This window comes from Streptomyces sp. 5K101 (assembly GCF_046506645.1).
GTDB lineage: Bacteria > Actinomycetota > Actinomycetes > Streptomycetales > Streptomycetaceae > Streptomyces.
The window spans coordinates 168,951-224,897 of the sequence record NZ_JBKFFO010000004.1 but is presented as its reverse complement, the minus strand read 5'-3'; the positions used below and the strand labels follow the sequence as shown (position 1 = coordinate 224,897).

Here is a 55,947-nt window from a genome sequence, read left to right as displayed (position 1 = left end):
TGGGTCGGCTTTGAGTCGACCGCCATGTACGGCGAGGAGTCCCGCGACCCCAAGCGCGTCATTCCCCGCGCCACTCTCGTGTCCGTCATCGGCGTCGGGCTCTTCTACATCTACGTCTCCTGGATGACGATCGCCGGAAACGGCCTGAACGGCGCCGTCCAGGTATCCTCCTCCACCAGCCCGCTCGACCTCTTCTTCGACCCCACCAGCGCCTTCATCGGCGCCTGGGCCGTCGACGCCTTCCAATGGCTGCTGCTCACCGGCTCGTTCGCCTGTGGCATGGCCTTCCACCAGTGCGCCTCGCGCTACCTGTACGCGATCGGCCGCGAGGGCTTCCTGCATCCGGCCCTCGGCCGTACACACCGCTCGCACGGATCCCCGTACATCGCCTCCTACGTCCAGAGCGCCATCGCCGTCGTGCTCGTGGGCGCCTTCTGGCTCACCGGCCAGGACCCGTACATCCACCTCTACACGCTGCTCGCCATCCTCGGCACGATGGCGATCCTGATCGTCCAGACACTGTGCTCGTTCGCCGTCGTCGGCTACTTCCGCCACAACCACCCCGAGGACCGGCACTGGTTCAGGACCCTCACCGCGCCGCTGCTCGGCGGCGTGGGCATGATCGCCGTCGTCGTCCTGCTGGTGCTGAACATGGAGACCGCCGCCGGCCTCGCCGCCGACTCGGTCTTCTTCGCGGCGATCCCCTGGATCGTCGGCGCCGTCTTCTTCGGCGGGCTCGGACTCGGCCTCTACCTGAAGGCCAAGCGACCCGACCGGTACGAGATCATCGGCCGGATCGTCCTGGAGGACGCGGCCGAACGCACCGAGGACGACGAGCGGCCATCACCCGACACCACCGCCGTCACCCAGAGCTGACCTCCCTCTTCCTCCCCCAGGAGCGCCCCATGGCACGCACCAGTCCGATGCACCTCCTGAAGCAACTGGCCGCCGACCACGCAGCCGCCCGGCGCCTGCGGATACCCGTCGCGGAACTCCGCGGCCTGAGGTCCGAGCCGATCGGCCGCAGATCCCTGCTCAGGTACGCCGCCGCGGCCGGCGTGACGGCCACCGCGTCGACAGCCCTCTCCCGTCCCGCGCCCGCAGCCGCGGCGACGCCCCGGGCCGCGGCCGGCAACGGTGCCCGGATCGCCGTCGTGGGCGCCGGGATCGCCGGCCTCACCGCTGCCCTCACGCTCCAGGACGCGGGCCTCGCCCCGGTGCTGTACGAGGCGAACCCCTCGCGTGTCGGCGGCCGGATGTGGACCCAGCGCGACCACTGGGCGTACGGGCAGACCGCCGAGATCGGCGGAGAGCTGATCGACACCGGCCACAAGAAGATGCTGGAGCTCTGCCGCCGCTTCGCCCTCCCCGTCGAGGACTTCCTCGGCGGCGGGCCCACCGGCGCGGAGGAAGTCCTCTGGTTCCACGGCGCCTACTACCCGCGCCACCAGGCCGACGAGGACTTTAAGGCGGTCTACCAGTCGCTGCACCGCGACCTGTCCGAGGCGGGCGAGGTCATGTGGAACCGGACCACACCCACCGGCACCGCGCTCGACAACATGTCGATCCACGAGTGGATCGAGTCGCGCGTCCCGGGCGGTCACTCCTCGCCGCTGGGCCGGTTCATCGACGTCGCCTACACCGTGGAGTACGGCGCCGACACTGCCGAGCAGTCCGCGCTGGCCCTCGTCCTGCTGATGGGCTATCAGACCAATCCGGGGCACTTCAACGTGTGGGGCCTGTCCAACGAGCGCTACCACATCACCGGCGGCAACGACCGGCTCCCCAACGCCATCGCCGGGGCACTGTCCCCGGGCACCCTCCGCATGGGCTGGTCGCTGACCGCCGTACGTGCCAACGCGGACGGCACGCAGACCCTCACCTTCGACGAGGCGGGCAGCCTGCGGACCGTCACCGCGGACCACACCGTGCTGTGCGTCCCGCTGCCCGTCCTGCAGCAACTCGACCGCAGCCAGGCGGGGTTCGACCCGCTGATGCAGAGCCTGCTGCGGGACGCGCGGATGGGGTTCTGCACCAAACTCAACATGCAGTTCGGCAACCGGCCCTGGCGCGGCACCGGCGCGTGGCCCGGTGTGTCGGCGGGCGACTGCTTCACCGACACGGGCGTCCAGCAGACCTGGGACACCACCAAGATCCAGCCGGGCACGGGCGGCATCCTCATCCAGTACGGCGGTGGCCGCCTCGCCCGGGAGCTCACGCCCGCCGGGCCCTTCTCCACCGAGTCCGACCCGTACGTGCGCGATCTGGTCGCCCGGCGGCTCGCGGGCATCGACGCCTTCTTCCCCGGCACCTCCCGTGCCTACACGGGCCGCGCCCAGCTCTCCGCCTGGCACCGCAACTCGTACTCCCTCGGCGCCTATTCCTGCTGGCCGGTCGGCTACGTGCACCGGTACGCGGGCTACGAGGGGACCGCGCAGGGCAACATCCACATCGGCGGCGAGCACTGCAGCTACGACTTCCAGGGCTTCATGGAAGGCGGCGCGACGGAGGGCGAGCGTGCGGCGCTGGAGGTCGTCGACGCGCTGAGCTAGCAGGTGTCCGGCGGGCCGGGCTGCGGCCCAGGTCCGCCGGACAGGCACCGGTGCGGCCGTCAGGCCCGTTCCACCAGCAGCGCGGCCACCGAACGTGCCGTCTCGAGCGCGCCGTCGCGGTCCGCGCCGCGCTGGCCGAGGACGACGCGCGTGCTCAACCCGTCGAGCAGGGCGAGGAGCTCCGACGCGCGGGCCGCCGCGTCCGGACCGGCGGCGAAGCGGCCCTGCCGGACCCCGGCGTTCGTCGTGATGCTCGCCGGACCCTTCTAGTTACGTCCCGATGCCCGCCGACTAGACCCGCTACCTGCCGAGGACGACCCCGTTGCGCTCGCTCACCTGGTACGGCGCCCTCGGCGGCTTCGTCTCGTCGGTGGCCCTGGGCATGGCGGGGGGCGCGGCGGCGACACAGACCGACATGACGGACGCCGTCGCGGGTGCGGAATCGCTGCTGCCCGACTGGTTCCAGCCGCTCTTCCTCGCGCTGGCCCTCGGCGGCTCGGTCACCCCGTCTACTGGGCCCTCGCCCGGCGCACCGTCGCCCCGCACACCGCCCTGTCGTGACGACTTCCCGCGCGGCGCGACGGGCGCATCGCGCGGGCCCACAGCACCGAACCACCCGTACCACCACTGGAGTTCCCTGACATGGCCCCCGCCGCGCACCACGCCGACCTCGTCCTGCGCAACGCCCGCATCCACACCGTCGACCCCGCGCTCCCCGAGGCAGGGGCCGTGGCGGTGACCGACGGCCGCATCGCCTGGCTCGGCCCCGACGACGACGCGACGGCGTGGACGTGGCCGCGGACGCGTGTGATCGACGCCGCCGGGAAGCTCGTCCTCCCCGGCTTCATCGACGCGCCCAACCACGTCCGGCTGGGCTCCAACGACGCCTGCGATCTCGACCCGGCGACCGGCGAGGTGCCCGCGTTCGTCCTGAGCTACGACGTCCACACCGGCCCTCTCCAGCGACTGGAACGTGGCCGAGATGGACCCGGTGATCGGCATCTACACGGCCGTCACCCGGTGCCCTCTTGGCGGCGGCAAGCCCTGGATGCCGCAGGAGACGATCAGCGTGGCGGCCGCGGTCCACGGCTGCACGATGGGCTCCGCGTACGCCAACTTGCCGGAGCACGACCGCGGTTCACTGACCGTCGGCAAGGCAGCCGACTTCGTCGTCCTCTCCCGGGACATCCTCCGCTCGGCCCCAAAGGACATCCCGGGCACCGTCGCGGAGACCGTCGTGGTCGGCGGCCGGGTGGAATGCGACGGATGACTGGGGACAGGCCGTCGTAGGGTGGCGGCGTGACGACACGGGACGACGCGCACCGGGACACGGTGCTCTACGGGTGTATGGGGCTCGGCGGGAGCTGGGACTCCGAGCCCTACGGCGCACAGGAGATCGCCCAGGCCGAGGCAGCGGTCGAGGCGGCGCTGGAGTGCGGCATCACCACCTTCGACCACGCCGACATCTACCGGCACGGCAAGGCCGAGGCGGTCTTCGGAGAGGTGCTCGCCAGGGCGCCCGGGCTGCGCGAGCGCATCGTCGTGCAGACCAAGTGCGGCATCCGGCTCGCGGACGGCGACCGGCCCGGCATCTACGACCTGCGGGGCCGGACCGTCCTGCGCCGGGTCGAGGAGAGCCTGACACGGCTGCGGACCGACGTCGTCGACGTCCTGCTGCTGCACCGTCCCGACCCGCTGGCGGACCCGGACGACCTCGCCGAGGCGCTGACCGCACTGCACCGTCAGGGCCTGGTGCGCCGGTTCGGCGTGTCCAACATGGGGGCGGCGCAGATCGCGCAGTTGCAGGCCAGGCTCGATGTCCCGCTGGTGGCCAACCAGTTGGAGATGAGTCTGCACCGGCGCGACTGGCTCGAAGCCGGCGTCCTGGTCAACACTCCGGCAGCCGCGGCCAACGGCTTTCCGTTCGGGACCGTCGAGTTCTGCCGGGACAACGGGGTGCGGCTGCAGGCGTGGGGCGCCCTCGCGCAGGGGCGCTACACGGGGCTGCAGGAGACGGCCGAGGAGGCGGCGACCGCGCAACTGGTCGCCGCCATGGCGAAGGCGAAGGGGACGACGCCGGAGACCGTCCTGCTGTGGTGGCTGCGGCGCCACCCCGCGCGGATCGCCCCGGTCGTCGGCAGCGCGCGCCCCGACAGGATCCGCGCCTGCCGCGACGCCGTGCGGCACGACCCTGCGCTCAGCCACGAGGAGTGGTACGAACTCTGGCTCACCGCCCGCGGCAAGCCGCTGCCCTGACCCAGGGGTACGGGCGTGTCCCCCAACGAGAACGAGCGCTTCGCCCCCGTGCCCCCGTGGCCGCCTGCGCGGCGGGGTCTTCACCGCGCGCCGACTGCGCGGCGCATCTCCGCGCGTGCGCGGTCGGGCGCCTGCTCCGCGGCGCGTTCGCTGGCCCACGGGGCTCGGCTGCGCGCCTGCCCGGGATTCTGACGAGACCCGGGGCTCCGTCCCTGACCCCGCGGCCGCTTGCGGGGCGGGGAAGGCGGCTCCGCCCCCGTGCGCCGCGCGCATGCGCGGTCGGCGTGGCCGCTGCGCGGCGCGGGCGGTGGCCCCGGGGGCTCGGCCCCGCCCGCGCCGTCGGGTGGCGGCGCGGGCGGGGCGTTCACGCTTCGCGAAACCGCTCAGCGGTCCTCGCGCAGCAGATCGGCGCACTTCTCGCCGATCATCATCGTGGTGATGCACGGATTGACCGTGACGAGGTCCGGCATGACCGACCCGTCCGCCACCCGCAGCCCGTCCACGCCCTTCACCCGCAGCCGGGCGTCGAGCGGCGCCGTGGGATCGTCGTCCGCGCCCATCTTCACCGTGCAGGCCGGGTGGTACACGGTGTTGTGCGTCTTGTGGATGTAGTCGAGCAGCTCGTCGTCGGTACGGACATCGGGCCCCGGCGCGAGTTCCACCCCGGCCCAGCCCGCGAGCGCGGGCTGCGCGGCGATGCGGCGGGCGAGCCGCAGGCCGTACGTCATGACGCGCACGTCGTGCTCGTGGGTGAAGTACCGCGGGTCGACCATCGGCTTGTCGCGGTAGTCACGCGTCCTCAGCCGCACCGTGCCGCGCGACTTGGCACGTGTCACGTTGGGGGTGAGGCAGAAGGCGTTCTCGGACGTCGGATAGCCGTGGCGGGCGGTGTTCATGTCGAAGGGCACCGAGCCGTAGTGGAACATCAGGTCCGGCCGGTCCAGGCCCGGCTCGGTGTCGTAGAAGATGCCCGCCTCCCACCACTGGCTGGAGGTGGTGGTCATCGGCTGCTTCGCCTCCCACATGATCACGCCCTCGGGGTGGTCCTGCAGGTTCTCGCCGACTCCGGCCGAGTCCACCAGCACGTCCACGCCGACGTCCCTCAGATGCTCGGCCGGGCCGATGCCGGACAGCATCAGCAGCTTGGGCGTGTCGATCGAGCCGCAGGAGACCACGACCTCGCGGCGGGCGCGGACCGTGCGGGTGTGGACCAGGTCCGGGTCCAGGTACTCGGCGCCGACGCAGCGGCGGCCGTCGAACACCAGCTTCTTGGCGCGTACCCCGGTGCGTACCTCCAGGTTCGGCCGCTTGCCCATGACCGGGTGGAGATAGGCGACCGAGGAGGACTGGCGGATGTTGTTCTCGTCCGAGTTGATCTGGAACCAGTTGGCGCCGCGCACCACCGTCGTCCCGGTGTTGAACGCCGTCGTCGGTATGCCCTCCTGCGCGCACGCCTCCAGCAGCGCCGCGCCGCACGGATCGCCGCCCTTGAGCGTGCGCAGCTTCACCGGACCGGTGCGGCCGTGGTGGTCGCCCGGCGCGTCGTTGTTCTCCAGCCGGCGGTACAGCGGGAAGAGGTCCGCCGCGCTCCAGCCCGTACAGCCGGCCTTCGCCCAGTCGTCCAGGTCCTCCGCGGGCGCCCAGAACGCGATGCACGAGTTGTGCGACGAGCAGCCGCCCAGCACCTTGGCACGGGCGTGCCGCATGAAGCTGTTGCCGCTCGTCTGCGGCTCGACCGGGTAGTCCCAGTCGTAACCGGACTCCAGCAGGCCCATCCAGCGTTCCAGCCTCAGGACGTTGTCGTCCCCGACGTCGCTCGGCCCCGCCTCCAGGACGCACACCGTGACGGACGGGTCCTCGCTGAGCCGCGCGGCGACGACATTGCCCGCGGTTCCGCCGCCGACGACGACGTAGTCGAACTCTTCGGTCATGAGGTGGTGATCTCCTTCAGTTCACGGGGCTCCGGGGCCGCGACGGCCGCGTGCTCGGCGAGTACGCCCGTACGGTGCCGCTGGACGAACCAGTAGTAGGCGAAGCCGCCCACCGCGATCGCGCCGACGAACAGGACCGCGCCCCAGCGCAGGTACCAGTGGAAGGGGGCGGCGGCGTTGTAGACGGCGGACCGCGGCCAGATGAGGTTGAGGGTCATGGCGCCGCCCCACAGGACGGCGATGACATTGACGGGCAGGCCCCACCGGCCCAGCGAGAACTTGCCCTCGGCCGGCTGCCACCGGCCGCGCACCCGCGCCACCAGCATCGGTACGGTGACCAGCAGGTACGCCAGGTAGATCATGATGATGCCGATGCTGGTGACCACGGTGAAGATCTGCGGCTGGCGGATGTTGACCAGCAGGATCGCCAGCGCCAGCACCCCGATGATCACGGTCGGCAGGATGGGCGTGCTGAACCGCGGACTGACCTTCGCCAGCCGGGACGAGGCCGGCAGGTTGTTGTCGCGGGCCATGGCGAACGCGAGCCGGACCGCCGCCGTGTGCACGGCGAGCGCGCACACCGTCACCGCGATCAGCACGCACCACAGCATCGCCTTGCCGGCCGTTGGCCCGAGCACGTCCAGCACGACGTACTGCAGCCCGTCGGTCGACAGCTTTTCGCCGCGCAGACTCGACACGCTCATCAGCGCCAGCAGCAGGATGAGCCCGCCGAGGACGAAGGAGGCGACGATGGCCCGGATGATGGCACGCGGCGCGTTGCGCGACGGGTCCAGCGACTCCTCGCCGAGCGAGGCTGCCGTGTCGAAGCCGTACATGACGTAGGCGGAGGCGAGCGAGGCGATCAGGAACGCGCCGAGATAGCCGAAGGACTGGCCGGAGCCGGTGCCTGCCGTGTCCGTGACGACCTGCGGACCACGTACGACGTTCACGGCCAGCAGCACGATCAGCACGACGGTGGCGATCAGTTCGATGAAGACACCGGCGGTGTTGATCCTCGCCATCAGCTTCACGCCGAAGGCGTTGACCACGGTGGTGAACAGGATCAGCACGGCCGCCAGCAGGACCGCGTTCGTCGCCACGTCGTACTTGCCGGTGCCGTCCCCGACGAACTGGAAGGAGGACGATATCTGCGGCAGCGTCAGCTGGTAGGCCAGCGCGACGGCCGCGATGGACACGACGGAGGCGAGGAGCATCATCCAGCCGGCGAGCCAGCCGACGTGCGGATTGCCCACCTTCTTCGACCAGTTGTAGATGCACCCGGCGACCGGGTAGCGGGCGGCCAGCTCCGCGAAGCAGAGCGCCACCATGAACTGGCCGACGAACACCATCGGCCACGACCACCAGTACGCGGGGCCGCCGCTGGCGTAGCCGAAGTAGAACAGCTGGAAGGTGCCGGTGAGGATCGAGATGTACGAGATGCCGGCGGCGAAGGTGTGGAAGTTTCCGAGGGTGCGCTTGAGCTCGGGGCGGTAGCCGAATTCGGCGAGTTCCGCGTCGTCATCCATCTGGACGGGACCGGGTGGGGCAGAGGTCATGAGCAACTCCTGGGCGAGCGGAGGAGGGTGTCAGGCGAACCAGCCCTGCGGTTCGGGGGACGTGTTGCGCCAGATGTGCTTCACCTCGCGGTACTCGGCGAGGCCTGCCGGACCGAGCTCACGCCCTGTGCCGGACTGCTTGTACCCGCCCCACTCGGCCTGGGGCAGATAGGGGTGGTAGTCGTTGATCCACACGGTGCCGAGCCGCAGCCGGGACGCGATCCGCTGCGCCCGGGCCTCGTCGCCGGTCCACACGGCGCCCGCGAGGCCGTAGATGGTGTCGTTCGCGAGCCGTACGGCCTCGTCCTCGTCCCCGTCGCGGAACCGCTCCACCGTCAGGACCGGTCCGAAGGACTCCTCCCGCACGACCGACATGCCGGCGTGGCACCCGTCGAGAACGGTCGGCAGATAGTAGAAACCGCCGTCGTACGCGGGGCCTTCGGGCCGGGCACCGCCGCAGCGCAGCACCGCGCCCTCCGCGACACCGGCCGCGACATACGCCTCGACCTTGGCGCGATGGGCCGCCGAGATCAACGGACCCGTCCGCGCCTCGTCGTCGAAGGGACCGCCGAGCCGGATCAGCTGCGCCCTGCGCACGACCTCGTCGACGAACCGGTCGTGCAGCGAGTCCTCTACCAGCAACCGCGCCCCGGCCGAGCACACCTGCCCGGAGTGCAGGAACACCGCGGTCAGGGCCATGTCCACGGCAGTCTCGAAGTCGGCGTCCGCGAACACGATGTTGGGGTTCTTGCCGCCCAGTTCGAGCGCGACCTTCTTCACCGTTCCCGCCGCGGCCGCCATCAGACGGCGGCCGGTGTGCAGACCGCCGGTGAAGGACAGCAGGTCCACGTCGGGATGGTCGGCGAGCGGTGCGCCCGCCTCCGGGCCCGCGCCCAGCACCAGGTTGGCGACGCCGTCCGGCAGTCCCGCCTCCGTGAGAAGCCGTACCAGATGGATCGCGGTGTGCGGAGTGAGCTCGCTCGGCTTGAGGACGAAGGTGTTCCCCGCGGCCAGCGCGGGGGCGACCTTCCACGCGGTCTGGAGCAGCGGGTAGTTCCACGGCGTGATCAGCCCGCACACGCCGACCGGTTCGTACACGGTCCGGCTCTCGCTGCCGACCGTGCCCGTGTCGATCACCCGGCCCGTCTCGGTGGCGGCGAGCCGCCCGAAGTACCGGAAGCACGCGACGATGTCGTCGATGTCGTACGCGCTCTCCACCAGGCGCTTGCCGGTGTCCAGGGACTCGGCGCGGGCCAGCGCGTCCTTGTCGCGGACCAGCAGATCGGCCACCCGCAGCAGCAGATCACCGCGCTCGGCCGCCGGGGTGTGCGGCCACGGCCCCTCGTCGAACGCCCGGCGGGCCGCGGCGATCGCGTCCACCGTGTCCTCGCCGCCGGCCTCGTCGACCTCGCCGACGAGGGAGCCGTCGGCGGGACAGCGGATCTCCCGGGTGCGCTTGTCGCGGGCGGCGGTCCATGTGCCGCCGATGAACAGATCAGGCATGGACGCCTCCGAGGTGCTCGGTCAGCCAGGAGTGGAAGATGCCGATGTGGTGCTCGGTGGGCACCAGGACACCGCCGTCCCGGTAGGCGCGGGACGCCATCGCCGGCTGGGTGCGCTCACACGCCTCGAAGTCCTGGGCGTTGACCCGGTGGAACAGCTCCACGGACTTCGACACGTCCGCCCCGGACTCCACCACCTCGGGCGCGTACAGCCAGTCGCACTCGACGACCGTGCGGTCCTCGGCGAGCGGGAACATCCGGTGCAGGATCACGTGGTCGGGCACGAGATTGATGAAGACCGTCGGCTTGACGGTGATCGCGTAGTAGCGGCGGTCCTGGTCGTCCGCGACCTCGGGCAGCTTGGCGAACCCCTCGCTGCCGTCGACGGTGAAGCCCTTGATCCCGTCACCGAACTCGGCACCGTGGCCCACGTAGTACTGCGCCGCGTAGCCGTCGGCGAACTCGGGGAGTACTTCGGTGAGTTCGGGGTGGATCGTCGCGCAGTGGTAGCACTCCATGAAGTTCTCGACGATCAGCTTCCAGTTGGCCTTCACGTCGTAGGTGATGCGCCGGCCGAGTGCGAGGTCCTCGGTCCGGTAGCGCTCGATGGACGCGGCGTCGCCGAGGCGCTCGACGGCCGCGCCGATGACGCTCTCCTCGAAGGACGGCGGCTCGTCGGCCAGGCACACCCAGGCGTAGCCCAGCCATTCCCGCAGCGCCACGGTCACGAGACCGTATGTGGTGCGGTCGACGTCGGGCATCTTCGTCAGGTTCGGTGCGGCGATCAGCTTGCCGTCGAGGTCGTAGGTCCAGGCGTGGTACGGGCACTGCAGGGAGCGCTTGACCTCGCCGGACTCCTCCGTGCACAGCCGGGCGCCGCGGTGGCGGCAGATGTTGAGGAAGGCGCGCAGCTCGCCCTTGCGGTTGCGGCTCACGATGACGCTCTCGCGGCCCACCTGGACGGTGCGGAAGGCGCCGGGCTTGTCGAGGTCGGCGCTGCGCACGGCGCAGAACCACATCGATTCGAACAGCCGCTCCTGTTCCTGCCGGAAGATCTCCGGGTCGGTGTAGTAGTGGCCGGGCAGGGTGCTGATCAGACTCTGGGAGACGGGGGACTCGGGGGAGACGGGGGTTGTCGTCAGGGCGTGCTCCTCAGGCGGGCGCGGCGGGACAGCCGGCGAGGCGTGTTCCCCCGCGAGCGAGGGGAAGTGTTGTTGCGCAATGCACGATCACTTGCGCGATGGGGAACATCGTGGGGACGTGGAGAAGGCGCCGTCAAGAGTCGCGGGTTAACGACAGGCAAAACCGGGAGCGAATCGGAAACGCCCGGGACGCACGACGCGGGGCCCGGTACCCCGGCTGCGTCGCATCGGCAGCGCACCGTGGAGGCGCCTGCCGACCGCGCCGCGTGCCTGGTCCGGGCGGTGTCACGAGCGCAGCGTCGCCGCCCTGTCCGGCGGCACGGACGCGCACCTGATCTGCTTCCGTCCGGGTCATCCCCGTCGTCACACGTCCGCGACACCACACGCGCGCCTGCGGATGGGGGCGGGGAAGACGGGGTAGAACGGTCCCGGGCGCTGAGGCACGGCGCTCGGAGCCGCTCGTGACGCGGGCTGTTCCTCAGATGGACAGAAGGACGGGTATGGCCAGCGGTACGGTGAAGTGGTTCAACGCGGAAAAGGGCTTCGGCTTCATCTCACAGGACGGCGGAGGCCCCGATGTCTTCGCCCACTACTCGAACATCACGGGCACCGGCTACCGGGAGCTCCATGAGGGTGAAGTCGTGACCTTCGACGTCACGCAGGGACAGAAGGGTCCTCAGGCGGAGAACATCGTTCGCAACTGAGCCGCCTCGGCGGCATGTGCACCGGACCGCCACCTCCTCGGTGGCGGTCCGGTGCGCGTTCCGGGCCGGACGCCGACGGCGCGGGCGCGCGGGCGGTGCGGGTGCGCGGGCGGTGCGGGTGGCCTTGCTCGCGCGGGCGGCGTCAGTCCACCCGCAGGACGAGCTTCCCGCGGGTGTGGCCGCTCTGGTTGAGGCGCCACGCCTCAGCCGCCTCGGCCAGCGGGAGCACCCGGTCGACGTGCACTGTGAGTCTGCCCTCGTCGGCCAGGGCGGCGAGGGCGGTCAGCCCCGCGGCGTCGGGCCGGACCCAGACGTATCGGGCGCCCTTGGCGGGTGCCTGGGGATCGGCGATCGACGCCACCCGGTCCGGCCGGTCGACGAGCGCGAGCGAGACGTCGACCGCGTCGCCACCCACGAAGTCCAGGGCCGCGTCGACGCCATCCGGGGCCAGCGCCCTGATCCGGTCCTCCAGTCCGGGGCCGTAGGTGACGGGTTCGGCGCCGAGCTCGCGGAGGAAGGCGTGGTTGCGCTCGCTCGCCGTACCGATCACCCGAGCGCCGAGTGCCACGGCGATCTGTGTGCCGATCGACCCCACGCCGCCGGCGGCGGCGTGGACGAGGACCGTGTCACCCGCGCGGACGCCGACACGCTGGATCGCCTGATGTGCCGTCAGCCCGGCCAGGGGCGTTCCCGCCGCCTCCTCCCAGCTCATGGTGGCGGACTTGCGGGCGAGCATGCGCACAGGGGCGGAGACGTACTCGGCGTAGGCGCCGAGCTGGGCGGTGTCCTTGCGGATGTACCCGTACACCTCGTCGCCGACCTGGAACTCGTCCGCGTCGAATCCGACGCGCTCGACGACTCCCGCCACGTCCCAGCCGGGGATCAACGGGAAGCGCACCTCCATGACGCCGTCGAGCCCGCCCTGCGCGAGCTTCCAGTCGACCGGGTTCACGCCCGCGGCCTTCACGCGCACGAGCACTTCGCCGGGGGCCACTTTGGGGTCGGGGTGGTCCGAGAGTTCCAGGTCGTCGGCCTTGCCGTACCGGCTCATCGTCACAGCTCTCATGTGCGGCAATCCAACCACGGCCGGTCCGCGGGACACCGCAACGTGAGGGATCCGCCTGGTGGGCACCCTTGTCGGGCCTCCGGCGTTGTCCCATACTCACACCGGTGATTGACAGGGGCACATCATGCAGGAGCGAAACCCCTGCCGGTGTCCCTCCTGGCTGCACCTCACGAGCCCGCCCACCCATCGGGCCCCTGAACTCCACAGGAGGAGATCGAGTGAGGAACAAGCGCACCAACCCCGGCACCTCCAGACGCATCCGCCTGCTCGCCGTCGCCGCCGGCATCGTGGCCGTCACCTCGGTCGGCCTGCCCAACGCGGGCGCGGCGTCCCCGGAGGTCCACAGCGCCACCCTGCTGGCCCGGGTCAGCGACGCCGTGCTGAAGGCAGACGTCGGCGGCACCGCGTGGCACGTCGACGAGGCGTCCGGCCAGGTCGTCGTGACCGCGGACAGCACCGTCTCCCGGGCCGGGATCGCCGAACTGAGGAAGGCGGCGGGAGCCGACGCGGGAGCCCTCAGGATCGAGCGTGACAGCGGCGTCTTCGCGCCGCTCGGCTCGGCCGGCGACGCCATCTACGGCAGCGGCTACCGCTGCTCGCTCGGATTCAACGTCGTCAGCGGCAGCACCTACTACTTCCTGACCGCGGGGCACTGCGGGGACGTGTCCAGGAACTGGTACGCCAATTCCGCGCAGACCACACTCATCGGCCCGACGGTCGGATCCAGCTTCCCGGGCAACGACTACGCCCTCGTCCGCTACGACAACGCCTCGCTCAGCCACCCCGGCGGCTTCACCGCTGCCGACGCGTACATCGGCGAGTCCGTCAAGCGCACCGGATCCACCACCGGCACGCACAGCGGCACCGTCACCGCGCTCGACGTCACCGTCCACTACAGCGGCGGCGGCACCGTCAGGGGCATGATCCAGACCAATGTCTGTGCCGAGCCCGGTGACTCCGGCGGCCCGCTCTACGACGGCAGCAAGGCACTCGGCATCACCTCGGGCGGCAGTGGCAACTGCCGTACCGGCGGCACCACCTTCTACCAGCCGGTCCCCGAAGCGCTCGCCAAGTACAACGTGAGCGTCTACTGAACGACAGGCGGCCGGACCGGGATGCCGACCCGGTCCGGCCGCCGTGCGCGTGAACTGCCTAGAAGGTCAGGTTCCAGGCGTTGATCCTGCCCGTGTCCTGTGTGGCGGTGTCACGCACCCGCAGCTTCCACGTACCGTTCGCGACCTCGCTCGAGGCGTCGACGCTGTACGTCTTGCCCACGTCGTCCGTGCCGTCGTTGTTCGCGAAGTCCTCCAGCAGGTACACCGTGCCGTCCGGTGCGACGAGCGAGAGGACGAGGTCCCCGCGGTAGGTGTGCTGGATGTCCACACCGACCTTGAGCGTGGCGGGCGCGTTGCCGGAGACACCGGAGACGGCGATCGGACTCTCCACCGTGGCGTTGTCGGCGATCGCGACATCAGCCGTGTTCTCGAAGAACGTCCCGGTCGGCGGGGTGCTTCCGCCGACCGCCTTCAGCGCGTCGACCTGACCCTCGCCGAAGAACCCGTTGTCGGCCGTCGTGCCCGTGCACCGGCTGTCGGACGGACAGGCGGTGTCGGTCGCCTGCGAGTCCAGCCGGGCCCCCTGGTGCTGCCCGTCGAATCCGTCGTCCGCAGGCCGCGGGAGTGGACGCGGTGACATCGGCGGCCGTGTGGCTGACCTACTCGACCGCCTACGGCGGCCTGGTGACCACCGGTGGTCTGAGCGCGGGCGAGCACGTACTGATCACGGGTGCGTCGAGCGGTGTCGGCACCGCCGCCGTGCAGATCGCCAACCAGGTCGGTGCGATCCCCATCGCGACCACGCGCACCGCGGACAAGCGCAAGCGCCTCCTCGACCTGGGAGCCGCGCACGTCGTCACCACGGACGAGGACGACCTGGTGGCGGAGGTCCGCCGGATCACCGGCGGACAGGGTGCCCGGCTGGCCTTCGACGCCATCGGCGGCCCCGGTTTCCGCGCCGCCGGGCGACGCGCTGTCGCCCGGCGGCGCGGCCGTCCTGTACCGCTGGCTCGACCCGCGCCCGGTCGAACTGTCCATGAACTGGCCGCTGACGGTGCACACCTATGCCAACGGTGCGATGCTCCGCGCGGCGGACGGCCGCCGCCGTGCGGAGCACTTCATCGAATCCGGCCTGAGAGACGGCTCCCTCACGCCGGTGATCGCCGAGACCTACGACGGGCTGGAACGCATGGCCGACGGCCACCGGCTCATGGAGTCGAACCGTCACACGGGCAAGATCGTGATCCGGGTCTGACCCGGATCCGCGCGAGAGGCCCTGGGCTCAGCCCGGGGTCTGGCCGCGCTCGAAGTAGGCGGCCAGCTCCGGGTCCACCGCATCGACCCGGCGCGGTGTGCCGCCGTCCCGGAGCGATGCCGTGGCCTGGACGCCGGCGGCGACGGCCATCCGGGCGGCGACCGGTGAGGTGTCGGTCCGGCCGCCCTCGCGCACGAAGCGGACGAACTCGTCGACGAGCCGCGGGTCGGCGCCGCCGTGCCCGGCGTTGTGCTCGGCGGCGGGGATGGCGTGGGTCTCGTCCGCCTCGGGGCGGTGGCCGGAGCGGCGCGTGTTCCACACCTTGACGCAGCCGCCGGGCCCGTCGCCGAAGTTCTCCAGCCGGCCCGCGTCCCCGATGACGGTGTAGTTGCGCCAGTAGTCGGGGGTGAAGTGGCACTGCTGGTACGCGGCGAGCACACCGTTGTCGAGGCGCATGTTGAGCAGCGAGACGTCCTCGACGTCGATGACCGGGTTGAGGGCGCGCTGGGTGTGCGGCGGCCAGTGGCCGTCCTTGGTGTACCAGTCGTCGGGCTTGGGTTCCCCCGGGGCGCGGCGGTGCGGGTTGTCCCCGTAGACCATCAGGTCGCCGAGGGCCTGGACGTCCCTCGCCCATCCTCCGGCGAGCCAGTGCAGGACGTCGATGTCGTGCGCGGCCTTCTGGAGCAGCAGGCCGGTCGTGAAACGGCGTTGGGCGTGCCAGTCCTTGAAGTACCAGTCACCGCCGTAGCCCACGAAGTGGCGGATCCAGACGGTCTTCACACGGCCGATCGCGCCCCGGCCGATCAGGTCGCGCATCAGCCGGACCACGGGCATGTGGCGCATGTTGTGGCCGACGTACAGGCGGGTGCCCGTCGCGTACGCCGTGCGCAGGATCTCGTCGCAGCGCTCCACGGTGATGTCGAGGGGCTTCTCGACGAAGACGGCCTTGCCCGCGCGCAGGGCCTCGCACGCGACGTCGGCGTGCGTGTGGTCGGGGGTGAGGACCAGTACGGCATCGATGTCGGGGTCGGCGATCACCTTGCGGTGGTCGTCGGTTGCGGCGGCGTCGGGGAAGGCCGTGGCCGCCTCCGCACGGGCCCGTGGGTCCGGGTCCGCGACCGCGGTGACACGGGAGCCGGCTCCCGGACGGTGGGCGGTGCGCGCCAGGCTGCCGCGCAGGCCGTAGCCGAGAACGCCGATGCGGAGGTCGGTCATGGTCTTCCTTCCGAGGAGCTACGGGTGGACGAGGACGCGGGAGCGCCTCCCGGCCGTTGTTCCGGACCTCGGCCTGTCCTGCGTGCCGGGTGCTGCCGAGGTCCACCTGCGCGCACCGGGCCTCAGGACGCAGGCAGCGGAAGCGTCACCCGTCGCCCCAGGCCGAATTGCTCGGCCTCGTCGTCACTGACGACCGCGAAGGTACCCGTTGGGACTCCGGGCAGCGTGGCCACGCGCGAGGCTACCGCCAGGAGATGCCCTTCACCGGCTCCGGTGACGAAGAAGACGTAGGCATCCCCGTACTCCTCTGCGTCATCGAAGACCTCTGCGTCGCCCTGGTCTTCGAGACCGGCGAGGAAGTCCTCGACCTCCTCGATCCACGGGAACGAACAGGCGCCGTCCGGCAGGTTCGGCGTCGGCAGCAACGGCACGTGGATCTCAACAACCATGGAGGGCACGGGATCCATCCTGCCCTGAGCGTCATTGGGCGAGGGCAGTGGGCCCGATGGAGTCAGTGGAGGCAGAGGCAGAACGGATGCCCGGCCGGGTCCGCGTAGACGCGCCAGTTGGCCTCCGGGCGGAGCTGGTCCGTCCGCTCCAGCACGGTCGCACCGAGGGCGAGCGCCCGCTTCTCCTCTCCGTCGAGGTCGTCCACGTCGAAGTCCAGGTGGAGTTGCTGCGGGCGCTCCTGGCCGGGCCATTCGGGCGGTCGGTAGCCGTCCACCCGCTGGCAGGCCAGCGGCGTCCCCTCGAACCCGTGCACCTCGACCCAGTCGGGTTGCTCCGGGTCCGCGACCACCCGGCCACCGAGCAGATCCGCGTAGAACTCCGCAAGCCGTACCGGATCGGCGCAGTCCAGCGCGACCGCCTGCAGCTTTCGAATCACTTCCGACACCCCTCGCTCTTCGGCCGCTTCCGCGACGCCCTCGTACGGCAGGGGTCGTACCCGCCGCCGCGCCGGGCATGTCCGGCGGCACGCCGGACCGCCGCCGGGCTTGGGGCGTACGGACACGGGGTGCCCGTCGGCGGACAGGCAGTCGCCGCGTCACCGGTCGGCGCAGAGGAGCACGACATCGCGGGTGGGAGCGGCATACGGCCGCTGCCGCGGCATCGGGCCGGTCACGCCCGTGATCCCGTTCGCGGCCCACCGCCGTCACGGGGCCGACCGTTCCGTCCAAGCGGGCCGCATACCCCGCGGCACGCGGGCTACCCGTACCGGAAAGACAGCTGGAGGGAGACGGTGGCGGTGATCTCCAAAGCGGTTACTGTTCCTGCCGACGGTTCGGCGATCGCCGGTGACCTGGTCATTCCTCCGCAGGCCCGGGGCATCGTGCTCTTCGCCCACGGCAGCGGAAGCTCGCGGCACAGCCCGCGCAACAGAGCCGTCGCCGCGGCCCTGCGGAACGCCGGTCTCGGGACCCTGCTGATGGACCTGCTCACCGAGGAGGAGGAGCGGGTGGACGTGGTGACGGCCGAGCACCGCTTCGACATCGGCCTGCTGGCCCGGCGTCTGGTCGCCGCGGTCGACTGGCTGGGTACGCACCCGGACGCCGCCGGACTGCCCGTGGGCCTGTTCGGTGCGAGCACGGGTGCCGCGGCGGCACTCGTCGCGGCGGCGGATCGGCCCGGCCGCGTGCAGTCGGTGGTCTCGCGCGGCGGCCGCCCGGACCTGGCGGACGAGGCCCTGGGCCGGGTGCAGGCGCCGGTGCTGCTGATCGTCGGCGGCGACGACAGGGAAGTGCTGCGCATGAACCGGGACGCGGCCGAGAAGCTGCGCACGCCGCACCGGCTGCACGTGGTGCCGGGCGCCACGCACCTGTTCGAGGAGCCCGGCGCGCTGGAGGAGGTGGCCGAGGTGTCGTGCGACTGGTTCCTCCGGCCGGGCGGCTACGGATCGGAGGACGTGTGGCAATGAGACCGGGGCGCGCCGGTGGTGACGGCCGGCGCGCCCCGCCTCCCGTGCTCACGCGGGCCTCAGTCCATCCACTGCGACTCGTAGCGCGCATACGTCCCGTCATGCGTCGCCAGGTGCACGAACTGGTCCACGTACTCCAGGAATTCCTCGTCCCCGCGCGGCGTCGCGTACGCCTTCTCGGAGAAGGTGAACGGCTCGTCGGGGTGCACCGAGCACAGCTCGGGACGGATCTTCGCCTGGTACCGGGTCTCGCTCGCGTCCGTCATCATCACGTCCGCCCTGCCCTCGACGATCTCGTCGAAGATCGTCGTGTTGTCCGGGTGCACCGTGAGGGTGGCCTGCTTGATGTGGGCCCGGGCGAACTGCTCGTTCGTACCGCCCGGGTTGACGATGACCCTCGTGCCCGGTCGGTCGATCTCCTCGAGAGTCCAGTACCTGTCCTTGTCCTCGCAGCGCACGATCGGCGTCTTGCCGTCCCTGCGCGTCGGCTCGCTGAAATGGACCTGCCGGGCGCGGGGGAGCGTGATCGAGACGCCGCCGACGGCGATGTCGCACCGCCCCGCGGACAGGTCCCCGACGAGCCGCGCCCATGTGCTGTCCACGAACCGGGGCTCGGCGTCCAGGCTCTTCGCGAGATCCCGCGCCATGTCGACGTCGACCCCGCTGTACGCGCCGTCCTTCGGGTCCTTGTACGTGAACGGCCGGTAGTCGCCCGTTGTGCACACCCGCAGTACGCCGCGCTCGGGCACGGCGTCGAGAAGGCTCCGGTGCTTCTTCGGCGCCTTCGCGGGGGCGCCGGGCGCAGCGGGCGCCGACGGTGCCGCGGCCGTCACGGCCAGCAGGCAGACCAGGGCGGACAGAGTGACGACACGCTTCATTGCGGCTCCTCGGCGTGATGGGCACACGGTCGGAGTGACCACACTGGCAGATCGGCTACAGGCGGTGAAGGGGGCCGCACGCTGCGTGCGTTGGTGCCTGCCGGGCCACAGGGGGCGCTGTGCCGTGCGAGGAGGCCACCACGGGCGTGCGCCTGTGCCGTGCGAGGAGCCCCCGGGCGGCCCCGTCGGCGATGTGGTGTCCTGGTGTGTCAGGAGGTGGTGCGGCGCTGCTCGTCGCTGTCCCGGCGGAGTCGGTCGGCCTGGCTGGTGATGCCGTCGACGCGGGCGGCGAGGTCACGGTGGTCGTGCCCGAGGTGCGGGCGGGTGTCGGCCAGCGGGCCGACCAGGTTGGCGGCGTCGTTGTCCGCGAGCGCGCGGGCGAGCAGGGCGACCGGAGTGCGCGCCTGACTGGGGAGGTCGGTGAGAGCGGTGATCTGGCCCGCGAGCTGACGCAGGTCCGCCGCGTTGTCCCGGGCCCAGGCCGTCACCGAGCGGTTCGCGGCGCGGCGGTCGCGGGTGGCCTTCACGCGCTGTTCGCCGGTGGTGCCGTCGGCGCCGGGCCGCAGCCGCAGATAACGGCGCTCGGCCGCCTGCCGGCTCGTGACGCCCAGCGGCTGGGCGAGGTCGGCCCAGCTGGCGCCCGCCTCACGGGCCGCCTCGATGAGCGACGGCTCCCAGCCGGCGAGGCGGTTGCGCACCTCGCGCAGGAGCAGCAGCGCCGCGAGGGCCTGTTCCGCGCTCGTCGCGTCGGCGTCGCCGCCGTCCGACGTGTCGTGGGCGGCGCGCACGGCCTGGTCGATGACGCCGAGCGCGGAGGCGGCGGCGAGGAAGGAGGCGGGGGCGGGCCTGCTCGGCCGGTCTGCTTCGGACACGATGCTCTCCTCGATGTCACCCTTTCGATGACTTCTTCCTTGTCATCTTTTGGACGACATGCTACAACAGGAGGTAGGTGAAGCGCATTGGCACATTGCCTGGTTCGACTGGAGGTGTTTCACGATGTTGATGCGCACTGATCCCTTCCGTGAGCTCGACCGTCTCACCCAGCAGCTGCTGGGGACGTCGGGCACCTGGTCCAGGCCCTCGGCGATGCCGATGGACGCCTACCGGGAGGGTGACGAATACGTCATCGCCTTCGACCTGCCGGGCGTCACGTCCGAGGCGATCGACATCGACGTGGAGCGGCACATGCTGACGGTCAAGGCGGAGCGGCGGCCGGTCCAGAAGGCGGACGACGTGCAGATGGAGCTGTCGGAGCGCCCGCTGGGCGTCTTCTCCCGGCAGGTCATGCTCGCGGACACCCTGGACACCGAGAACATCAGGGCCGACTACGAGGCCGGTGTGCTGACGCTGCGCATCCCGATCGCCGAGCGGGCCAAGCCGCGCAAGATCGCGATCGGCAGCGCGGACACCACGCGCAAGCAGATCGGCGACTGAGACACCCTCGTCGGCAGAGCGGCGGAGGACGGGGCGAGTGATCTTCCCCTCCCCGGCCCCGCCCTCCGCTCCGTGCCGCGCGGGACGCCGTGCCGCGTCGGGAAGGGGACAGCTGGTGCACATGCGATGGGAAGCGTTCCTGGAAGCGGTGCAGGAGCGCGGTGAGTACCCCACGAGGTCCGAGGCGGAACGGGCGGCCCGTGTGGTCCTCGCACTGCTGGGCGCGCACCTGGTGGGCGAGGAGAGGAACGAACTGGCCGCCCGCCTGCCGGAGACGTACGCCCTGATCCTGCTCAATCCACTGCGCGCCGCCGAGCCGCTCGGCCCCGACCGGTTCGTCCGGGCCACGGCGGCATGGATCGACGGGGCCACCGAGGAGACGGCCACATGGGACACCAGCGCCGTCCTCAGTGTGGTGGCCGACGCGGCCGGTGACGAGCTCATGCGCCGGGTGCTGCTGCAACTCCCGCCGGGCTACGACCTGCTCTTCGGCCGGCCCCAGAGGACCTGAGCGCCTCGGGACCGGGTGCGTCTCCTCATGCGAGTTCCGTGAAGGCCTCCACCGCGTGGGTCTTGCCGGTGACGACGAGGATGTCGCCCGGCTCGACCACCGTCTCCGCCGTTGCGTACGTGAAGTCCTGCCCCGTGCGCTTGATGCCCACGACCGTGACGCCGTACTGGCTGCGCACGCGCGACCTGCCGAGCGGCATGCCGGTGGCGACGCCCGGAGCGACGGTCTTGACGAGCGCGTAGTCGTCGTCGAACTGGATGAAGTCGAGCATCCGGCCCGTGACCAGGTGGGCCACCCGCTCGCCCATGTCGTGCTCGGGCAGCACCACATGGGGGATGCCGAGCCGCTCCAGGATCTTGCCGTGCTGGCGGCTGATGGCCTTGGCCCAGATGTTGGGCACGCCGGCCTCCAGGAGGTTGGAGCTCACCAGGATGCTCGCCTCGACGTCGTTGCCGATGCCGACGACGGCGCTGGTGAACTCGTCGACCCCGAGCTGCCGCAGCGCCTCCGGGTCGGTCGAGTCTGCGACCGCGGCGTGGGTGAGGGAGTCGCTGTACCTCTGGACGAGTCGGGCGTCGCTGTCGATGCCCAGGACGTCCCAGCCCCGCCGCATGAGTTCGTTGGCCAGTGAGCTGCCGAAGCGGCCGAGGCCGATGACGGCGACGCGTTGATCGCCCGTCTGGGCTTGCGGTGCGGTCGGGCGCCTGCGGCGGCGCTTCCTCAGGAAGTGCAGGTGGTCAGCCAATGACGGGTCGCTCCTCCGGCAGTTGGTACCGACGTGTCCGTTCGCGCAGCGCGAGCGCCGAGACCAGGGTGATGGGGCCGATCCTGCCCACCAACATCAGCCCGATCAGGATCAGTTGGCCAAGGGCGGGCAGATCCGGGGTGAGTCCCGTGGAGAGCCCGGCCGTGGAGAAGGCGGCGACGACCTCGAAGAGTGCCGCGTCCAGGGACGCCCGGCTGACCGAGAGCAGTGCGAGCGTCGCCGCCATGACCAGACCCACCCCGAGCAGGGCCACCGTCAGGGCCTGGCGCAGCACGTGCGGTGCCAGGCGGCGCCCCAGGACCACGGAGTGGGGCTCGCCGCGCACCTCCGCGAGCATCGCCGCGGCCAGGACCGCGAAAGTGGTCACCTTGATGCCGCCCGCGGTCCCCGCGCTGCCGCCGCCGATGAACATCAGCACACAGGTCGTCAGCAGCGTCGCGGAGTGCAGGGCGCCCATGTCGAGGGAGTTGAACCCGGCGGTCCGGCTCATCGCCGAGTGGAAGAAGGCGTTCAGGAGCTTGTCCGCGGTGTCGTGCGGGCCCAGTGTCCGGCTGTTGGTCCACTCGAGCAGGCAGGTCAGCACCATCCCGGCGACCAGAAGGACGACCGTCGTGATGAGGGTGAGCTTGGTGTGCAGGGTCCAGTTCCGGCGGCCGGTCGTCCGTGTCCGGTGCCGGTGCCGCAGCATCTCCAGCAGGACGGGGAAGCCGATGCCGCCGAGGATCACGGCGACCGCGATCGGCAGCGTGACCCACGGGTCCTGCGCGTAGCGGGTCAGGCTGTCGGCGTGGAGTCCGAATCCGGCGTTGTTGAAGGCGGACACCGCGTGGAAGTAGCCGAGATACGCCGCCTCGCCGAACGTGGACCCGTATCCGTAGCGGAAGCGCAGCGTGAGGACCACGCTCACCACGAGCTCGACGAGGAGGGTGGTCGCCGCGACACCGACGAGCACGCGGCGAACATCACCGATGCCCAGGCTCTTCGTCTCCGCCTGCGCCGTCAGCTGCATGCGCAGGCCCAGGCGCCCGGAGACGAGCAGGGCGAGGAGGGACGCCATGGTCATGATGCCGAAGCCGCCGATCTGGAACAGTGCGAGGATCACCCCCTCGCCGAAGCCGCTCCAGTACGTCCCCGTGTCGACCACGGCGAGTCCGGTCACACAGACCGCGGAGGTCGACATGAACAGCGCGGTCAGCACGCTGGTCGCGCGACCGTCCTCCGTGGCGGCGGGCAGCATCAGCAGCAGCGTGCCCAGCACCACGACGACGGCGAACCCCAGGACGACCACGCGGGCCGGGTGGACCACGAACAAGGCCCGCAGCAGGTGTGGCGCGCGTACCGACATCTCCCGGCCCTTCCGCACATGTGACCGGACGGCCCTCGCGCCGGGCACGACGCGGGCCACCGGCTGCTCACCCTAGCGCCGGTGCCCCGCCCGAAAGGTCGGTGATGTCGGGTGTTGCACGCTGTCGACCCGGGCGGTCCCGGGTGGCCCCGCCCGCTGCCGCGGGTGCCCTTACCGCGCGGGCACGGAGACCGCCGGAGCGTGACCGATCGGCGGCGGCGTCTCACCGCTCCGGGATGCCGGCGGCGCCATGAGTACCGCGGTGAGGATCATGCCGAGCAGGGCCACCACCGCGACCACGAGAGCCACCACCCACCGCCAGTCGTGCCCGTGGGGCGGCTCGCTCCTCTCGCTTCTCACCTCGGCGAACTGCCCGTTCAGCGCGTCCATGCGGGAGGCGAGCTCCGGGTCGTCCCGGACGAGGCAGCGTTCGATCTCCGCGAGGGCGCGGCGGTCATCCATCGGGGGATTCATTCCGACCACCTGGTTCTCGGGAACGGGTAGTGGGAAGACCGGCAGGGGGTCGCTCGGCCCGGTGTGCGGGACGGGACCGCGGATGAAGCTCCAATTCCCGAGATTACCCGCGCCGCGGCCCGCCTGCCTGCGGCCGCGTCCCGCTCCGCCGAGGCAGCTGCGAGGAGAGGCGCCTATGCTCCGGCCATGCGGCAGAGCGAGGTACTCAGGCATGTGATCGGCATCCTCACCCAGGCCTCCGAATGGCAGCGCCTGCTGGAGGAGGACGTGGAACGTGTCGACATCAACGACGAGGCGGACGCCGTCACCGCCCTCCTCAACGAGACGCTGCCGAGCGTCCAGGTGCCCGCCGACGCGAGCGTCGAGGAGATCGCCGGCATCGTGGGCCGGGAGCTCGGGGAGGCGGTCCAGCAGCTCGCCGGGGCATTCACCGTCGCCTTCGTGACGTTGGCCGAGGTGCACGACTCGGGCCGGCAGGAGATCAGCTCGGCCGACGTCCTGCGGGAGCTCGCGCTGCGCGCGGAGGGATTCGACGACACGGACGAGGACTGAGCCGCCGCCCGGCCTCGTGGGCCGCGGGGCGGACGACGTCCTCCGTCGGTCGTCGTCCGCGTGAGTCCGTAGCCGGATGTAGCGACCAGCGCCGCCGCCGGGGAGCCCCCCGCCGTGCGTTGCTGGCCGGATGCCGCGGGCCGCGTCGTCGGCTGTGCGGATGCCTCCGTCGGGCGGGTTCGGCAGGCGTCCCCGGCCGGGCGTTTCGGACCGGCGCTATCGGCTGGCGCACGCCTCCACCGGTCGTCGGCCGCCATGCGTACCCGGCGGGATGCCCGCGTCCTGCGTCGCCGGCTGGGCGGAGGCCTCCGTCGCGCGAGTTCCGGCATGCTTCCGGCCGGGCGTTTTCGGACCGGCGCTATCGGCTGGCACAGGCCTCCACCGGTCGTCGGCCGCCATGCGTTCCCGGCCGGATGCCCGCCTCCTGCGTCGCCCGCTGGGCGGAGGCCTCCGCCGGGAGCCGGCCGCCGTGCGTCCGTGGCCGGACGTCGTCGCCCGCGGCGTCGGCTGGGCGGACGCCTTTCTCGGGCGTGCTCCCACACGTCCCTGCGGGGACGTCCGTGCGGGGCGGCCGTTCCGGCGGAGGGCCATCGTCGGGTGCCGGCGCGGCCGGCGGTCCGAACGGCGGCGGACCGGCCACGGCGCTCGGCGCGCCGAACAGCGGCGGACCGGCCACGGTCCGTACGGCACCCGGGCCATGGGTATCAGGCGCGATTTTGAGGGCAAGGGGATTACACCGGATACGCCGCGGCGAGGGCGGCGCGGCCCCGTGCCGCTCCGGGCGGCGGGTCGAGTGCCGGCCTGCCAGAAGGGCAGCGATCGTGCGCAGTGTCGGAGTCGAGGAGGAACTCCTGCTCGTGGACGCCGCCTCCGGCGAACCGCGGGCGCTTTCGCAAGCCGTGCTCGCGGCCGGCGCCCACTCGGCGGCAGGCGAGAAGGACGCCTTCGTGGCGGAGCTGCAGCGTCAGCAGCTCGAATTCGCCACCAGACCGCAGACGGACATGGGGGCTCTGGCGCACGAGATCACCCGGTGGCGCGCCGAGGCCATGCGCCGGGCGGAGAAACTCGGGGCGGGCGTCGCCGCCCTGGCGACCTCCCCGCTCCCCGTCGACCCCGTCATCGCGGCGGGGGAGCGGTACCGGTGGATGCAGGAGCAGTACGGGCTCACCGCCCAGGAGCAGCTCACCTGCGGCTGCCACGTGCACGTGTCGGTGGACTCCGACGAGGAGGGCGTCGCCGTCCTGGACCGGATCCGGCCGTGGCTGTCCGTCCTGCTCGCGCTGAGCGCCAACTCCCCGTTCTGGCAGGGGCGGGACAGCGGCTACAGCAGTTACCGCAGCCGGGTGTGGGGACGCTGGCCGTCCGCCGGGCCCGTGGAGATCTTCGGGTCCGCGGACCGCTACCACGAGCACGTGGCGGCCCTGGTCGGCACCGGGGTGCTGCGCGACCTGGGGATGATCTACTTCGACGCCCGGCTCTCGCGCAACTACCCCACCGTCGAGGTCCGCGTCGCGGACGTGTGCCTCGACCCCGCCGCGACGGTGCTGGTGGCCACGCTCGTACGGGGGCTCGTGGAGACCGCGGCACGCGAGTGGCAGGCCGGGCTGCCGCCCAGCCGTCAGGGCGTGGGCCTGCTCCGGCTCGCCGCGTGGAGGGCCGGCCGTTCCGGGCTGGAGGAACAGCTGGTCCACCCGGCCACCATGCGCCCGGCCCCGGCCGAGACGGTGGTCCACGCGCTGTTCGACCATGTGCGCGACGCCCTGGAGGACACCGGCGACCTGCTGCACGCGCAGGACACCCTGGCCGCCGTGCTCAAGAACGGCACCGGAGCACAGGCCCAACGGGAGATGCTGGCCCGCACCGGGAGCCTGCGGAAGACGGTCGCCGAATGCGTACGCCGGACCTGTGCGTGACGCGCCCCGCGGTCACCGCAGGGCACGGTCGGCGGACGGGCCGCCGTTCGGGAGCGGGACGAACGGCTGCATGAAGTCCGGGCCGCCGCGCACGAGGCCGTAACTCGACTCGGGGACCTTGTTCCACGCGCCGGGCAGACCGCTGAGCGGCTCGGACACCACGAGACGCGTCTCGTCGGACAGCCCCTCCAGGAACTCCAGATCCGGGTGCAGCGCCCGCAGCGTCTCCACCTCGGCGCTGTAGTACAGGGACCGCGACCGGCGCTCGCTGGAGTAGCGGAAGGCCCACAGGTTCTCCCCGTCGGTGACGGCCACCGTCATCTGGAGCGGGAAGTCCACGCCGTGCCGGTGGCCGAGGCTCTCCACGTGCCCCGCCATCCGCGCGACGGCGGCCGGCGGATCCTGGTCCAGGCCGAAGGTGAGCGCCAGGAAGAACATGACCTCCGAGTCGGTCGACCCCTCGATGTCGGCGAACAACGACGGGTCGATGAGGAGGCACAGGTCCCGGCGCAGCCGGTGGAAGTCGGTGATCGCGCCGTTGTGCATCCACAGCCAGCGCCCGTGCCGGAAGGGGTGGCAGTTCGTCTGCTGGATGGCCGAGCCGGTGGACGCCCGGATGTGCGCGAAGAACAGGTGCGAGCGGACGTGCGCGGAGATCTCGCGCAGATTGCGGTTGTTCCACGCGGGGCCGGTGTCACGGACCACGGCCGGGGTGTCGATGCCCGGGGTGTACCAGCCGATGCCGAAGCCGTCGCCGTTCGTCGTCTCGACGCCCATCTTGGAGTGCAGGCTCTGGTCGATCAGGGAGTGGGCGGGGCGGTACAGAAGGGAGTCGAGGAGCACCGGGGTTCCCGAGTAGGCAAGCCATCGGCACATCTGAGCCCTTCCCCTCTCCGTCCCCGGAACGCGGGACTCGCTTCGCTTCGGGCGTCCTGGCGCGACCGGAGCCCGTGGGCAGGCAGCTCCATCATCACGCGTCGCGATGGGTGATCGCCATGCGGGACCGCGGCGCGACGCAGCGTGCTCTCAGGACGGCCGGACCGTGATCGAACCGTCCTGCTCGGCCCGCATGCGGGTGCCCAGGCCGTCGCCGATCCGGCTCAGGACCTCGTACACAGCGCGGCAGTCGGCCTGCGAGGCGTGCGTCAGCCGCATCTGCCGTGCCTGCAGGGGCGTGACGCGCAGCTCGTGGAGGCTGCCGGTGCCCGACTCGACGGAGGCGACGAGGAGCAGCCGCAGATCGTCGCGGTACCGCTCGTAGCCGGTGATGCCCTCGTAGTCGTTGATCAGGTCGCCGCAGCCGTAGAGGACGAGCCTGCCGCGGTACACCTCGACGGGCCGGGGATGGTGCGAGGAGTGCCCGTGCACGACGTCAGCGCCTCCGTCGACGAGCGCGTGGGCGAAGCGGATCTGCTCGCGGGGGACGCGGTAGCCCCAGTTGGAGCCCATGTGGACGGACACGACCGTCACGTCGCCCGGTCGTTTCACCCGGCGCAGCAGGGCCGTCACGTCCGCCGCGACGGCAGGGGAGGGCCCGGCCGCGAAGTGGACCCCGCTGCGCCGAGGAGTCGCGGCCCAGCTCGGCGGGACACCGCTGCACTCCAGGCCGAGGGAGACCACGAGCACCCGGCCGCCGCCGGGCACGGGGACGACCGCACACCGCCGGGCGCCCTCCAGGTCCCGTCCGGCGCCGGCCGTGCGCAGGCCGGCGGCCGCCAGGCTCGCGAGCGTCTCCTCGAGTCCGAGGCGGCCGTAGTCCAGGACGTGGTTGTTGGCGAGGGCGCACACATCGGGACGGGCGGCCGACAGGCTGGGCAGATTGGCGGGGTGCATCCGGTAGAGGACGGCCTTGCCGAAGGCGGCGTCGCCGCTGCGGGTCACGGAGGTCTCGAGGTTCACCAGCCGTACGTCGGGCGCGGCGGCGTCGAGCACCGGCAGCGCGTCGCCCCAGGGCCAGGAGAACGGGACCGGGCGGGGAATCGCACCGTTCACCGCCTCGGCCAGCTCGACGTAGCCGCGCGCGTCCCGCACGTACGGCTCGCACAGGGCCGGATCACCGGGGTGCGGAAGGATCTGGTCGACGCCGCGGCCGAGCATCACGTCGCCGCTGAGGAACAGGGTGACGAGGTCACCGTCCATGACCTCCACGGTAGCCCGCCCGTCCCGGCGCCATCGGGGTGGCGGGCCGTCCTCCGGCGGCGGTGAGCCACGTACCGGACGAGAATGGCAAGGGGGTCGGCCGCTGCCACGGAACGAGGAGGCCGATCGTGTTCTTCGTGGATCGCCTCGACGCGGGACGCCGACTGGCCGCCCGGATGCGGGGCTTCGAATGGGACGCACCGGTGGTGCTGGGACTGCCCAGGGGAGGGATCCCCGTCGCGGCGGAGGTGGCCCGGGAGCTGAACGCGCCGCTGGACGTGTGCCTCGTGCGCAAGCTGGGAGTGCCGTACCAGCCGGAGCTCGGCATGGGCGCGCTCGGTGAAGGCGGCGTCCGTGTCGTCAACGACGACGTGGTCCGGGGCGCCCGCGTCACCCCGGAGGAACTGGAGCAGGTCGAGGCGCACGAGCGGGCGGTGCTCGAGGAACGTGCCCGGCGCTACCGCGGGCACCGGCCCCCGCTGCCGGTCGAGGGCCGCACCGTCGTGCTCGTCGACGACGGAGTCGCCACGGGGTCGACCGCACGGGCCGCGTGCCGGATCGCCCGCGCCAGGGGAGCCGCCCGGATCGTACTGGCGGTCCCGGTGGCGCCGGAGGACTGGACGGTGCGGCTCGGCGACGAGGCGGACGACCTGGTCTGCCTGGACACCCCGCGCCAGTTCTTCGCGATCGGCCAGTTCTACGCCGACTTCGCGCAGACCGACGACAGCGAAGTCGTGCGCTGCCTGGAGGAGGCAGCCGACCGCATGGCCGGCTAGGCACGGCCGGCCCGCGGCCCCGCCTCAGGCACGGAAGGGTCGGCAGCACGCGCGGAAGGGCCGGGAGCGTCGACTCCTCAGTCCTGCGCCGGGGCTCCCATGTCCTGCAGAGCGTCCAGGAGTTCGCGTTCGCGCGCGGCGCTCAGACCGGCGCGCCTGGTCCGGTCCAGGCCCTGCGCCCGTTCCCACACGAGGGTGTCGGTGAGCAGCTCCTCGCGGTCACGGTGCCGCAGTCCCGCGGCCCGGGCGGCGGACCCGCTGCGGGCCGAGAAGCCCTCCCAGCCCGGTTCGTCCAGCCACATCGCCAGCGACTCGGGCCCCATGAACTGCGCCACCTCACGCTCGCGCAGCCACGCCGGCGCGGCGGCGACGACCGGGCCGGTGTGCCCGCCGACAGCACGGCACAGCTCCAGCCACCGCGCGAACGGCACCACCGGCCCCACCGCGTCGTACGTCCCCGTCGTCCGCGCCTGCGCGGCGTCCAGTAGCCACGACGCCAGATCCCGGACGTCGACCACCTGGGTCGGCGACGCCGGGTCGTCGGGAACGAGCATGGCTCCGAGCGGATCCCGCGCGGCGCGGGCCACCCAGTATCCGGAGCGGCCGCTGGGATCACCGGGCCCGCCGATCAGGCCGGCCCGTGCGATCAGCAGCCGGTCTCCCGCAGCGGCCAGCGACGCCTGCTCGCAGGCGACCTTCGCCTGCCCGTACCCCTCGCGATCGGCCCGGCCGGCTTCCGCCGCGTCCAGCAGCTTTGTGGACTCGTCCGCGCCGGGCACGGCATGGGACGCGTAGGCGCTGACCGACGAGACGTACGTCCAGTGGCCCGCCCGGTCCGCCGGCGCCGACAGCGCCTCGCGGACGAACCCCGGCTGCCACGAGACCTCCACGACGGCGTCCCACCTGCGCTCGTGCAGCGGTGCGTACGCGTCGGGGTCCTCACGGTCGGCCGTCACCAGCTCCGCACCCTCGGCCACGGAGCCGCTCTCCCCGCGGGCCAGACACGTCACCCGGTGGCCCCGTGCCACGGCCTGCCGCGAGACCTCCCGCCCCAGCCACGCCGTACCGCCCAGAATCAGGATCTCCATGCGGTCACCCCAGCATGTGCGGCGGCAGCGGTCCCGGAAATCCGCTGTCGGCGGAAGACGGCTCCCGGCCGGTCCGCCCAGGGGTTTACGTACGACCCTCGATGATCGTCGATGCGAGGGCCGCGATGGGCGGCCACGACCACTGGCCGACGCGTGCCAGCAGAAAACTGCGGCGTAGGCCGGCGACCGGGTCCAGGGGGCGGAAGGCCACGTCCGTACGGTGCCGTTCGATGCCCGAGCTCGCGAGCAGAGCCACCCCCAGCCCGGCTCCCACAAGGCTGTTGACCAGGCTGAGACTGTCCACCCGGTGCGCGATGCGGGGGACGAAGCCGGCGATCGCGCAGACGCGCTGCACCAGCTCGTCGTCGTCCGTGCCGCGCGAGTTGGCGATCCAGCCGGTGTCCGCGAACGCGGGCAGGTCCGCCACGGCGACCGGCCGGTCCGCGTCGGGGTGGCCGGCGGGAACGGCCAGGTACAGGGACTGCTCCTCGAACTGCCGGGCGCTCAGCTCCGGCGGCACCGTCCGCGGCACCAGGCTGTAGTCGTAGACCACGCCCAGATCGGCGCCGCCCGAGCGCAGCAGCCGTGCCGTGTGCTCCGGTTCGTGCTCGTGCACCTCCACCACGACCCGCGGATGCTGCTCGCGCAGCCGGGCCAGTGCGGGCAGGACCACCGGTTCGACCGCCGTGAAGAAGCTCGCCAGGCGGACCCGGCCCACCGGGTCCGCCGTGCCCCGCAGCTCGGACTGCGCCTCCTCCACCGCCGCGAGGATGCCCACGGCGTGCTCGACCAGACGCTCGCCGGCGGGCGTGAGCTGGACGCGGCGGCCGTCCGGTGTCAGCAGCCGCACGCCGACCTCCTGCTCCAGCACCGCCAGGTGCTTGGAGACGGCCGACGTCCCGTAGCCGGTACTGGCCGCGACGGCGGCCATGGTGCCGAGCCGGTGCAGCTCGACCAGCAGCCTCAGCCGGCCCAGGTCGGGGAGTCGTTCCATGTCGTCCGTGATGGCCATCCGCCGATTGTCCATGAAAGGTGGCCGGTCGGTCCACCTTCGGCCAGTGGACAGAAACATACGGATGCCGGTGCAATGACCCGGTGACCGCCACCTCCGACATGACCTCCACAAGCCTGCCGACCGCCGGCTCCACGACCGCCCCGGCTCCCGGCCGCCGCATGATGCCCGGCCCGGCCCTCGTCCTCGTCGCCATGCTCCTGCTCCACACCGGCAGTGCCCTGGCGACCGAGCTGTTCCACTCCCTCGGCCCGGCGGGCACCACCTGGCTGCGCCTCACGTTCGCGGCGGTGCTCCTGCTCCTGGTCACCGGAAGGTCCCTGTGGCGGACGCTGCGCACCGTGCCGCGGCGCGATCTGCTGGCCACCGGCCTCCTCGGCGTCGTCAGCGCCGGAATGATGCTGCTGTTCTCCGAAGCCGCTGCCCGTCTGCCGCTCGGCACCGCCACGGCGCTGGAGTTCCTCGGCCCGCTGACCGTGGCCGTGTTCGCGTCCCACCGGGCCAGGGAGCTGGCGTGGCTGGGGCTCGCGGCGGCCGGTGTCGTCCTGCTCACCTCGCCCTGGACCGGCACCACGAGCCTGATCGGCGTCCTGTTCGGCCTGGGGTCGGCCGCCTGCTGGGCGCTCTACGTCGTCGGCACCGCGCACGTCGGCAGCCGCCTGTCCGCACCGCACGCGCTGACCGTCTCCCTCGCCGTCGCAGCCGTCGCCGCCGCACCCTTCGGCGCGCCGGGCGCTCTCGGCGCGCTGACCTGGCAGACGGCCGCCGCCGCGGCGGGCATCGCCGTCCTCATGCCCCTGCTGCCCTTCCTGCTGGAGATGAAGGCACTGCAGCGCATCGGCAAGACCACGTACGGCACGCTGGCCGGTCTGGAACCGGCCGTCAGCCTGCTGGCGGCCATGGTCCTCATCTCCCAGACCCCCGCCGTGCTGCAGGTAGCCGGCACGGTCCTGGTGGTCGCGGCGGGCATCGGCGCCACACGCGCCGAGTCCCGCCGCTGACCCGCCGGGCACACCGTCGCCTCCTGGCTCTGCCCGACCCGGGCCATGCCGGCGCGCCGGCGACCCGAAGGTCTGTTGGAGCTGAACTCGCCCCGGACGCGGGGCCGTGGGCCGGCGCCCACGGTCCCGCGCCCGACCGCTACCGGAGCCGCGCCCTGTCCCGGACGACGCCGACGGCGACGACGAACGCGGCGGCGAGGAGGGACAGCACGACCTGCCGGCGGCCGGAGTCGTCGAACAGCATGTAGACGAGCACGAAGGAGATCATGCCGATGGTGGCCCAGGTCAGGTAGGGGAAGAGCCACATCCGTACGACGAGCCTGTCCGGCGCCTCGCGCAGGATGATGCCGCGCATCCGCAGCTGGGTGAAACAGATGACCAGCCAGACGAACAGGGCGACGGCACCCGAGGCGTTGAGCAGGAACTCGAAGACCGTGTCCGGCCACTTGTAGTTGAAGAACACGGCGAGGACCGAACGCGACCGAGGAGAGGATCGCGGCCATCGGGACACCGCGCGCGTTGGTGCGGGCGAACGACGCGGGGGCGTCACCGCGCTGTCCGAGCGAGAAGGCCATGCGGGAGGCGGTGTAGAGGCCCGAGTTGAGGCAGGACAGCACGGCGGTCAGGATGATCACGTTCATGATCTGGCCGGCGTGCGGGATGCCGATGGAGTCGAGGGCCGCGACGTACGAGCCGTCCTCCACGATCGACTTGTCGTTCCACGGCAGCAGGGTGAGCACGACGAAGATCGAGCCGAGGTAGAAGACCGCGACCCGCCAGATCACGCTGTTGGTGGCCTTGGAGACGGCACGCTGGGGGTCGGCGGACTCGCCCGCGGCCAGGGTCACGATCTCGCTGCCCATGAACGAGAAGACGACCATCAGGATGCCGGTGAGGATCGCGCCGTAGCCGTTGGGGAAGAAGCCCCCGGCATCGGTGAGGTGGGCGAGTCCGGCACTCGGGTTGTCGGAGCCGGGCAGCAGTCCGAACACGGCGAGACCACCGACGACCACGAACGCGCCGATCGCGACGACCTTGATGCCTGCGAACCAGAACTCGAACTCGCCGTAGGAGCCCACCGAGACGAAGTTGGTGGCGGTCAGGACGACCATGACGATCAGCGCCCAGCCCCATTGCGGGACGGCGGGCACCCAGCCTTCGAGGATCTCGGCGGCGATGGTCGCCTCGACGGCGAGCACCACTACCCAGAAGAACCAGTACAGCCACCCGATCGAGAAGTCCGCCCAGCGGCCGAGCGCCCGGTCCGCGTAGGCGGAGAAGGAGCCCGAGCTGGGGTCGGCCGCGGCCATCTCGCCCAGCATCCGCATCACGAGGACGACCATCAGGCCCACGAGGGCGTACGAGGATTTCCCGTTCCGCATCGCGAAACCTCCCGCGCATTGAGCATCTGTCTGACCAGGACGCGGGAGGGTGTGACATTTGTCTGTGGTGTGGCCCGCGGCGCGCCTCCTACCGTCGGGAGACACATCGAACGACGCGTCAGGGCGACCCCCGCGCTCGTCATCCGCCGTGCGGCGCCTCTATCGGAGGTCGCTCCCCGCCCTGTTCACCGGGGGCCGCCCCTCGGCGTACTGCCGCGACCCGATCCGTTGGTCCGTGCGGCTGGTCCCCCTGAGATTTCGACCCGATCGATGACTGCAACCACCGCCTTTGAAGCCTTGCGCACCGGTGACGTCGAGCAGCGGCGCACACCCCACACGACCGGATCCCCGCTTCCCGAGAGCGAACCCGGTCGGCGTTTCGTCGTGATCGGCAGCGACGTGGCGCGCAAGGTGTGCGGCTCGCTGCAAGCGGCCGGACACGACGTGCACCACCTCACCCAGCCCACGGACGACGATCTCCGCCGCGCCCTGAAGGAGGAGGTGGCGGGTGTCGCGATCCTGCTGGACGACGACGTCGAGTCCCTGCGCTACGCACTCGCCGTCGAACACATCCGCCCCCACGTCAAGCTGGTCGTCACCGTCTTCGACCGGACCGTCGCCGAGCAACTCGTACGTGTGGTCCCCAATTGCGAGGTGACCTCGCCGGCCGACGTCGCGGCGCCGGTCCTGCTGGCGGCCTGTCTCCAGCCCGGCCTCCTGGCCCTCACCCGTACGCCCTCCGGACACGCCGGGGCGCGCTGGGCAGGGGACGGCGTACGGCTGGAGCCGTACCGGCCGCCGCGGTCGCTGCGGTACCGGGCCCTGCTCGGCAAGGTCCGGGGCCAACTGCGGCCGCACGACGGCAGTTCGCGCATCATGCTGACGGGCCTCGCCGGCCTGCTCGCCGTGCTGCTGTCGGACTGGGCCTGGCTGGTGGCCCTGCACCACCGCCCACCGGTCGAGGCGCTCTTCGAGGCGACGCGCACGGTGTCCACCGTCGGGCCCGTGTCGGTGCACGGCGCGGGTGTCGCGTACCCCGCGTTCGCCATCGTCGCGATGCTCGTCACCATGGTGTTCACCGCCGTCTTCACCGCGGGCATGATCGACCGCCTGCTCGCCCCGCGCTCCGTCGGCATCGTGGGGCCGCGGGCCCTGCCACGGGCCGGGCACGTCGTCGTCGTGGGGCTCGGACAGGTGGGGCTGCGGCTGTGCACCCGGCTGCAGGCCCTCGGCATCGGTGTGGTCGCGGTCGAGCGGGACCCGGCGGCCCCGAACCTGCGTCTGGCGAGAGCGATGGGCCTGCCCGTCGTCGTGGCCGACGCGAAGGACAGGTTCGTCCTGCGCAGACTGGGCCTGCACAAGGCGCAGGCGATGGCGGCGGTGGCGTCTGACGACCTGGACAACATCGCGGTGAGCGTGGCGGCGCTGGCGGTCGCGCCCGAGCTGCGGGTCGTGATGCGCGCGGGTGACCACGAGGCGATCGCGGAGACCCGCTCGCTCTTCAAGATCGGTATGGTCCACGACCTCGGCAGCCTGAGCGCCGCGTACACGACCGCGAGCCTGACCGGGCTCGGCCCGCGAGGGGTGCTCGCCCACGACGGACGGCTGCTGGTGGAACGCGCCGACGGCCACTTCACGCCCTGGCCCCACCCGGACCGCTGCGCCCACCCCCAGGACCACGGCCCCCGGCCCACGACGGCCACGTGAGCCCCGGCCCGGCCCGTGGTGGGCCTCCCGCGCGCGGCTCGACCGGCCCCTGTCTGTCCCAGGGCCGACTGGATCGACGTTTCGTGGATACCCGGAGGCAGTAGCGCACGATCGGCAGCCTGTGACCGGCCACGACACGGTGAGGGACCAGCGCGATTCAACTCTTCGTCCGGCATGCCTTCACGCACCGTAATTCACTCGAATGCCTCGTTGTCGTGCCGTCCGCGGCGTCGCCCGGCAGGGTGATCGCAGGTCTCGCGACCGGCCCATCCGCCGGTCAGGGGCCCCGCGCCCGTCGGCGCGCCGACGACGTTCGACGGCAATCGCCGCCCATGCCAGAGGGAGACGGACATGACCAACGCTTTCTCGCCCACCTGGGAGCACGCCGTCGTCACCGGCGGCGCGGGTTTTGTCGGTTCGCACCTGTGCGCGGCGCTGCTGGCCCAAGGCGCCGACGTGACGTGCGTGGACGACTTCAGCACGGGACGGCCCGAGAACATATCCGGGCTCCGTGACCACCCCGGATTCCGGCTGGTGCAGGCCAACGTCTCGGAGCCGCTCACCGTCGACCGCCCGCCCGACCTCGTCCTGCACTTCGCGTCCCCCGCGTCCCCCGCCGACTACCTGCGGCTGCCCCTGCACACGCTGGAGACCGGCAGCCTCGGTACGCGCAACGCGCTCGCTCTCGCCCGCGACGCCGGCGCGCGGTTCGTTCTCGCCTCCACCTCAGAGGTCTACGGCGACCCCCAGCAGCACCCGCAGAACGAGCGGTACTGGGGCAACGTCAACCCCGTCGGCCCGCGCAGCGTGTACGACGAGGCCAAGCGCTTCGGCGAGGCCCTCACCACCGCCGAGAACGATGCCCACGGCGTCGACACCGCGATCGTGCGGCTGTTCAACACCTACGGCCCCCGCATGCGCGGCTACGACGGCCGCGCCGTGCCGACGTTCGTCCGGCAGGCACTCACGGGCCGGCCGCTCACCGTGACCGGTGACGGACTCCAGACCCGCTCCCTGTGCTACGTCGACGACACCGTGCGCGGCATCCTCTCGGCGGCCGCACACGGCATGCGCGGCCCCGTCAACATCGGCAACCCCGCCGAGATCACCATGCTCGAACTGGCCCGCCTGGTCATCCGGTTGACGGACTCGAGCTCGGAGATCCGCTTCATCGAACGGCCGACGGACGACCCCGCCGTACGCTGCCCGGACATCACCCTCGCCCGCGACAAGCTCCAGTGGGAGCCGCGCGTCGCCGCCGAGGAGGGCCTGCGGCGCACCATCGCCTGGTTCCGCGCCCACACGGACAGTTGATCCGGCCGAGCCCCTCCGGCCGCCGCCCCACCGCGCGGCCGACCCCGTCCCGATCCGCCGAAAGGCCTGGCACCCCATGCGCATCCTTGGCATCAACGCCCTCTTCCACGACCCCGCCGCCGCCCTCGTCATCGACGGCCGGTGCGTGGCCGCCGCGGAAGAGGAACGTTTCTCTCGACGTAAGCACGGCAAGCGACCGGTGCCGTTCTCGGCCTGGGAGCTCCCCGAGAAGGCCGCCGCCTGGTGCCTCACGAGGGCCGGACTGCGCCCGCAGGACCTCGACGCCGTGGCGTACTCCTTCGACCCCGCCCTCGCCCGGCCGGCGGACGCCATGGGCCTGGACGACCCGTGGGACCACCTCAGGCTGACCTATGCCCGCCAGGCACCGGGGTTCCTCGCGGAGGCGCTGCCCGGACTCGACCCGCAGGCGGTGCGCTTCGTACCGCACCACATGGCGCACGCCGCATCGAGCGCCTTCGCCGCGCCCGGTGCCGAGGCGTCCTCGGTGCTGGTCCTCGACGGACGCGGCGAGCGGGCCTCGCACCTGGCGGCCCATCGCGTGGGCGACCGCCTCGAAGCCCTGCACGCACAGGAGCTGCCGCACTCCCTGGGCCTGGTCTACGAGGAACTCACCGAGCACCTCGGATTCCTGCGCTCCTCCGACGAGTTCAAGGTGATGGCACTCGCCTCGCACGGCAGCCCCCGCATGCTCCCCGAACTGCGCACGTACGTGCACCCGACCGGCGACGGAGGCTTTCACGCCACGGCCGTGCCCTGGTCCGAACTGTGCGCGCCGCGGGGCCCGGACGAGCCTTGGACGCAGGACCACGCCGACGTCGCGGCCAGCGCGCAGGCCGTCCTCGAGGAGACCCTGCTCGACCTCGTGCGCTGGCTGCACGGACGCACGCACGACAGCGTGCTCACCCTCGCCGGCGGCGTCGCGCTCAACTGCGTCGCGAACTCCCGGATCGCCCGCGAGGGCCCGTTCTCCCGCGTATGGGTGCAGCCCGCCGCCGGCGACGCGGGCACCGCCCTCGGCGGAGCCCTGCTCCTCGCGGCCGGCCAGGGCGACGAACCGCAGCCCATGACCGGCGCGGACCTCGGCCGGGACTGGTCGGACGCGGAACTGGGCGCCTGGCTCAAGACGGCGGCCGTGCCCTTCGAGCGGCCCGCGGACATCGCCGCGACCGTCGCCCGGGCCCTCGCCGACAACGCGATCGTGGCCTGGTTCCAAGGGCGTTCGGAGTACGGCCCCAGGGCCCTGGGCCACCGCTCACTGCTGGCCCACCCCGGACACGCGGGGAACCTGGAACGGCTCAACGACGTCAAGGGCAGGGAGCAGTTCCGGCCGGTCGCGCCCATGGTGCTCGCCGACCGCGCCGCCGACATCTTCGACGGCCCGCTGCCCAGCCCCTACATGCTGTTCGTCCACGAGGTGGCGGACGCCTGGAAGGAGCGGATCCCGGCCGTCGTGCACGTCGACGGCACCGCCCGCATCCAGACCGTCGACCCCGCGGGCGAACCGCTGGTCGCCCGCATGCTCGGTGAGTTCGAGCGCCTCACCGGCCTGCCCGTGGTGGTCAACACCAGCCTCAACACGGCCGGCCGGCCCATGGTGGACGACCCGCGCGACGCCCTGGAGTGCTTCGGCTCCGCACCGGTGGACCTGCTGGCCATCGGGCCGTACGCGATCCGGCGCGCCGGTGTCTTCCAGAACTCCGACGAGGGGGCCATGCGATGACCGCCTTCGGACCGTGGTCGCCCGAGACCGCCTACGCCGTCGTCGTCCCGACCATCGGACGGCCCAGCCTGAACGTCTGCCTGCGCGCGCTGGCGGACGCCTCGGGACCGAAACCGGCACGCGTGGTCCTCGTCGACGACCGGCCCGCTGCCGGGACCACCCCTCTCCCGGTCGAGATCCCCGCCGCTCTGCAGCCCGTGACCACCGTCGTCCCCGGCCGCGCGCGCGGACCCGCCGCGGCCCGCAACACCGGACGCCAGGCAGCCGGTCCCGCGCCCTGGATCGTCTTCCTCGACGACGACGTGGTGCCCGGCCCCACCTGGGGCGAGGACCTCACGCGCGACCTCGCGGCCACCACGTACCGGACGGCGGGGGTCGCGGCCCGCATCACCGTGCCGCTCCCCGCGGACCGCCGCCCCACGGACTGGGAGCGCAACACCGCGGGCCTCGCCACCGCCCGGTGGATCACCGCCGACATGGCGTACCGCAGGGAGGCCCTGGACGCCGTCGGCGGGTTCGACGAGCGCTTTCGCCGCGCGTTCCGCGAGGACGCGGATCTGGCCCTGCGGGTCCTGGCCGCCGGCTGGACGCTGCACACCGGCACCCGCGCCACCACGCACCCCGTCCGCCCGGCCGACCGGTGGACATCCGTACGCCTCCAGGCGGGCAACGCGGACGACGTGCTGATGAACCGGCTGCACGGCCCCGACTGGTGGAGCCGCGCGCACGCCCCGCGCGGACGCCTGCCCCGCCACCTCGTCGTCACCGCCGCCGTCGTGGCCGCCCTGTCATGCGCGGCACTGCGGCGGCCGGCGACGGCCGCGGGCTGCGCCGCCGCCTGGCTGGCCGGCACCGCCGAACTGGCCGCGGCGCGCGTCGTGCCGGGCCCGCGGACCCGGCACGAGATCGTCACCATGGCGCTGACCAGCGTCCTCATTCCCCCCGCGGCCACCTGGCACTGGCTGCGCGGCCAGGTGCGGCACCGCGGCACACCGCCGTTCGACCCGGCGGCCACGACCAGGCCGCCGCGCGCTCCGCGCGGGGCGGCCCGACAGCGGGTGCTGCCATGACCTCGCCCTCCACGGTGGGCCACCGGCGGTCCGTGACCGGTCCCTGGCTGTTCTACGGACCAAGGGGCGCACGCCCGCACACCTCCGCGTCACGCCGGGCTACGGGTCCGCACGGCGTCCTGCCGCAGGCCGTCCTCTTCGACCGGGACGGCACGCTCGTCGCCGACGTCCCCTACAACGGCGATCCCGCGCGGGTGACACCCATGCCGGCCGCCACGGAGGCCGTCGCCGCCCTGCGCTCGCTGGGCATCCCGGTGGGCGTCGTCAGCAACCAGTCGGGCGTCGCCCGGGGCGTGCTGACCCGCCGTCAGGTCGAGTCGGTGCGGCAGCGGGTCGACACGCTCTTCGGCCCCTTCGCGGTCTGGGCCGTCTGCCCCCACGGGCCGGACGACGGCTGCCGCTGCCGCAAACCGGCGCCCGGCCTCGTGCTCGCCGCCTGCGAACGGCTCGGCGCGGCCCCCGAACACACCGTCGTCATCGGGGACATCGGCTCCGACATCGCGGCCGCCCGCGCGGCAGGCGCGCGCGGTGTGCTGGTGCCGACGCCTGCCACGCGGCCCGAGGAGATCGCCGCCGCACAGGAGACGGCCGCCGACCTGATCGACGCCGTGCGCCTGCTGCTGGCCCGCTCACCGGGGGGCCGCCGATGACGGCCCCGCGCACCCTCGTCGTCCGCCTGGACAGTGCCGGCGACGTCCTCCTCGCCGGACCCGCCGTACGCGCGGTGGCGGCGGGCTCCTCGCACACCGCCCTGCTGTGCGGGCCGCTCGGGGAGCAGGCCGCGCGGCTCCTCCCCGGCGTGGACGAGGTCCTCGTCCACGACGCGCCCTGGGTCGGGCTGGAACCGTCGCCCGTCTCGCGCGAGGACACCCGCGCCCTGCTCACGGCCCTGTCCGCGGGCCGCTACGACCGCGCCCTCGTACTCGTCTCCCACCACCAGAGCCCGCTGCCCGTCGCCCTCCTGCTGAAGCTCGGCGGTGTCCGCTGGACCGCGGCCGACAGCGAGGACTACCCCGGTGCCCTGCTGGACCTGCGCCACCGCCGGCTGCCCCGCCGCCACGAGGCCGAGGCCGCCCTGGACCTGGCCCGGGACGCCGGTTTCCCCCTCCCCCCTGGGGACTCCGGAACCCTGCGCGTCTGCGACCCGCCCGACACCACCCACCTGACGGGACAGGAGCCGTACGTCGTGCTCCACCCCGGCTCCGCGGTGCCGGCCCGGTCGTGGAGCGCCGGGCGGGCGGCCCGCGCCGTGGCCGCGCTCACCACCGCGGGACACCGCGTCGTCGTCACCGGAGGCACGGGGGAGAAGGACCTCACCGCCCGCGTCGCCGGCGACCACGCCCTCGACCTCGGCGGTGCCACCGACCTCCCGCACCTCGCGGGCGTCCTCGCGCGGGCGAGCGTCGCCGTCGTCGGCAACACCGGCCCCGCGCACCTCGCCGCCGCGGTGGGGACACCGGTCGCCTGCCTGTTCGCACCGGTGGTGCCCGCCGAGCGCTGGCGTCCCTACGGCATACCGCACGTGCTGCTCGGCGACCAGCACGCGCCGTGCGCGGGCAGCAGGGCACGCCGCTGCCCGGTCCCCGGCCACCCCTGCCTCGACGCCGTCACCGACAGCGCCGTGCTCGACGCCGTCACCGCGCTCGGCGGCGGCCCGGACACCGCGGCCGCTCCGGCCGGAGCGGCCGCGGCGGGCCGGGCCCCCGGAACAGAACGAGGAGCGAGCGTATGAACATCCTGCTGTGGCACGTCCACGGATCCTGGACGACCGCGTTCGTCCAGGGCCCCCACACCTACCTCGTTCCCGTCACACCACGCCGGGACCCGGACGGTCTCGGCCGCGCCCGCACCTTCTCCTGGCCGGACTCGGTCCTGGAGGTGACGCCGGAGGAACTGGGCCGGACACAGGTCGACCTCGTCCTCCTCCAGCGCCCGCACGAACTCGGCCTCGCCGAACGCTGGCTGGGCGGACGCCGCCCCGGCCGCGACGTGCCCGCCGTCTACCTGGAGCACAACGCGCCGGACGGCAACGTCCCCGACACCCGGCACCCCTTCGCCGACCGCGACGACCTCACCCTCGTCCACGTCACCCACTTCAACCGGCTGTTCTGGGACAACGGCTCCACCCGCACCCACGTCATCGAGCACGGCATCGTGGACCCGGGGCACCAGTACACCGGGAACCTGGCCCGCGCGGCCGTCGTGGTCAACGAGCCGGTCCGGCGCGGCCGTTACACCGGTACGGACCTGCTGCCGGTCCTGTCCGACGCGGCTCCTCTCGACGTCTTCGGCATGCGCACCGAGGGCCTCGCCGCACACCTCGGCCTTCCCGCCGACCGGTGCCGCACGGCCGATCTGCCGCAGCAGGAACTGCACGCCGCCCTCGCGGAGCGCCGGCTGTATCTGCACCCGGTGCGCTGGACCTCCCTGGGCCTGTCCCTGCTGGAGGCCATGCACCTGGGCATGCCCGTCGTGGCGCTCGCCACCACCGAAGCGGTGGAGGCGATCCCGCCCGGCGCGGGCACGCTGTCCACCCGGCCCGAGGTCTTGGCCCGGGCCGCCCGCCGCTACCTGGCCGAACCGGAAGCGGCGGCCGAGGACGGCGCGCGCGCCCGCCAGGCGGCCCTCGAACGGTACGGGCTCAAACGCTTCCTGACCGACTGGGAGCGTCTGATCACGGAGGTGCGCTCATGACATCCCTCGGCCCACTCCCCGTCGGCACACTGTCGATCGCGCTCGTCTCCGAACACGCGAGCCCGCTCGCGGTCCTGGGCGGCGTCGACGCGGGCGGACAGAACGTGCATGTCGCGCGCCTCGCCGGCGCACTCGCCGACCGGGGCCACAACGTCACCGTCTACACCCGCCGGGACGCACCCGACCTCCCGCAGCGCGTCCGGCTGCGCGACGGCGTCGAGGTGCACCACGTGCACGCGGGACCGCAGGAGAAAATCCCCAAGGACGAACTCCTGCCGCACATACTGGCGTTCAGCCGCCACCTCGTCCGCGAGTGGCAGGCGCACCCGCCCGACCTGGTGCACTCGCACTTCTGGATGTCCGGCCTCGCCTCCCTGGAGGCGGTCGCGGACCTGCGGATCCCGCTGCTGCAGACGTACCACGCGCTCGGCACCGTGAAGCGGCGGCACCAACGGCAGTTCGACACCAGCCCGCCGGCGCGCATCGCCTGCGAGAAGGAAGTGGGCCTGGCCTGCGACCGGGTGATCGCCACCTGCCGGGACGAGGTCGTCGAACTCGGCAGGATGGGCATCCCGGCCCACCGGATCAGCGTCGTGCCGTGCGGTGTCGACACCGACCAGTTCACGCCGCACGGGCCGGTCGCCGACCGGGGCCCGTACCGCCACCGGCTGCTGCATCTCGGCCGCCTGGTGCCGCGCAAGGGCGCGGCGGTCTCCATCACCGCCCTCAGCCGGCTGCCCGAGGCCGAACTCGTCGTGGCCGGCGGCCCGCCGGCCGACCGGCTGGACGACGACCCGGAGGTTCGCAGACTGCGCCGCATCGCCGAGTCGGAGGGAGTCGCCGACCGGGTCACGTTCGTGGGCGGCGTCCCCCCGGCGCAGGTCGCACCGCTGCTGCGGAGCGCCGACGTGGTGCTCTGCCCCGCGGACTACGAACCGTTCGGCATCGTGCCCCTGGAGGCGATGGCCTGCGGCAAGCCGGTCGTCGCCAGCGCGGTGGGCGGCCAGCTCGACACCGTCGCCGACCCGGCGACCGGACGTCTCGTGCCGCCCGGCTCGCCCGACGTCCTCGCCCGCGCCACCGCCGAACTCCTCGCGGACCCCGCCCTGCGACAGGCGTGCGGGGCGGCAGGCCGCCGCCGTGTCCTCAGCCGCTACGGCTGGCCCCGGATAGCGGCGGCCACCGAGACGGTGTACAGCGCGGTGCTCACCACCCGCTACGCCGTGACCGGAGCGACCTGAGACGCGGACAGGAGCGACCCGGGACGCACGCCACGCGAACCCCCCGAGACGCACGCCACGCGAACCTCGCGCAGCACCGACGCCCGAAGGAGGTGCGGGTCCGGCCGCCGTCCCGTACGACGCGCCGCCCCCGACGACGATGAGCGAACACCTTGCACTCCAGGACGCGCACCAGCACTGCCAGTCGCTGCAGGACGCGCTCGGCCGGTTCCGCAGGCACGGCATCGACCGGATCGCGGACTGGGCCGCACACCTCGCCACGGTCCTCCCCGCCGGCGGCCGCCTGCTGGCCGCGGGCAACGGCGGCAGCGCCGCCCAGGCCCAGCACCTGACGGCGGAACTGGTGGGACGGTACCGGCAGGAACGCCCCGCCTTCTCGGCCATCTCCCTGCACGCGGAGACGTCCAGCGTGACCGCCATCGGCAACGACTACGGATTCGACCAGGTGTACTCCCGGCAGGTGTCCGCGCACGGCCGCCGCGGCGACGTCCTCGTCCTGCTGTCGACGTCGGGGCGCAGCGCCAACCTGATCTCCGCCGCCGTGACCGGCCGGACGGCCGGGCTGCGCGTGTGGGCGATGACCGGGCCGGGCCCCAACCCGCTGGCCGAGGCGGCCGACGACGCGCTGTGCATCGACGCCCCGTCCACGGCGACCGTGCAGGAGGCCCATCTGGTCGCCGTGCACCTGCTCTGCGAATGCTTCGACGCCGCGTCCCCCGTCGCCGGGACGGTCGTGAAACGACCCCTGGCCGTCCACCGGAGGACGCCGTGACCCGGCCCGGGCCGCTCGTGGTCGTCGGGGACGTGCTGCTGGACGAGGACATCGACGGCGTCGCCACCCGCCTGTCGCCCGACGCGCCCGCCCCGGTCGTCGACGTCACCGGCGACCGGCGACGGCCCGGCGGAGCCGGTCTGGCCGCCGCGCTGGCAGCCCGTTCCGGCCGCGAGGTGACCCTGGTGACCGCGCTCGGCGACGACCCGGCCAGCGATGTCGTACGGAGCGCGCTGCGGGACCGCGTACGGCTGGTGGAACTGCCGCTCGAAGGCTCCCTCCCCGTCAAGACGCGCGTCCTCGCGGGCGGCCGGCCCCTCGTGCGGATCGACCGCGGCGGCGGCACCCCCGGCCCGCCGGACGACGCGGTCCGCGACGCGCTGGAGCGGGCCCGCGCCGTCCTCGTCGCCGACTACGGGCGGCACACCGCCCGTGCCGTACGCGACGAGCTCGCCGCGGCGGCCCGCCGCGTACCGCTCGTGTGGGACCCGCACCCTCGGGGCGACGCCCCGGTGCCCGGAGCCCGGATCGTGACGCCCAACGCGGCGGAGACCCGCGCCCTGTGCGACGCCGCCACCGGCGACTCGTTGCGCGCCCACGCCCGCCGGGGCTCGGACCTCGCGGACCGGTGGCGGGCCGCCGCCGTCGCCGTGACGCTCGGCGAGCGGGGCGTCATGCTGACGCTGCCGGGCGGCGGCACGCCGATGCTGGTGCCCGCCCCCTACCGGGCCGACGGCGACCCCTGCGGCGCGGGCGACTGCTTCGCCGCCACGACCGCCGCGGCACTGGCCGACGGCGCGCTCCCCGAGGAGGCGGTGCAGCGGGCCGTGGCCGAAGCGGCCGCGTTCGTGGCCGCCGGCGGCGCCGGCAACCCGGCCCTGTGGCGTACGGCGGCTCCGGCCGTGCCCCCGCGGACCCGCGAGACCGACCCGTTCGTCCTGGCCCGCGAGGTCCGCGCCCGCGGCGGCACGGTCGTCGCCACCGGCGGCTGCTTCGACCTGCTGCACGCGGGTCACGTCGGACTTCTGGAGAGCGCCCGGCGGATCGGCGACTGCCTCATCGTGTGCGTCAACTCCGACGCGTCCCTGGCCCGCCGCAAGGGCCCGGGCCGACCGATCAACCACCTGGCCGACCGCGTACGCGTCCTGGCGGCTCTCGGCAGCGTCGACGCGGTCGCGGTGTTCGACGAGGACACCCCCGAGGCGCTGCTCGGCCGGCTGCGCCCGGACGTGTGGGTGAAGGGCGGCGACTACGCGGTCGAGGACCTGCCCGAGGCGGAGGTCCTGCGGGCATGGGGCGGCCAGGCCGTCGTCCTGCCCTATCTCGACGGCCGCTCGACGACCCTGCTGGCCCGCCGAGCGGCACAGGCCGCCGTACGGTCCGGCCGGTCCCCGGCCTGACGGCCCCCGCGGGCCGGTGAGGGCCGCCCGCACGCGAGAGAGGCGGACCTGACGTGAGCACTCCGGGCCCCACGGCTCGCCGGGACGACGACCGGACGGCGGCAGCGCGCCCGCGCGTGCTGGTGCTCCGCGCACTCGGCCTGGGCGACCTGCTGACGGCGGTACCCGCGCTGCGTGCGCTGCGCCGCCACCTGCCGCCCGGTCACGAGCTTGTCCTCGCCGGGCCCCGCAGGCTGTCGGCGGCGGCAGCCGCCACCGGCCTGGTGGACCGGCTGCTGCCCACCACGGCGACCGGACGCGACGTGCCCGCCGATCTGGCCTGGAGCGGACCGGAACCCGACGTCGCCGTGGACCTGCACGGCAACGGCCCGCCCAGCCACCTGCTGCTCCAGCGGCTGCGCCCCCGACGCCTGTTCGCCTACGCACATCCCGGCACGCCCGGCATCGAGGGCCCGGTGTGGCGGGAGGACGAGCACGAACGGGACCGCTGGTGCCGGCTGCTCGCCTGGTACGGGATCGCCGCGGACCCCGGCGAGGTGGGGATCCCGCCCGCCCGCGCCGCCTCCCCGGCCCCCGGCGCCGTCGTCCTGCACCCCGGTGCCGACGCGGGCGCCCGCCGCTGGCCGCCCGAGCGCTTCGGGGCCGTGGCGCGGGAGCTGCACCGCTCGGGCCACGCCGTCGTGGTGACCGCCGGCGCGGGCGAGGGGGCGCTCGCGCACCAGGTGGCGTGTGCGGGGGGTCTGCCGGCCGGGGCGGTGCTGGGAGGTGGGGACGACGTCCCCTTCGAGCGGCTCGCCGCGCTGGTCGGGCAGGCGCGCTGCGTGGTGGTGGGGGACACCGGGCTCGCCCACCTCGCGACGGCGCTGGGCACGCCGTCCGTCGTCCTGTTCGGCCCGGTGGCGCCGCGGCTGTGGGGGCCGCCCGCCGACGCACGGCACCGCGTGCTGTGGCACCCCGGCGGGGACGGCTCGCCCCGCCCGGGGGACGCTCACGGACGGCTCCCCGACGAACGGCTGCTGAGGATCGTTGTCGACGAGGTCGTCGACGCGGTCCGCGCACTGCCCGAGCCGGAGCCGGCTCGTGCGGGGGAGTCGGCGGCGGGCCCGGGCAGGACGCCGGTGGCACAGGCGTGAGCCGCGCACACCGGCCGCGACCGCCCCGCCCGGCGGCCGGCTCGGGCAGGACGCCGGTGGCACAGGCGTGAGTCACCCCGCACCGGCGGTGCTCAGGGCGTGCTGGTCAGGCTGCGGTGATCAGGGCCGGGCGCTGCTCGGCCGCGGGCGTCTCCTCCGTGCGCAGGATCACCGGCGGGGCCGTACGGCGACGGTGCAGGAGGAAGCCCGCGCCGATCGCGCCCGCGATGAGCAGTCCACCGGTGACGAGGGCGCCCCGCGCCCCGGCGAGCTCCATGAGCAGGCCGAGCGCCGGCGGCCCGGCCAGTCCCCACAGGGTGCGGATGCTGCCCCACACACCGAGGACACGGCCGCGCAGATGCGCGGGCGGGTCCGTCTGGAGCACGGTCGTCCCGGCGGTGTCCGACACGGATTCGACCACGGCCATGGGCAGCACGAGGACCAGCAGCACGGCCAGCGACGGCGACAGTCCCGCCACCACCTGGAGCAGCGCGCCCGCGGCGGCCAGCGTGCCGACCAGCCGTACGGAGGGCTTGCGCAGCCGCGCGCCGAGCACGGCACCGACGATGCCGCCCACCGCCAGAACGGTGGACACCGTGCCGAACGCCCCCGCGCCGCCGGCGAGCGGACCCGTCACGAGCACTGCCAGGGTGAGGCCGTAGTTGCGCCCGAACACGGCACTGATGCCGGTGATGCCCGCGAGCGCGACCAGGCGCGGGCGGCGCATGAAGAACGCGAGTCCCTGACGTACCGTCATGTCGTCCTGGGGCGTCGCGGCCACCTCCGCGCGCCGCTGCGCGGGCACCACCGCGCGCTCTGCCCGCGGCTGCGCGACCGTCTTGTGCACGGGACGGAGGAAGGGGATGACGCAGGCGACGAACACGAACGAGAGCCCGTTCGCCGCGTAGGCCGCGCCGGTGCCCAGGAATCCGACCGTCGCACCCGCGAGCGCTGCACCCGCGAGCCGTCCGGCGTTGTGCACCAAGGAGCCCACGCCGATGGCGGAGGGCACGTCCTCGGTGCGGACCAGGTCGTTGCCGAGCAGCGCGCACGCCGGTCCGTCGACCGTGGCGATCACACCGGTGACGGCGGCCAGCGCCATCAGGATCCCGAGGTTGAGCTGGTCGACGGCCACCAGGAACGCCGTGAGGAACGCCACAGCACCGAGCAGCGCCTGGCTGGCGGCCGCGGTCAGCTTGCGGGGCCAGCGGTCGACGGCGGCACCGCCCGCGACGCTCATCAGCAGACCCGGCGCCGCCTGCACCGACATGGACAGACCCGTCGCCGCCGCGGACCCCGTGATCTGCAGGACCAGCAGATTCTGCACGGTCAGCTGCATCCACGTCCCGGCGTTGGAGACGAAGTTCGCGACGGACCACCAGCGCATGCTGCGGTACCTGAGGGAACGCCAGGGCGAGCGGTCGGGGGCGGACGCGGACGTGCCGGATCGGACGGCGGTGGAAGAAGACACAGTGAAGTACTCGAAAGACGAGCCCGGAGGCAGGTGCGGCATACGGCGGACGTCGGACGGCCACTGCGCTGCGCGGCTGATCCACCGGATCTGTCTGGTGCCGTGACGCCCGGGGACGGAGCGCTCCGGGCGACGGCGTCGACCATCGTGGCAGACCGGAACGGACAAGAGCCGCAGCACGGCGGCGCGATGACCGCACCCCGTCCCCAGAACCCTTGTGCCGCTTGGGGACTCGTACTTCTCGTGTGCTTGCTCACAGGGGCACGGGGCCGCCCTTCGCGGGGTCGGTGGGCGTGACGGCGGCCACTTCGAAGGCCCGGAGGTGGCCTAGCACGGCGTGCCGTGGGCACCCGCCGGAGTCACAGTGAGAGACGGAGCGGATTCCCGGCGCTCACGGTGGGTGGCCCGCGGAACGGTGCAGTCAAGGAGAGGCAGGGACATGGGCAGCGCGGTGCAAATCGATCTTCGAGGCAAGCAGGCACTGGTGACCGGGGGCGCCCGGGGACTGGGAGCCGCCATCTCGCGCAGGCTGGCCGGGGCGGGCGCCTCGGTCCTCGTCGCGGACGTACGGAAGGAGACCGCGCGGGAGCTGTGCGAGGACCTGGCCCGGGCCGGTCACGACGCACGGTTCGTGGAGCTGGACGTCTGTGACTCCGCGATGGTCGCGGACGTCTTCCGCGACCTGGACGCCGAAGGGCAGGCGGTGGACATCCTGGTCAACAACGCCGCCGTCGACGTGTCCAAGCCGATCGAGCACCTGACGGCGGACGAGGTGACGCGGGTCGTCACCACCAATCTGCTGGGCCCGATGTACCTGTGCCTGGAGACCTACCGCCGCATGGTCGCGCGCGGCGGCGGGCACATCGTCAACATCCTCTCCACAGCGGCGAATCGCACCTGGACCGAGGCCGGACCGTACTCGGCGGGCAAGTCGGGCCTGCGCGCCTTCACGCACACCCTCTTCAAGGAGGCACAGCGGGACTGCCAGGGCATCGGCGTCACGGGGATCATCGCCGGCGGCATGGAGACGCCGTTCATCCTGGAGCGGTTCCCGGACGCCGACGTCTCGATGCTGCAGAGCCCCGACATCGTGGCCGACACCCTGCTGTACGCCCTCTCGGTGCCGCCCGGCAGCGCGGTCTCCGAACTGGTCGTCGTCCCGCGCAAGGAGCCCTCCTGGCCCTGACCGCCCCACGGTGTGAGGGGACGCGGTGCGGCGGCCGGTTGTGACGGGACGCGGGACGGCGGCTCCCGAATCTCACCGCGAACGCGCGTCGCGAGTCCTCGAACGGTTCTCCTTGCGAATGGCCTCCAGCAGCTCGGACCTGCTCATACGGGAACGACCCGCGATGTCCAGACGCTGGGCCAGGTCGTACAGGTGCTGCTTGGTGGCCTTCTCGTCGACGCCCTCACCGGTACGGGCGGGCTGCTGCCGCGGCGTCTGCGCCCGCGGGTCCGAGGGCCCCTTGCGGCCGTGTTCCTTCCGCTCCCAGTGGTCGGCGACCTTCTCGTACTTGTGCTTGAGCGCGCTGAAGGCGACCCGGTGGGCCCGCTCGCCTTCCCCGTACTGCTCCACAGCGGAGTCGTGGGCCTTGATCCACGTGCGCTGTGCGTCCTTGGGGGAGCGCTCCAGCGTCGAAGGGAGCTCTTCGCGTCCTGGCATGGTTCACCTCCGGTGGGATGCAGGGCGTGTGCCCCTTGTGCCCGGGACGAAACGGCCTCCCACGTCGGACGAGACGGCCTCCCGCGCTGTGGGGGCGGGGCGGATCCGCAGGCCCGGATGCCCGTGTGCGCCGTGTCGTTTGCGGCTCTGCACCCGCACATCCGGGGGTTGGCGTCAGCCGAGGCAGAGGACGAGCAGGCACACCTCGCCGGGGGACGTGGTCGCCGTTTGCGACGGCGTCGCCTGCGGAAGGTCCTCGCCGGAGGTGTCCGAACCGCCCGCGGCGCCCGTGGTGCCCGAGGTGCTCGGCTGCTGCGCGGCGGAGTCGTCGACGGTGGGCCGGGGGGCCGGCGTCTGTGAGCGCTGCGCCTCCGGCCGTGCGGCCGCTTCGGAGACCGGGCGCTGCGCGGGAGGCGTGGCCGTGGGGCGGGCCACGGTGATCGTCGCGGTCCGCTGCCGCGGGACGGCGGTCGGGGAGGCAGGGGCGTCCGGCTTGCGCGTGGCCCGCTCGGCCGGCTCCGCGGACGGCGAGACGGGCTCGCTCATCCGGGCCCCGTGGGGGCTGACGGTCTCAGGCGCCGACGCCGCGTTCGTCCTGCCCTTGGAGGGCCCGGACGGCAGTGCCGCGATGGTCAGGCCGCCGCCGACGAGGGCGATGGCCGTCCCGGCCACGGCACGGCGCCGGTTCTTCTTCCAGCGGGCGAGCTGCCGCCGCCGGGCCGCACGGCCCGGTGCGCCGGAGACGACGGAACCGTCGCCCGCCATGGCCGTCCCGGCCGCGGCCGGTGCGCCGGCACCCTCCTCGGCAGCGGGGCCGGACGGCGATGCGGAGGCGGGCGACCGCTCCGCGCGGAACGGTTCCCACCCCGCCGCGGCCGTCGTCGCCCGCTCGGCGCGGAGGGCGGGCGGGGCGATGTCCCGGGCGTACGCGCCGCAACCCGGGCACACGAGAGCTCCGTTGAGGTGCCGACGACATGACGAGCAGTAGTCCATCTGCAATCTTTCTGTGCTGCCGGAGCCGCCCCAGACATCGGCACCTTGTGCGCTGTCGCGCAGGAGTTCGGTCGGCCAGCAACGCTAACGCCGTTGTCGGCAGGCACTGCGCATGATGTGTGATGCTTCTGCAAAGATCGACCGTCGGCCGTGACCTCGCTGGTGCTGCCCGCGTCGCAGGAGTGCGAGAGGACGGGGCGCCCGGGGAACTGCGGTGCCCGGCGTCAGCCGGCCCCGGTCACCAGGTCCCAGGCGGCCATCGCGAGCTCGGCGGTTCGGTGAGGTGGTCGCGACGGTCGCCCACCTCGCGGGCCCGAGCGGCCGCGGAATCTCGGGCGCGGGGATCACGGTCGACCTGGGCGCGAACGCGTGACGCGAATTCGCGGAGTCCGTCGATGCGAAGTCCGTCGATATCGGACCCGCGCGCACTTCGTGTAACGCTTCCCACGTGTGCGGCGCAGTTCCGGGCAGGGTCGCGACGAGCGACCCGTATGCGGTCACAGCCGGGATTTCGCCTCCTGCGGGAATTCCCTCTGCGCGGTGACCGCACTTCCGTGCCGTCGAGGCGGTGTACGCGTCAGATTGGGACTCCAGTGAGTAACACCGAACCCCTGCCGGACCAGAGGCAATACGACGTGGACCAGGGGGCCCGGCCGCGCCGTCCCCGTGGCGGGGACGGGTCCGGTGCAAGCCGGGCCGCCCTGGTCATCCACACGATCGCCGACATCGCCGCGGCGTTCCTGGGCCTGTGGATCCTGCTCTACCTGCTCGAGGCCAACCGGTCGAACGTCTTCGTCGAGTTCGTCGAGGGGACGGCCGACTGGCTGGCGTGGTGGTCACAGGACATTTTCACGATGGACACGGACGGTCTCCGCGTTCTCCTCAATTACGGACTGCCCGCTGTCGTCTATCTGTTGGTCGGTCACGGCATCTCCTCGCGGGTCCGCCGCCTCTGACCGAATTCCCGGTTCATTCACGGGCTGGTGCGGGTGTGTGGAGAAAAGGAACATGCCCGGCGAAGGGTGTGCGACTTTTTCTCGGGAAGCCCGCCCGTACAAGGGCCGATGGGGGCCGGCGTTCGCATCAACGCCGGCCCCCACCGCCTTGTCCGCTCACGTGCGCAGGTACGAGGCTCCGTTGACGTCCAGCACCGTGCCCGAACACCAGGTGGCCTCGGGCGAGGCGAGGTAGAGCACGGCGGAGGCGATCTCCTCCGTGGCGGCGACGCGGCCGAAGGGGCTCTGCGACCGGATCTGCTCGCCCTCCGCGCCGCTCAGCCGGCCGGCGACCCGCTCGGTGGCGACGAATCCGGGCGCCACCGACGCCACCGCGATCCCGTGCGGCGCGAGCAAGACGGCCAGCGACAGACCGAACGCGTGCAGTGCCGCCTTGGTGGCGCCGTACGCCGGATGGTCGGGCTCGCCCCGGAACGCGCCGCGTGAGCCGATGTTCACGATGCGCCCGCCCCGGCCGTCGTCGATCATGCGCCGGGCAGCGCAGTAACTGACGTTGACGGCACCGAACAGGTTCACGGCGGCGGTGCGCTGTCACGCCTCCTGCCAGTCCGTGTACGAGGTGCTGGGCAGCGGGTGACGGATCATCACCGCGGCGTTGTTCACCAGGACCTCCACGCCGCCGAGCGCCGCGTCGGCCTCGGCGACCAGGGCTTCGACGCGTGCCGGATCGGTGAGTCACCCTGGACCACGGTGTGGCCGTCTCCGGCCAGACCGGCGAGCGTCTCCTCCGCGTCGGACCGGCGGGTGGAGCAGTGCACCGCTACCCGGTCTCCCTGCCGGGCGAACGCCGCGGCCACGGCGCGACCGATGCCCCGCGACGCGCCGGTCACCAGCACACCCCGGTTCACTTCGCGAACACCTGCGACTCCTCCTGGAACGCCTTGAACTCCAGGGCGTTGCCCGCCGGGTCGCGGAGGAACATCGTCCACTGCTCACCGGGCTCGCCCGCGAAGCGCACATAGGGCTCGATGACGAACGCGGTGCCGGCCGCGCGCAGGCGTACGACGGCTGGGCGGCGGTGCGCTCGCAGGTGCAACTGTTCCAGCTGACCCGCGTGCGGCTCGGGTACGACCACTACCGCGCGGTGGTCGTCGACGAGCATCGCGAGCTGGTGCGTCTGATCAGGGACCGGGACGTCGTGGCCTTGCAACAGGCCGCGGAGGAGCATGTGCTGTCGGCCTGCCGGGTACTGTGCGGGCAGCTCCGCGGGGAAACCGTCGCCTGACCGGAGCGGGTGACGGACACCGCCGGGCAGGGACCACGCCCGCCGGCCCCTCGGCCCCGGCTCCACCGCCACTGCCCACACCACGAACAAGGAGCCGCCGCGCGTGTTCACCACCCGCCCCACCCTCCAGGGCACCTTCGGCATGGTGTCGTCCACCCACTGGCTGGCCTCGCAGTCGGCCATGGCCGTGCTGGAGGACGGCGGCAACGCCTACGACGCGGCCGTCGCCGCCGGATTCGTGCTGCACGTCGTCGAACCCCACCTCAACGGCCCCGCCGGCGAGGTCCCGATCATCCTCGCGCCCGCAGGCGGCCCGGTACGCGTCCTGTGCGGCCAGGGCCCGGCCCCCGCCGCAGCCACCATCGGCCACTACACCGCACTCGGCCTGGACCTCGTGCCGGGGACGGGGCCGCTCGCCGCCGCCGTCCCCGGCGCGTTCGACGCGTGGATGCTGCTGCTGCGCGACCACGGCACCAAGCCCCTCGCCTCGGTGCTGTCGTACGCCATCGGTTACGCCGAGGCGGGTCACCCGCCCGTCGAGCGCGTCGGGCAGACGGTGGAGACCGTGCGCGAGCTGTTCGCGACGGAGTGGACCTCTTCCGCCGAGGTCTACCTGCCGGGTGGGCGGCCCCCGGCCCCCGGCCGGCTCCTCAGGAACCCGGCGCTCGCCGCCACGTGGCGCCGGCTGCTCGCCGAGGCCCAGGCCGCCGGGAGCGGGCGCGAGACGCAGATCGACGCCGCCAGGCGGATCTGGCGGGAAGGGTTCGTCGCCGAGGCACTCGCCGAAGCTGCCGCCCGCCCCACCCTCGACACCTCCGGCACCCGTCACGCCGGCACACTCACCGGCGACGACCTCGCCGCCCACCGCGCCGCCTACGAGGATCCGGTCACCTACGACTGGAACGGGTGGACGGTCTGCAAGGCCGGCGGCTGGTCCCAGGGCCCGGCCCTCCTGCAACAGCTGGCCCTGCTCCCCGGCCGGCTCCCCGCATACGGCAGCGCCGACTACGTCCACACGCTCGTCGAGGGCACCAAGCTTGCCATGGCCGACCGCGAAGCCTGGTACGGCGACGCCGACGGCCCCGGAACGGTGCCCGTCAAGACCCTGTTGTCCGACGCGTATAATACCGGGCGCCGCGCGCTGATCGGCGAGAGGGCGTCGTACGAGCTGCGCCCCGGCAGGCCCGACGGGCGCACGCCCCGGCTGAGCCGCCACGCGCTCGCCGTCGCGGCGGGTGCGCCGGGCCCCGACGCCGGGGGCGCTCACGCCGTGGGCGCGGGCGAGCCGACCGTCGCAGGGAACGGCGCGACGAGCGGCGACACCTGCCACCTCGACGTCGTGGACCGGTGGGGCAACATGGTCGCCGCCACCCCCAGCGGCGGCTGGCTCCAGTCCAACCCCGTCGTGCCGTCCCTCGGCTTCCCGCTCGGCACGCGGCTGCAGATGACCTGGCTCGACCCCGGCCTGCCCAACTCCCTCACCCCCGGCCGACGCCCCCGCACCACCCTCACCCCCTCGCTCGCGCTGCGCGGCGGCGTCCCCGTCATGGCCTTCGGCACCCCCGGCGGCGACCAGCAGGACCAGTGGCAACTGCACTTCTTCCTCGCGGTCGCGCTGCGCGACCCGGTACGCGGCGGACTCGACCTCCAGGGCGCGATCGACGCGCCCAACTGGCACAACGACAGCTTCCCCGGCTCCTTCTACCCGCGGCAGATGCGACCGGGCGGTGTCACCGTCGAGTCCCGCATCGGACCGGAGGTGATCACGGAGCTGCGGCGCCGCGGGCATGACGTCTCGACCGGCGATCCGTGGTCAGAGGGTCGCCTGTGCGCGGTGTCCCGCGACCCGGAGACCGGCATCCTGTCGGCGGCAGCCAACCCGAGGGGGATGCAGGGGTACGCGGTGGGCCGCTGAGCCCGGCGCGTTGTGTCCGTACCGGCCCGGCACCGGCCGGCAGACGCCCGCGCCGCCTCGGGCCTCGCCGATCACGGGCACCAGGGCGCCGCATCGGCCGATGACCTGCCGTGAGACCGCTCGTACCTGTGTCGACTCACGGGCTGTCAGTCGCCCCAATCCCCTTGACGCGGCGACCGTGCTGTCCGCTCTGTGTTGTGCGCGCGGTGGGCCCGCCTGACGGCCCGGGCGGTCCGCCGGGGGCGATTCCGGCTGAATTACGTTCGTTACTGAGCGCATCCTCGCGGCCGTGCTCCGTGTGTCCACCGGCTGCGACCAGCAGCGTCGACGCCGGCCCAGTCGCGCACCCACAATCCGCGCACCTACAAGGCAATTTGTCCCGTTTGACTTTATCAGGCGGCATGTCTAATTTGGGAAACGATTGAACGATTCCGAGGGGCGGATGCCCTGCGGCAGGGTTGCCCGACGCGCGCGTCGAGCGCGTGAGTCGGTGGTGGCGTTGCATCGTCACCAGAGGCCGATGCGCCGGGTCCCACATCGCGAACGCATCATGTCTGCTGCACCTGTTGTGCTGCTTCGCCTCTGCGGGCCATCGGCCCCGTCTACGCCCCCGGGAAGGATCACACCATGCGGGCAAAGACGACCAGGATTCTCCAGCTCTTCGCCGCGCTGTTCGCAGCTTTGGCTCTCGCCTTCGGCGGAGCCGGTGTTGCCAGTGCCACCGGTTCGTCGCACTCGCACTCCTCGTACGAGGACTGCGACCACGACTACTGGGACCGTCACGACGACAAGTGCGATGACGACGACGGCCGCGGAGGCAATGGGAACCACCACGACAAGGACGACGACGGCCGCGGAGGCAACGGGAGCCACCACGCCTACGACGACAACGGCCATGACGACGACGACAACGGCCACGACAACGGCCATGACGACGACGACAACGGCCACGACAACGGCCGCGGCGGCGACGACAACGGCCACGACAACGGCCACGACAACGGCGGTGACCGCCACTGATGGCTAGGAGTTGACGGCGCATCAATGGGCTGACGCCCAGCCGGACCGGGTTCGTCGAACCCGCCCGGCTGGGCACAGGCATCGCGTGGGGGCGGGAGGGGCGACGCCCTGTCGACGTTGTGATCGTCACGACCTTGTGATCCCGCTTGCCC

Annotated in this window: 51 protein-coding genes and 6 pseudogenes (1 of these 57 cut by a window edge); 31 read left to right on the top strand and 26 right to left on the bottom strand. The window is 72.7% G+C overall.

From position 1 onward, the window contains the following. Positions 1-876 carry the 3' portion of an APC family permease gene (locus tag ACLB9X_RS09410; RefSeq protein ID WP_410359800.1) on the top strand. It extends 648 nt beyond the left edge of the window, so 876 of the gene's 1,524 nt are visible here — the last part of the coding sequence; the start codon falls outside the window, past its left edge; it ends in the stop codon at positions 874-876. A 29-nt stretch (positions 877-905) separates the two neighbouring features. Then, positions 906-2,552 carry a flavin monoamine oxidase family protein gene (locus ACLB9X_RS09405; protein WP_410359799.1) on the top strand — a complete coding sequence of 549 codons (1,647 nt, stop codon included), beginning with the start codon at positions 906-908 and terminating at the stop codon, positions 2,550-2,552. A gap of 59 nt (positions 2,553-2,611) precedes the next feature. Here the strand turns inward: ACLB9X_RS09405 and ACLB9X_RS09400 are convergent, their stop codons facing one another. Next, positions 2,612-2,803, bottom strand: coding sequence for a TetR family transcriptional regulator C-terminal domain-containing protein (locus tag ACLB9X_RS09400; protein ID WP_410360082.1), 192 nt, complete (start codon positions 2,801-2,803; stop codon positions 2,612-2,614). 49 nt (positions 2,804-2,852) lie between these two features. Next, positions 2,853-3,248 carry a hypothetical protein gene (locus ACLB9X_RS09395; protein WP_410359798.1) on the bottom strand — a complete coding sequence of 132 codons (396 nt, stop codon included), beginning with the start codon at positions 3,246-3,248 and terminating at the stop codon, positions 2,853-2,855. Between the two features lie 268 nt (positions 3,249-3,516). Here ACLB9X_RS09395 and ACLB9X_RS09390 point away from each other — a divergent pair. Further along, a pseudogene (locus tag ACLB9X_RS09390) lies at positions 3,517-3,822 on the top strand (amidohydrolase family protein); the annotation flags it as partial. A gap of 29 nt (positions 3,823-3,851) precedes the next feature. Continuing rightward, positions 3,852-4,808, top strand: a complete 957-nt coding sequence (locus ACLB9X_RS09385; protein WP_410359797.1) for an aldo/keto reductase family oxidoreductase — start codon at positions 3,852-3,854, stop codon at positions 4,806-4,808. Positions 4,809-5,191: 383 nt separating this feature from the next. On the opposite strand, the gene ACLB9X_RS09380 is transcribed toward ACLB9X_RS09385, so the two are convergent. Genes ACLB9X_RS09380 through ACLB9X_RS09365 form a run of 4 tightly spaced genes read right to left on the bottom strand, consistent with a single transcriptional unit; the run spans position 5,192 to position 10,939 of the window. Further along, positions 5,192-6,739, bottom strand: a complete 1,548-nt coding sequence (locus tag ACLB9X_RS09380; protein ID WP_410359796.1) for a GMC family oxidoreductase — start codon at positions 6,737-6,739, stop codon at positions 5,192-5,194. Continuing rightward, positions 6,736-8,295, bottom strand: a complete 1,560-nt coding sequence (locus ACLB9X_RS09375) for an APC family permease (protein WP_410359795.1) — start codon at positions 8,293-8,295, stop codon at positions 6,736-6,738. Before ACLB9X_RS09375 ends, ACLB9X_RS09380 begins: the two co-directional genes overlap by 4 nt. Before the next feature lie 30 nt (positions 8,296-8,325). Further along, positions 8,326-9,798, bottom strand: coding sequence for an aldehyde dehydrogenase family protein (locus ACLB9X_RS09370; protein WP_410359794.1), 1,473 nt, complete (start codon positions 9,796-9,798; stop codon positions 8,326-8,328). After that, a complete protein-coding gene (locus ACLB9X_RS09365; RefSeq protein ID WP_410360081.1) occupies positions 9,791-10,939 on the bottom strand; it encodes an aromatic ring-hydroxylating oxygenase subunit alpha in 1,149 nt (382 codons plus the stop codon). Before ACLB9X_RS09365 ends, ACLB9X_RS09370 begins: the two co-directional genes overlap by 8 nt. 500 nt (positions 10,940-11,439) lie before the next feature. On the opposite strand from ACLB9X_RS09365, the gene ACLB9X_RS09360 reads away from it, so the two are divergent. Then, positions 11,440-11,643 (top strand): cold-shock protein, encoded by a 204-nt coding sequence (locus ACLB9X_RS09360; RefSeq protein ID WP_410359793.1) that lies wholly within the window; start codon positions 11,440-11,442, stop codon positions 11,641-11,643. 142 nt (positions 11,644-11,785) lie between these two features. On the opposite strand, the gene ACLB9X_RS09355 is transcribed toward ACLB9X_RS09360, so the two are convergent. Next, entirely contained in the window at positions 11,786-12,709 is a 924-nt protein-coding gene (locus ACLB9X_RS09355; RefSeq protein WP_410359792.1) for an NADP-dependent oxidoreductase, read from the bottom strand. Between the two features lie 218 nt (positions 12,710-12,927). Here ACLB9X_RS09355 and ACLB9X_RS09350 point away from each other — a divergent pair, with 218 nt between their 5' ends. Beyond that, the gene (locus ACLB9X_RS09350) at positions 12,928-13,803 is read left to right on the top strand and encodes a S1 family peptidase (RefSeq protein ID WP_410359791.1); all 876 of its coding nucleotides are present in this window, start codon (positions 12,928-12,930) and stop codon (positions 13,801-13,803) included. Positions 13,804-13,861: 58 nt separating this feature from the next. Here ACLB9X_RS09350 and ACLB9X_RS09345 read toward each other — a convergent pair. Next, a pseudogene (locus ACLB9X_RS09345) lies at positions 13,862-14,338 on the bottom strand (proprotein convertase P-domain-containing protein); the annotation flags it as partial. Between the two features lie 50 nt (positions 14,339-14,388). Between ACLB9X_RS09345 and ACLB9X_RS09340 the strand changes: the two are divergent. Beyond that, a pseudogene (locus tag ACLB9X_RS09340) lies at positions 14,389-14,667 on the top strand (zinc-binding dehydrogenase); the annotation flags it as partial. A 10-nt stretch (positions 14,668-14,677) separates the two neighbouring features. Continuing rightward, entirely contained in the window at positions 14,678-15,019 is a 342-nt protein-coding gene (locus ACLB9X_RS09335) for a zinc-binding dehydrogenase (protein ID WP_410359790.1), read from the top strand. A gap of 27 nt (positions 15,020-15,046) precedes the next feature. Here the strand turns inward: ACLB9X_RS09335 and ACLB9X_RS09330 are convergent, their stop codons facing one another. The 3 genes from ACLB9X_RS09330 to ACLB9X_RS09320 form a co-directional block, all read right to left on the bottom strand. Then, complete coding sequence (locus tag ACLB9X_RS09330) at positions 15,047-16,234, bottom strand: Gfo/Idh/MocA family protein (RefSeq protein WP_410359789.1); 1,188 nt, start codon at positions 16,232-16,234, stop codon at positions 15,047-15,049. A gap of 122 nt (positions 16,235-16,356) precedes the next feature. Next, complete coding sequence (locus ACLB9X_RS09325) at positions 16,357-16,683, bottom strand: hypothetical protein (protein ID WP_410359788.1); 327 nt, start codon at positions 16,681-16,683, stop codon at positions 16,357-16,359. Between the two features lie 62 nt (positions 16,684-16,745). Continuing rightward, positions 16,746-17,120: a VOC family protein gene (locus tag ACLB9X_RS09320; RefSeq protein ID WP_410359787.1), complete on the bottom strand. Its 375-nt coding sequence runs from the start codon at positions 17,118-17,120 to the stop codon at positions 16,746-16,748. 360 nt (positions 17,121-17,480) lie between these two features. Here ACLB9X_RS09320 and ACLB9X_RS09315 point away from each other — a divergent pair, with 360 nt between their 5' ends. Then, entirely contained in the window at positions 17,481-18,149 is a 669-nt protein-coding gene (locus ACLB9X_RS09315) for a dienelactone hydrolase family protein (protein WP_410359786.1), read from the top strand. 59 nt (positions 18,150-18,208) lie between these two features. Here the strand turns inward: ACLB9X_RS09315 and ACLB9X_RS09310 are convergent, their stop codons facing one another. Both ACLB9X_RS09310 and ACLB9X_RS09305 read right to left on the bottom strand, forming a co-directional pair. Continuing rightward, positions 18,209-19,027: a transporter substrate-binding domain-containing protein gene (locus tag ACLB9X_RS09310; protein ID WP_410359785.1), complete on the bottom strand. Its 819-nt coding sequence runs from the start codon at positions 19,025-19,027 to the stop codon at positions 18,209-18,211. 209 nt (positions 19,028-19,236) lie between these two features. Beyond that, a complete protein-coding gene (locus tag ACLB9X_RS09305; protein WP_410359784.1) occupies positions 19,237-19,899 on the bottom strand; it encodes a type III effector protein in 663 nt (220 codons plus the stop codon). Positions 19,900-20,023: 124 nt separating this feature from the next. Between ACLB9X_RS09305 and ACLB9X_RS09300 the strand changes: the two genes are divergently transcribed. After that, positions 20,024-20,461 carry an Hsp20/alpha crystallin family protein gene (locus ACLB9X_RS09300; RefSeq protein WP_410359783.1) on the top strand — a complete coding sequence of 146 codons (438 nt, stop codon included), beginning with the start codon at positions 20,024-20,026 and terminating at the stop codon, positions 20,459-20,461. 121 nt (positions 20,462-20,582) lie between these two features. Beyond that, positions 20,583-20,972 (top strand): DUF2267 domain-containing protein, encoded by a 390-nt coding sequence (locus tag ACLB9X_RS09295; protein WP_410359782.1) that lies wholly within the window; start codon positions 20,583-20,585, stop codon positions 20,970-20,972. A 25-nt stretch (positions 20,973-20,997) separates the two neighbouring features. Here ACLB9X_RS09295 and ACLB9X_RS09290 read toward each other — a convergent pair whose 3' ends face one another. From ACLB9X_RS09290 to ACLB9X_RS09280, 3 genes are all read right to left on the bottom strand, one after another. Continuing rightward, the gene (locus ACLB9X_RS09290) at positions 20,998-21,717 is read right to left on the bottom strand and encodes a potassium channel family protein (protein ID WP_410359781.1); all 720 of its coding nucleotides are present in this window, start codon (positions 21,715-21,717) and stop codon (positions 20,998-21,000) included. Continuing rightward, complete coding sequence (locus tag ACLB9X_RS09285) at positions 21,710-23,083, bottom strand: TrkH family potassium uptake protein (protein WP_410359780.1); 1,374 nt, start codon at positions 23,081-23,083, stop codon at positions 21,710-21,712. The genes ACLB9X_RS09290 and ACLB9X_RS09285 overlap by 8 nt, the downstream gene beginning before the upstream one ends. 171 nt (positions 23,084-23,254) lie before the next feature. Continuing rightward, positions 23,255-23,545 (bottom strand): DUF3040 domain-containing protein, encoded by a 291-nt coding sequence (locus ACLB9X_RS09280; protein ID WP_410359779.1) that lies wholly within the window; start codon positions 23,543-23,545, stop codon positions 23,255-23,257. Between the two features lie 198 nt (positions 23,546-23,743). Between ACLB9X_RS09280 and ACLB9X_RS09275 the strand changes: the two genes are divergently transcribed. After that, a complete protein-coding gene (locus ACLB9X_RS09275; RefSeq protein ID WP_410359778.1) occupies positions 23,744-24,109 on the top strand; it encodes a hypothetical protein in 366 nt (121 codons plus the stop codon). An 821-nt stretch (positions 24,110-24,930) separates the two neighbouring features. Continuing rightward, positions 24,931-26,022, top strand: coding sequence for a glutamate--cysteine ligase (locus ACLB9X_RS09270; protein ID WP_410359777.1), 1,092 nt, complete (start codon positions 24,931-24,933; stop codon positions 26,020-26,022). Positions 26,023-26,034: 12 nt separating this feature from the next. Here ACLB9X_RS09270 and ACLB9X_RS09265 read toward each other — a convergent pair whose 3' ends face one another. Both ACLB9X_RS09265 and ACLB9X_RS09260 read right to left on the bottom strand, forming a co-directional pair. After that, complete coding sequence (locus tag ACLB9X_RS09265) at positions 26,035-26,898, bottom strand: class II glutamine amidotransferase (RefSeq protein ID WP_410359776.1); 864 nt, start codon at positions 26,896-26,898, stop codon at positions 26,035-26,037. 150 nt (positions 26,899-27,048) lie between these two features. Next, positions 27,049-28,161, bottom strand: a complete 1,113-nt coding sequence (locus ACLB9X_RS09260; RefSeq protein ID WP_410359775.1) for a CapA family protein — start codon at positions 28,159-28,161, stop codon at positions 27,049-27,051. 128 nt (positions 28,162-28,289) lie between these two features. Here ACLB9X_RS09260 and ACLB9X_RS09255 point away from each other — a divergent pair, with 128 nt between their 5' ends. Then, entirely contained in the window at positions 28,290-28,937 is a 648-nt protein-coding gene (locus ACLB9X_RS09255) for a phosphoribosyltransferase (RefSeq protein WP_410359774.1), read from the top strand. A 77-nt stretch (positions 28,938-29,014) separates the two neighbouring features. On the opposite strand, the gene ACLB9X_RS09250 is transcribed toward ACLB9X_RS09255, so the two are convergent. Continuing rightward, the gene (locus ACLB9X_RS09250; protein ID WP_410359773.1) at positions 29,015-30,025 is read right to left on the bottom strand and encodes an NAD-dependent epimerase/dehydratase family protein; all 1,011 of its coding nucleotides are present in this window, start codon (positions 30,023-30,025) and stop codon (positions 29,015-29,017) included. Between the two features lie 85 nt (positions 30,026-30,110). Further along, positions 30,111-31,037, bottom strand: coding sequence for a LysR family transcriptional regulator (locus tag ACLB9X_RS09245; RefSeq protein ID WP_410359772.1), 927 nt, complete (start codon positions 31,035-31,037; stop codon positions 30,111-30,113). 83 nt (positions 31,038-31,120) lie between these two features. On the opposite strand from ACLB9X_RS09245, the gene ACLB9X_RS09240 reads away from it, so the two are divergent. After that, positions 31,121-32,038: an EamA family transporter gene (locus tag ACLB9X_RS09240; RefSeq protein WP_410359771.1), complete on the top strand. Its 918-nt coding sequence runs from the start codon at positions 31,121-31,123 to the stop codon at positions 32,036-32,038. Between the two features lie 139 nt (positions 32,039-32,177). Here the strand turns inward: ACLB9X_RS09240 and ACLB9X_RS09235 are convergent. Then, a pseudogene (locus ACLB9X_RS09235) lies at positions 32,178-33,402 on the bottom strand (amino acid permease); the annotation flags it as partial. Between the two features lie 288 nt (positions 33,403-33,690). Here ACLB9X_RS09235 and ACLB9X_RS09230 point away from each other — a divergent pair. From ACLB9X_RS09230 to ACLB9X_RS09180, 11 genes are all read left to right on the top strand, one after another. Further along, positions 33,691-35,127, top strand: coding sequence for an NAD-binding protein (locus tag ACLB9X_RS09230; protein ID WP_410359770.1), 1,437 nt, complete (start codon positions 33,691-33,693; stop codon positions 35,125-35,127). Between the two features lie 351 nt (positions 35,128-35,478). Next, complete coding sequence (locus tag ACLB9X_RS09225; protein WP_410359769.1) at positions 35,479-36,441, top strand: UDP-glucuronic acid decarboxylase family protein; 963 nt, start codon at positions 35,479-35,481, stop codon at positions 36,439-36,441. A gap of 76 nt (positions 36,442-36,517) precedes the next feature. Continuing rightward, a complete protein-coding gene (locus ACLB9X_RS09220) occupies positions 36,518-38,182 on the top strand; it encodes a carbamoyltransferase (RefSeq protein ID WP_410359768.1) in 1,665 nt (554 codons plus the stop codon). Then, positions 38,179-39,252, top strand: coding sequence for a glycosyltransferase family 2 protein (locus tag ACLB9X_RS09215; protein WP_410359767.1), 1,074 nt, complete (start codon positions 38,179-38,181; stop codon positions 39,250-39,252). The genes ACLB9X_RS09220 and ACLB9X_RS09215 overlap by 4 nt, the downstream gene beginning before the upstream one ends. Beyond that, positions 39,249-39,902 carry a D-glycero-alpha-D-manno-heptose-1,7-bisphosphate 7-phosphatase gene (locus tag ACLB9X_RS09210; RefSeq protein WP_410359766.1) on the top strand — a complete coding sequence of 218 codons (654 nt, stop codon included), beginning with the start codon at positions 39,249-39,251 and terminating at the stop codon, positions 39,900-39,902. The genes ACLB9X_RS09215 and ACLB9X_RS09210 overlap by 4 nt, the downstream gene beginning before the upstream one ends. Then, positions 39,899-40,984, top strand: coding sequence for a glycosyltransferase family 9 protein (locus tag ACLB9X_RS09205; RefSeq protein WP_410359765.1), 1,086 nt, complete (start codon positions 39,899-39,901; stop codon positions 40,982-40,984). Before ACLB9X_RS09210 ends, ACLB9X_RS09205 begins: the two co-directional genes overlap by 4 nt. Beyond that, positions 40,981-41,946 carry a glycosyltransferase gene (locus ACLB9X_RS09200; protein ID WP_410359764.1) on the top strand — a complete coding sequence of 322 codons (966 nt, stop codon included), beginning with the start codon at positions 40,981-40,983 and terminating at the stop codon, positions 41,944-41,946. The genes ACLB9X_RS09205 and ACLB9X_RS09200 overlap by 4 nt, the downstream gene beginning before the upstream one ends. After that, entirely contained in the window at positions 41,943-43,187 is a 1,245-nt protein-coding gene (locus tag ACLB9X_RS09195) for a glycosyltransferase (RefSeq protein WP_410359763.1), read from the top strand. The genes ACLB9X_RS09200 and ACLB9X_RS09195 overlap by 4 nt, the downstream gene beginning before the upstream one ends. A 139-nt stretch (positions 43,188-43,326) precedes the next feature. After that, entirely contained in the window at positions 43,327-43,959 is a 633-nt protein-coding gene (locus ACLB9X_RS09190; protein WP_410359762.1) for an SIS domain-containing protein, read from the top strand. Next, on the top strand, positions 43,956-45,359 hold the full coding sequence (rfaE2, locus tag ACLB9X_RS09185) for a D-glycero-beta-D-manno-heptose 1-phosphate adenylyltransferase (protein WP_410359761.1): 1,404 nt from the start codon (positions 43,956-43,958) through the stop codon (positions 45,357-45,359). Before ACLB9X_RS09190 ends, rfaE2 begins: the two co-directional genes overlap by 4 nt. A gap of 53 nt (positions 45,360-45,412) precedes the next feature. After that, on the top strand, positions 45,413-46,492 hold the full coding sequence (locus ACLB9X_RS09180) for a glycosyltransferase family 9 protein (RefSeq protein ID WP_410359760.1): 1,080 nt from the start codon (positions 45,413-45,415) through the stop codon (positions 46,490-46,492). 106 nt (positions 46,493-46,598) lie between these two features. Here the strand turns inward: ACLB9X_RS09180 and ACLB9X_RS09175 are convergent, their stop codons facing one another. Then, positions 46,599-47,879: an MFS transporter gene (locus ACLB9X_RS09175; protein ID WP_410359759.1), complete on the bottom strand. Its 1,281-nt coding sequence runs from the start codon at positions 47,877-47,879 to the stop codon at positions 46,599-46,601. Between the two features lie 523 nt (positions 47,880-48,402). On the opposite strand from ACLB9X_RS09175, the gene ACLB9X_RS09170 reads away from it, so the two are divergent. After that, positions 48,403-49,149 (top strand): SDR family oxidoreductase, encoded by a 747-nt coding sequence (locus ACLB9X_RS09170; RefSeq protein WP_410359758.1) that lies wholly within the window; start codon positions 48,403-48,405, stop codon positions 49,147-49,149. 72 nt (positions 49,150-49,221) lie between these two features. Here the strand turns inward: ACLB9X_RS09170 and ACLB9X_RS09165 are convergent, their stop codons facing one another. Together ACLB9X_RS09165 and ACLB9X_RS09160 are read right to left on the bottom strand one after the other, a co-directional pair. After that, positions 49,222-49,626, bottom strand: a complete 405-nt coding sequence (locus tag ACLB9X_RS09165) for a ChaB family protein (protein WP_410359757.1) — start codon at positions 49,624-49,626, stop codon at positions 49,222-49,224. Between the two features lie 174 nt (positions 49,627-49,800). Beyond that, positions 49,801-50,574: a hypothetical protein gene (locus ACLB9X_RS09160; RefSeq protein ID WP_410359756.1), complete on the bottom strand. Its 774-nt coding sequence runs from the start codon at positions 50,572-50,574 to the stop codon at positions 49,801-49,803. 638 nt (positions 50,575-51,212) lie between these two features. Between ACLB9X_RS09160 and ACLB9X_RS09155 the strand changes: the two genes are divergently transcribed. Beyond that, positions 51,213-51,575 carry a hypothetical protein gene (locus ACLB9X_RS09155; RefSeq protein ID WP_410359755.1) on the top strand — a complete coding sequence of 121 codons (363 nt, stop codon included), beginning with the start codon at positions 51,213-51,215 and terminating at the stop codon, positions 51,573-51,575. 156 nt (positions 51,576-51,731) lie between these two features. Here ACLB9X_RS09155 and ACLB9X_RS09150 read toward each other — a convergent pair. Together ACLB9X_RS09150 and ACLB9X_RS09145 are read right to left on the bottom strand one after the other, a co-directional pair. Continuing rightward, positions 51,732-52,483 (bottom strand): annotated as a pseudogene (locus ACLB9X_RS09150) (SDR family NAD(P)-dependent oxidoreductase). After that, positions 52,480-52,638 (bottom strand): annotated as a pseudogene (locus tag ACLB9X_RS09145) (glyoxalase); the annotation flags it as partial. The pseudogenes ACLB9X_RS09145 and ACLB9X_RS09150, both read right to left, overlap by 4 nt. A 27-nt stretch (positions 52,639-52,665) precedes the next feature. Here ACLB9X_RS09145 and ACLB9X_RS09140 point away from each other — a divergent pair. The 3 genes from ACLB9X_RS09140 to ACLB9X_RS09130 all read left to right on the top strand — a co-directional run bounded on the left by ACLB9X_RS09140 (position 52,666) and on the right by ACLB9X_RS09130 (position 55,795). Beyond that, positions 52,666-52,860: an FCD domain-containing protein gene (locus ACLB9X_RS09140; protein WP_410359754.1), complete on the top strand. Its 195-nt coding sequence runs from the start codon at positions 52,666-52,668 to the stop codon at positions 52,858-52,860. Between the two features lie 103 nt (positions 52,861-52,963). Beyond that, positions 52,964-54,775: a gamma-glutamyltransferase family protein gene (locus ACLB9X_RS09135; RefSeq protein ID WP_410359753.1), complete on the top strand. Its 1,812-nt coding sequence runs from the start codon at positions 52,964-52,966 to the stop codon at positions 54,773-54,775. 627 nt (positions 54,776-55,402) lie between these two features. Further along, positions 55,403-55,795, top strand: coding sequence for a hypothetical protein (locus tag ACLB9X_RS09130; RefSeq protein WP_410359752.1), 393 nt, complete (start codon positions 55,403-55,405; stop codon positions 55,793-55,795). Positions 55,796-55,947: the final 152 nt, after the last annotated feature.

Excerpts from the sequence above, each read along its gene's own strand:
- ACLB9X_RS09205 (WP_410359765.1), top strand. The coding sequence starts at position 39,899 with ATGACGGCCCCGCGCACCCTCGTCGTCCGCCTGGACAGTGCCGGCGAC.
- ACLB9X_RS09230 (WP_410359770.1), top strand. The coding sequence starts at position 33,691 with ATGACTGCAACCACCGCCTTTGAAGCCTTGCGCACCGGTGACGTCGAG.
- ACLB9X_RS09265 (WP_410359776.1), bottom strand. The coding sequence starts at position 26,898 with ATGTGCCGATGGCTTGCCTACTCGGGAACCCCGGTGCTCCTCGACTCC.
- ACLB9X_RS09375 (WP_410359795.1), bottom strand. The coding sequence starts at position 8,295 with ATGACCTCTGCCCCACCCGGTCCCGTCCAGATGGATGACGACGCGGAA.
- ACLB9X_RS09170 (WP_410359758.1), top strand. The coding sequence starts at position 48,403 with ATGGGCAGCGCGGTGCAAATCGATCTTCGAGGCAAGCAGGCACTGGTG.
- ACLB9X_RS09245 (WP_410359772.1), bottom strand. The coding sequence starts at position 31,037 with ATGGCCATCACGGACGACATGGAACGACTCCCCGACCTGGGCCGGCTG.
- ACLB9X_RS09210 (WP_410359766.1), top strand. The coding sequence starts at position 39,249 with ATGACCTCGCCCTCCACGGTGGGCCACCGGCGGTCCGTGACCGGTCCC.
- ACLB9X_RS09215 (WP_410359767.1), top strand. The coding sequence starts at position 38,179 with ATGACCGCCTTCGGACCGTGGTCGCCCGAGACCGCCTACGCCGTCGTC.
- ACLB9X_RS09330 (WP_410359789.1), bottom strand. The coding sequence starts at position 16,234 with ATGACCGACCTCCGCATCGGCGTTCTCGGCTACGGCCTGCGCGGCAGC.
- ACLB9X_RS09175 (WP_410359759.1), bottom strand. The coding sequence starts at position 47,879 with ATGCGCTGGTGGTCCGTCGCGAACTTCGTCTCCAACGCCGGGACGTGG.
- ACLB9X_RS09405 (WP_410359799.1), top strand. The coding sequence starts at position 906 with ATGGCACGCACCAGTCCGATGCACCTCCTGAAGCAACTGGCCGCCGAC.
- ACLB9X_RS09285 (WP_410359780.1), bottom strand. The coding sequence starts at position 23,083 with ATGTCGGTACGCGCGCCACACCTGCTGCGGGCCTTGTTCGTGGTCCAC.
- ACLB9X_RS09275 (WP_410359778.1), top strand. The coding sequence starts at position 23,744 with ATGCGGCAGAGCGAGGTACTCAGGCATGTGATCGGCATCCTCACCCAG.
- ACLB9X_RS09165 (WP_410359757.1), bottom strand. The coding sequence starts at position 49,626 with ATGCCAGGACGCGAAGAGCTCCCTTCGACGCTGGAGCGCTCCCCCAAG.
- ACLB9X_RS09380 (WP_410359796.1), bottom strand. The coding sequence starts at position 6,739 with ATGACCGAAGAGTTCGACTACGTCGTCGTCGGCGGCGGAACCGCGGGC.
- ACLB9X_RS09250 (WP_410359773.1), bottom strand. The coding sequence starts at position 30,025 with ATGGAGATCCTGATTCTGGGCGGTACGGCGTGGCTGGGGCGGGAGGTC.
- ACLB9X_RS09225 (WP_410359769.1), top strand. The coding sequence starts at position 35,479 with ATGACCAACGCTTTCTCGCCCACCTGGGAGCACGCCGTCGTCACCGGC.
- ACLB9X_RS09130 (WP_410359752.1), top strand. The coding sequence starts at position 55,403 with ATGCGGGCAAAGACGACCAGGATTCTCCAGCTCTTCGCCGCGCTGTTC.
- ACLB9X_RS09355 (WP_410359792.1), bottom strand. The coding sequence starts at position 12,709 with ATGAGAGCTGTGACGATGAGCCGGTACGGCAAGGCCGACGACCTGGAA.
- ACLB9X_RS09220 (WP_410359768.1), top strand. The coding sequence starts at position 36,518 with ATGCGCATCCTTGGCATCAACGCCCTCTTCCACGACCCCGCCGCCGCC.
- ACLB9X_RS09260 (WP_410359775.1), bottom strand. The coding sequence starts at position 28,161 with ATGGACGGTGACCTCGTCACCCTGTTCCTCAGCGGCGACGTGATGCTC.
- ACLB9X_RS09370 (WP_410359794.1), bottom strand. The coding sequence starts at position 9,798 with ATGCCTGATCTGTTCATCGGCGGCACATGGACCGCCGCCCGCGACAAG.
- ACLB9X_RS09190 (WP_410359762.1), top strand. The coding sequence starts at position 43,327 with ATGAGCGAACACCTTGCACTCCAGGACGCGCACCAGCACTGCCAGTCG.
- ACLB9X_RS09200 (WP_410359764.1), top strand. The coding sequence starts at position 40,981 with ATGAACATCCTGCTGTGGCACGTCCACGGATCCTGGACGACCGCGTTC.
- ACLB9X_RS09300 (WP_410359783.1), top strand. The coding sequence starts at position 20,024 with ATGTTGATGCGCACTGATCCCTTCCGTGAGCTCGACCGTCTCACCCAG.
- ACLB9X_RS09325 (WP_410359788.1), bottom strand. The coding sequence starts at position 16,683 with ATGGTTGTTGAGATCCACGTGCCGTTGCTGCCGACGCCGAACCTGCCG.
- ACLB9X_RS09310 (WP_410359785.1), bottom strand. The coding sequence starts at position 19,027 with ATGAAGCGTGTCGTCACTCTGTCCGCCCTGGTCTGCCTGCTGGCCGTG.
- ACLB9X_RS09280 (WP_410359779.1), bottom strand. The coding sequence starts at position 23,545 with ATGGATGACCGCCGCGCCCTCGCGGAGATCGAACGCTGCCTCGTCCGG.
- ACLB9X_RS09360 (WP_410359793.1), top strand. The coding sequence starts at position 11,440 with ATGGCCAGCGGTACGGTGAAGTGGTTCAACGCGGAAAAGGGCTTCGGC.
- ACLB9X_RS09295 (WP_410359782.1), top strand. The coding sequence starts at position 20,583 with ATGCGATGGGAAGCGTTCCTGGAAGCGGTGCAGGAGCGCGGTGAGTAC.
- ACLB9X_RS09195 (WP_410359763.1), top strand. The coding sequence starts at position 41,943 with ATGACATCCCTCGGCCCACTCCCCGTCGGCACACTGTCGATCGCGCTC.